We start from the raw sequence: 55459 nt of genomic DNA, 5'->3' as shown, positions 1-55459 counted from the left end.
TGGTTCGACTTCTGCAGGCTGTAGTCATTGCAATCATCACATTGATCGCGGCGACGCCAAGGCTGCTCGCGGCCATCTGGCACCAGATCGTGCCACCGATGCCGCCGCCGCGCCAGCGGCGTGATCCTGCGTTGGACGAGCGTCGGGCTGACCCCGCGATCCGCATGGCAATTGATGCCGTCGAGAAGGTGTTTGTCCGGCATTTCAAGTGGTCTTTTCGCCGGCTGCCGGATTCGAAGCTCGGCATTGATGCACGCGCCGAAATTCTTGATAGCGGCCGACCAACCGGAAAGCTCCTGCCCCTTCAAATCAGATCTGTATCATCGTGGGCGGAAGACGGTGGCGAGTACATCCATCACGGCGAGCACAGTCACCTCGATTACTGGACGAAGCACGTGTTGCCTGTCTGTATCGTCATCGTCGACGCCAGCACCGGGATGATACGATGGCAAAGAGCCGGCGAGGGAAACTGCACGGAGACGGAGTTGGGATGGACAATGGTTGTTCCGGCAGCCAACATACTGGACGCCAACGCCAAGCTCTGTTTCGAGGAAGTCATTGCCTCCGATCCGGAGCCGCTGATGCGTTCTGCCTTTGCCCTCGATCGAGAACTTATGCAGGAAGTTCAGGATCAAACGACATTCTTCGTGTGGGACGAGTGGGGCGATTCACCAGCGAACTTTTCCAATCTGCAGATCTATATCGGCGACGGAGAGAGGGATGAGCCGGATATTCGGATTGACTATCATCTTCGGGCAGACAATCTGCACGATGTTATGACCAAGCTCTTCCCTTGGGCGACCTATTCCTATGCAGAGCCGGTCAGGGAGTATTCGGAAGAGGTTGCCGTGCACGTCCTCGAGGTCGAACTTCGACCTGAAGCAGAGGCCTATCTCGAGGCTGAAGACTTCCTGGTCGCGGGCTACCCCGATGAAGAGGAGCCGCGCCCCCCGGAATTCGGAGGTTATATTACGGCGCAGGAAGAAGAGGCATTCTGGCGGAGCCGAGGTGTTTCTCACGGTCGCCGTGACCAGGACGAATGACTATACGGGGAAAGCAGTTCGCGTTTTGCCGATTGTGGCAAGACGCATGCTTCGGTTCGCATTGTCCGGACGCCCTGCTGGAGATCATCGTTTCCGGCACGCGGGAGAACGCGCTGACAGCCGATGAGGCAAGAAAGATCTGATCGATTGCCTCACCATTGGCAATGACACCGTCGAAATCGACCAGTTGAGGGGGCGGGCCGCCCCCCGTTTCCACTGGCTCATTCTCCATAGGGCAACCAGATCGTCTTGACCTGGCAGGCGCGGCGCAGCAACTCCACTCCCTGACCCTGCTTTGGATCGTGCCAGTCTCGAAGCCGGCCGCGATCGACCCAAGTGTACTTCAGGTTGCCTGCAGAAACCGTCTCGACCATGGCGGAACCTTCTTCGCTGCCGCAATACCAAATTGCCGCGACATCGTCGTGTTCGGCAAGGGTCTTGGCAAGCACATCACGTTCTCCGGTCAGGAGATTGATGACGCCGTCCGGAATGTCAGACGTCTCGAATACCTGGTAGAGACGCGCCGCCACCAGCGGATGGCTTTGGGCCGCAATGGCGACGACCCGGTTGCCGAGCGTGATGGCCGGCAGGATGAGGGACAGAAGCGACAGAAGGGGTGCTTCGTCGGGCGCGACAATGCCTATCGTTCCATACGGCTCGTTGACGGTCATTGTCACATGGCGGGACTTGGTTGCCGTCACGGCGCCGTCGAACTTGTCGGCCTGAGCCGCATACCAGAAGGCCCGGCAGATCGTCTGCTCCACTTCGTCCTCGGGCTTGGCACTTGCCCCGGTCACTTGTAGCGCGGCGACGAATTCGGCGCGTCGTTGCGTGAGGTTTTCGGCCAGGAAGTAGAGAACCTGGGCACGGTTGTGCGCCGTCACACCACTCCAGGAGGTCGCTTTGTTCGCCGCCTCGACTGCATTGCGGACGTCCTTGCGGTTGGCGAGCCCAGCCTGGCCGATCGCCTGACCGGCCTTGCCAAGGACCGTGTAACTCTGACCGCCATCCGGGCGCACCTGCTTGCCGCCGATGTAGAGCTTCGCTGTGACGTCGATCTCGGGACGCTCAACCTTGCCGCCAAGCGGTGCGACATGCGGGCGAAGCGTCGGCGTTGGACGCATCTTGCCCTCCTTTCCGCCTGCGGGCTTGAGATATTCGTACATGCCCGAGCGTCCGCCCTCGCGGCCGAAGCCGCTTTCCCGATAACCTCCGAAGGGGGCTGCCGCGTCGAACATGTTGGTGGCGTTGATCCAGATGACGCCGGCCTTGACCCGTGCGGCCACTTCGATCGCGCGGTTGATATTTTCAGACCAGACGGATGCGGCAAGGCCGTACCGGGTGTCATTGGCCAGTGCGACCGCCTCGTCCAGCGTCCTGAAGGTCGCACTCGTCGCGACCGGTCCGAAGATTTCCACCTGCGAGACGGTGTGGGCGGGCGCCGTTCCGGTGAAGAAGCCTGGAGCGCAGAAAAAACCCGTCGACGGCAGGTTCACCGGCGCCAGATTGAGGGTCGCGCCCTCTTCCTCGCCCTTTGCAATAAGGCCCTTAACGCGGGCGAACTGCTTTGCCGAGACGATCGCGCCGACATCCATCGTCTTGTCCAGCGGATCGCCGACGCGCAGTGTCTGCATTCGGTTCTTCAGCTTACCGAAGAAGGTCGGCGCGACACCTTCCTGGACGAGAATGCGGGACCCTGCGCAGCAAACTTCGCCCTGGTTGAACCAGATCGCGTCAACGACACCTTCGACGGCGGCATCGAGGTCGGCGTCTTCAAGAACGACGAAGGGCGACTTCCCGCCAAGTTCGAGGCTGAGCTTCTTGCCCGAGCCGGCAATCTGCCGACGGATGATACGACCGACATTGGTCGAGCCGGTGAACGCCACTTTATCGACGTCGGGATGGCCGGCGATCGCAGCGCCCGTCTCGCCGTCACCGTGAACGATGTTGACCACGCCGGGCGGGAGTCCGATTTCGTCCAGCAGTTCGCCGAAAGCATACGCGCTCAGCGGCGTGAGGTCGGCGGGCTTGATGACGACCGTATTGCCGGCTGCCAGCGCCGGGGCGATCTTCCATGCAAGCATCAGCAGCGGGAAGTTCCACGGGATGATCTGTCCGCAGACGCCGACGGCCATGTAGTTCGGGAATGCGTCATCGGCGATTTCGGCCCAGCCGGCATGGTGGTAGAAGTGGCGCGCGACGAGCGGGATGTCGATGTCGCGCGTTTCGCGGATCGTTTTGCCGTTGTCCATCGTCTCCAGCACGGAGAAGAAGCGCTCACGCTTCTGGATGTGGCGGGCGATCGCATAGAGATATTTGGCGCGCTCGTGTCCCGGGAGAGCGGACCAGGCAGGAAAGGCAGCGCGGGCAGCGCGCACGGCCGCGTCAACGTCCGCCGCGCCGCCCTTGGCGACGCGTGCGATGACTTCTTCGGTCGCCGGGTTGACGACCTCGATCAGTTCGCCTTCGGCGGCAGTGAATCTGCCTTTGATGTAATGGCCAAGGCCCGCCGCGCGGGCTTCGAGCCAGGCCTTGACTTCGGAATTGCTTTCGGGAGCTGGACCGTATTCCATAGTTTGCATAATGTCCTTAATGGAAGGCATGGTCATTCCTCAGGCTAGCGCGTGGCGATTGGCGGCCGAGTAGCGGCCGGTCAGATAGTGTTCGAGCTGGCGTTCGATATCGCCCAGCATGGAGGAGGCGCCGATGCGGAAGAGGTCCGGCATCATGAAGCGCGTGCCGAGCTCTTCCTTCATCAGGATCAGCCAGTTCATCGCGTCCTTGGCGGTTCTAAGTCCGCCAGCCGGCTTGAAGCCGACCATCTGGCCGGTCCGATCGTGATAGTCGCGCAGGGCGCGGATCATCGTCAGCGATACCGGCAGCGTGGCGTTGACATCTTCCTTGCCGGTCGAGGTCTTGATGAAGTCGGAGCCCGCCTGCATGGCGACCATCGAGGCACGGTAGACATTCGTCAGCGTTTTGAGGTCGCCCGTCGCGAGGATCGATTTCATATGCGCTGGGCCGCAGGCTTCACGCATTGCCTTGATCTCGTCGTAGAGCGCGGCCCATTCGCCTTTAAGCACATATTCTCGGGTGATGACGATGTCGATCTCGCTTGCTCCCTGTTCGACGGCATAGCGGATTTCGGCGAGGCGGAGCGGCAGCGGCATCAATCCTGCGGGGAAGCCGGTGGCCACCGAAGCGACCGGAATGCCGGAACCGTCAAGAGCTTTGACGGCATGAGGAACCATGGTTGGATAGACGCAGACCGCACCGACAGTCAGCTTGTCGATGCCTAGACCCTCCAAGAGATCGGCGCGGAGCGGCGCCTTGGCCTTGGCGCAAAGGCGCTTGACGCGGCCTTCGGTGTCGTCGCCGGCAAGTGTCGTTAGGTCGATGCAGGTGATCGCGCGCAACAGCCAGGCGGCTTGCCATTCCTTCTTGACGGTGCGACGGGTCGGCAGCGTCGCGGCCCGGCGTTCGGTTGCACTGAGGTTCACGACATATCTGTCGAACCAATCCGGGGTGAGGGATGTGCCTTCGGGACGAGGAAAATGTTCTGTCATTGTGATGTCCAATTTTTGCCGGCAGGGTTTACGTCTGGCCTCGGCGAATGTCGATGAAGCGATTGAGCAGGATGGCAGCGACGATGATCAGGCCGGTTACGGTCATCTGATAGAATGAGCCGAGGCCGAGCAGGCTGAAGATGTTGCGCAGAACCTGGAGCAGGATCACCGCGAAGAAGGTGCCGAGCACGCCGCCGCGACCGCCGGCTTCAGATTTGAAAGATTGTCCTCCCAGCAATCAGCATTTGTGAAATTTAATCACTTATGTTGAATTCAAGGCAGTACTCCTACCATCCGATTGTCAATCAGTACTGCCAAATCGCATCATCGAAAACTATAATATATTGATTATAAAAGATTTTATTTGCCAATATCGAACTTGGAAATGCGCCGATAAGCAATCGCCTCCATCAACACATCGAAACATGCGATGCAGCAAAATTCGGGAAAACCAACATATGTTGAATTGGCGTCGAAATTCTTGACCTTTGGTTTTGCGTCCCGACACTCTCCTATTGAGGTCATAGAGGTCCTGGACTGGCAAATCCTTGTCGAAATCGCAGGCAGTTGGCGCGAACGGATTTATTCAAGAGGGATCGCTCGCCGCCTTCGCGCGTAAGCCGGGCGCATCGGGGAGCGGGGGTGCGCATCCGGCAGGTGCGAACGCACGTCGGTCCGTTCTTTGATCACGCGGGCGTCAGGATTGCGGAGCCGTTGACTTGCACCCGCGAAGGACTAAGTTCAAACATTGCTAACATACTCCGCACGGCAATGGCAGCGGAGGGTGCGAGTGGCTGGGCGACCTTGAGGAGGATCAGGTTTGCCGTGGACTATCGTGTTGTACTGCTGATCGCCACTTCCGTGATTGCCCTTTCCCCTGCTAACGCTGGGGCGCAGGAGGGCGATGCGACGGTCGGTGCCGTTGTTTTCAAGAAATGCGCGACCTGTCATGTCGTCGATTCCGATACGAACAAGGTCGGTCCGTCGCTGAACGGGGTGCTGGGCAGAAAGGCCGGAACGCATCCCGATTTCGCTTATTCGGCTTCGATGAAGGCAGCCGGCGACGGCGGGCTCGTGTGGGACGAGGCGACGCTGCGCGACTATCTGCACAATCCGAGAGTGAAGGTGAAGGGCACGAAGATGGCCTTCGTCGGCCTGAAGGACGATAAGGAAATCACGGACCTCATCGCCTATCTCAAACAGTATTCCAAATGACGGCAATACTTCACGAGGCTGGCTGACGCCTTTCCCGTGCGTGGATATCCGCGAAGTTAACGTTAAGCGACTATTAATCGGCATGTGCAAATATTTGCACATGCGAGAAATGGAGTTCAGCTGAACCGTCGATCGCTCGAAAATTAAACTTGAAGCCACGGCTTCGAAAGGAGCGAAATGATTGGAATGATCGGCGGCAATACCAAGGCTCAACTGGCAGCACTGGCAGGCCTGAAGGCAAATGTCATGATTGCCGACAGCAAGCTGAACATCATCTATATGAACGGCGCTGTCCGCAAGCTACTGACGGCGGCCGAACAGGACCTCAAGAAAGAGCTGCCACGCTTTGCCGTCGATACTTTGATCGGTAGCAATATCGACATCTTTCACAAGAATCCGTCGCACCAGCGCGACATGCTCGCGCGGCTGACGAAGCCCCATAGCGCAACCATCCGTGTGGGTAGCCACAGCTTCGACCTGTACGTTACCCCGATCATGGAGGGTGGAAAGCCCAGAGCATTCGTGGTGGAGTGGGCTGACGCAAAAGAGCGCCTTCTCAATCTCGACTATCAAAACCAGCTGGCTGCGATCAGCCGCGTGCAGGCCATCATCGAGTTTACCCTGGACGGAGAAATCGTCACAGCCAACGAAAACTTCTGCAAGACGATGGGTTACTCGCTCGATGAGATCCGCGGCAAGCATCACAGCATGTTCGTGGACCGGGCCTATGCTGCCAGTTCCGACTATGCGGAGTTCTGGAGCGAGCTTAAGAGCGGTCGGTTCCAGGCTCAAGAATTTACACGGGTCGGCAGAAACGGCAAGAAAGTCGTGCTGAATGCCTCATACAACCCGATCCTCGATGAACATGGAAAAGTCGCCAAAGTGGTGAAATACGCAACCGATGTCACGGACCGGGTTTTTGCCGTCACCGAAATCGGTTCGTCGCTCAACAAGCTCGCCGAGGGCAGGCTCGATTTTCGCCTCGAACAGCCCTTCGCAACCGACTTCGAAAGCCTCAGGAGCAATTTCAACGAGGCTGTCGACAAGCTCGGCATGGCCCTCGGATCCGTGGCCGAGACGACGGCCCGGATCGATTCCGGCACCCGCGAGATCGCCGCAGGTGCGAACGATCTGTCGAAGCGGACAGAGCAACAGGCGGCCTCCCTCGAGGAAACGGCAGCCGCTCTTGACGAAATTACCGCCAACGTCAACAGTTCGACGAAGCGAACAGAAGAAGCGCGCGGTGTCGCAAGCCAGGCCAATCAATCCGCGGCAAAGTCTGCCGAAGTGGTTTCGCATGCGGAAGAGGCGATGCGAAAGATCGAGGAGAGCTCGCAGCAGATCTCCAACATCATCGGCGTGATCGATGAGATTGCCTTCCAGACCAATCTGCTGGCGCTAAATGCCGGTGTGGAAGCTGCGCGCGCCGGGGAAGCGGGCAAGGGCTTTGCGGTCGTCGCGCAGGAGGTGAGGGAGCTGGCGCAGCGTTCGGCGCAGGCCGCCAAGGAAATCAAGGGGCTGATACAGAATTCCACGTCCGAGGTCGAAAGCGGTGTGAAGCTCGTTCGGGATGCCGGTGAGGCGCTGAAAACCATCGGAGGCTTCATCATCGAGATCAACAATCATATGGAGGCGATCGCCACCTCTGCCAAGGAGCAGTCGACCGGTCTCGCCGAAGTCAACTCCGCCGTGAATTCGATGGATCAGACGACCCAGCAGAATGCCGCCATGGTCGAGCAATCGAATGCAGCCTCCAATGCGCTTGCTGAGGAAGCGGGCCGTCTGCGTACGTTGATCGCGCAGTTCAGCGTCGGCACGGTCCAGACTTCGGCGCTGCGGCAAGTGGGGCGGGCAATGGCGCTGCCGTCCTCGCACGCCCCATCCATCAACGCGGCTCCCAAGCTGAAGGTCGCGGCGAACGCCGGTGCCCGTGCGGCAGACAGCTGGGAGGAGTTCTGATTGAGTATCCGGAGCTTCGTCCGGTTCCTGCCTGCACCTGGCGAATTTCTCAGGGGTCGAGCCGATAAGGCCCGCCCCCTGATGTCGTGAAGACAGAGGGCTTGGCGACCTGGTACGGTCGGCCCGTTAGAGCAGGATAAGGGACGCCAGCGACAGAATGAGCGCCGGGAACATCACGACAGTGCCAAGCTTCAAAAATCTCCAGCTGCTGATATGGAGGCCTTCGCGGCGGAGTGCCGACAACCATAGGATCGTTGCGAGCGAACCCGTGACCGACAGATTGGGTCCGAGATCGACGCCGATCAGCACAGCGCCCGCCACCTTATCCGAGACATGCGCCGCCTGGACTGCACTGCCGGCGACCAATCCGGCCGGCAGATTGTTGACGAGATTGCAGACGATGGCGACGAACACTCCGGCCACGCCGACTGCCTGTGCTTGCGAAGCCGAGGCAAGGGAGGCCAATTGGCCGGAGAGAAGCCCTGTAACGCCCGTGCGATCGAGAGCTTCTACGATCACGAACAGACCCGCCACCAGCGGCAAGACGCTCCAGCTTATGCCCTTTATCGTTTCGACGGGGCTCTGCCGCGTCAGCATCAGGACAAGTGCCGTGGTGATGGTTCCTGCGAGAAAGGTTGGCACGCCAAGATCGGCATGCATGGCGGACGCCGTCACGAGGATGATCGCCGTCACCAGGATTCCCCAACCCGCAAGGCTGGCGCTGCGGGTAAGCGCCGGTCGCTCCGCACTGGCGGCAAGCCTGTCTTGCGAAAGAGTGCGCCACTGCGTCCAGTAAAGACAGACGAAAGTGACGACGATGGAAACAATCGACGGCAGGAGGAATATCGACAGCCAGCGTGACAAAGGCGGCATCTCGCCGCCGGCGAAGATCACGAGATTGGCCGGATTGGAGATCGGCAACAGAAAGCTCGCCGCATTGGCGATGAAGGCACATACCAGAAGATAGGGCATCGGGTCCCGGACCCGGGCCGCTCGGCAAGCCGCATAGACAGCAGGCGTGAGCACGACGGCCGTCGCATCGTTCGACAGAAAAACGGTCACGACGAGACCGACGAGATAAACGAGCACGAACAGACGCCTGGGAGAACCCTTGGCATGCGAAGTCGCAATGGCTGCTATCCAATCGAACAGGCCTTCCCGTCGGGCAAGCTCGGACAAAAGCATCATGCCGATCAGGAAGAGATACACATCGACGCCCTTGGCGATCCCAGCCAGGGCATCGACCGGCCCGATGAGCTGGAAGGCAAGAAGGACAAAAGCCCCAAGGGCAGCCCAGATCGCCTCCGGCCACCGGAATGGCCTGGTAACGACGCCGGCCGCGGTGAGCCCGGCAATACTCCATATGATGGCATTCTCAGTCATTCGGATCAGCTTGTTGGCAACGAGGCATATGATGGCCGCGGTGCGTGTTGCAGATTGGGCTTTCGGCGGACCGGATACATGTTCTGACGATCATCGGCAACAATCGGCCGACGACAAGGATGCGAAACCTCTGAGATGAGCAACAGCAGCGTTCTTACTCGCTCGGGGAATTTACTTGGATTCATTCAAAAGTAGTCATTGGCGGTTATGTGCATCAACGTCCTTAGTTGGTACTCGGTTTGACGATGGATCTTGCGACAGTTCTTCTTCTCCACAAATCTTCCTTCATCGTCGGCGCGATCTGTTTTTCCTATGTCAGGTGGCGGTCCAGAGAACCAGGGCTTGATCTTCTCTCGATCGGTTGTTGCCTTCTCGCCTTCGCATCGACGCTTGCCGGAATGGGTGAGCAGGGCTCGATAGCATTCGAGCTCTGGACTTTGGGAAGCTTTTCCGTGGGCGTGACAGGCTATTCGCTGATGGCGACGGGGTTGCTCCAGCTGAGTTGCCGCCAGCGAAAACGGTCAGATTGGATTCAGGTCGCGGTCGCGCTGATCTTGTCGGCGGCCGTCGGGGGCATGCACTGGTATGCGTACGGTCCGACGCGAGCCGCAATCTTCAACGCCGCTGCCACTGCCTTCCTCGCGGCCTCAGCTGCCCGAATTCTGAAAGACTTTTTTGCGGACCGCCTGCCGGCAAGGTTGGGCCTTCTCGCGTCTCTTTCGGCTGCGACGGGATTTTCGGGGCTGGTTGTTGTCGGGATGATCTTTCCTGCTCATGCGCCGATCGATCCACGCTACGCCTTCTTCCTGCTGATTATCTGCCACTTCTCCCTCGCGCTGTTCGTGATTGTGCTCGTCCAGGAACGAGCCGAAGCACAACTGAGACATCTGGCAAATACGGATGCCCTGACCGGAATACCAAACCGGCAGCGTTTCTTTGCATCCCTTCCAGGCGCGCCGAGAGAAGGCGACGCCTTCATCATGATCGACATCGATCATTTCAAGAGCGTCAACGACCGTTATGGCCATGAGACCGGCGATATCGTGCTTGTCGGCGTGGCTCAAGCCATCGCCGCCGTTGCCGGAACGGGAATGTCGCTTGGCCGGCTTGGCGGAGAAGAGTTCGCGCTGTTTCTACGCAATGAGACCGAAGAAACAGCTTTCGCCAAAGCCGACGAGGTTCGGCGGGCAGTCAAGGCTCTGGTGTTTTCCGCGGGCACGGCGGCCATCAGCCCAAGCGTAAGTGTGGGCGTTGCTCTTTTGAGAGACGCTGGAGATTTGCAGATGCTTCGTGATCGGGCGGACCAGGCGCTCTACGTTGCGAAGCGTGGTGGTCGCGACAGGGTCGAGTTCTACGCCAATCCCCAAGCCGTGACGGAACGCCCGGCGCGCGCTGACTTGTCAGCGGACGGCGCGCGTGACGTGGATTCTTGGCGTAAAGACGTTCAACAGGAGAGGTCGCGCGTCGCGTGACGGCGCCCGTTTCCAGCGCTTCTTCCAGGCGCAGTCCAGTTTTCAGGTCCTGACGAAAGGCACTTCTGACGTTCCGGAAGTGCTCCAAGTCGTCGTAATTGCCATATTTTCCATCTGTGCGATAATAAACACGATATTTGCAGAATGCGGTTTTACGGTCGGTCGGCCCAGGGAGGGGCGGAAATGGCTGTTGTGCTGGTTCTCGTCCTTGTTGTCGTCGGCTCCGTGCTGTTTCATGTGCTGAGCCCGTGGTGGTGGACGCCGATCGCGTCCAACTGGAGCTATATCGATAGCACGCTCATCATCACCTTCTGGATCACCGGCGTCGTCTTCGTGGCGGTGATTTCCTTCATGGCCTATTGCGTGTTCCGCTTCCGGCACAAGCCGGGCAACCGGGCGCATTACGAACCCGAGAACCGCAGGCTGGAGGTGCTGCTTGCTTCGGGAACGGCGGTCGGCGTCGCCGCCATGCTGGCGCCCGGCCTCTTCGTGTGGAAACAGTTCATCACGGTGCCTGCCGATGCCGCATCGGTGGAGGTGGTCAGCCAGCAATGGCTGTGGAGCTTCCGCCTGCCGGGTGCTGACGGAAAGCTTGGCCGCGCGGAGACGCGTGATGTTACCGCCGAGAACCCGCTCGGCCTCGACAAGAACGACGCAAGCGGCCTCGACGACATCATCATCGAGGGCGGCGAACTGCACCTGCCGATCGGCAAGCCGGTGCACATATTGCTGCGCTCCGTCGATGTGCTCCACGATTTCTACGTACCGGAATTCCGCGCCAAGATGGACATGATCCCCGGCATGGTCACCTATTTCTGGCTCACGCCGACACGGACGGGAACCTTCGAGATTCTCTGCGCCGAACTTTGCGGCGTCGGCCATCCGCAGATGCGCGGAACCGTCATCGTCGACAACGACGCGGATTACCAGACCTGGCTGGGGCAGCAGCAGACATTCACCCAGTTGACGGCGTCATCGGGAGAGCCGCCGCCGGCAAACTGAACCGGCGGGAAAGACGGCCGCGGACTGGGAAGAAAAGGGACGAGAGATCATGGTCGAGATTCCATCCGGCAGCATCCCCTCCGCCGAAGTCGAGGATGTCGAGCTTTATCATCCGAGAAGCTGGTGGACGAAATATGTGTTCAGCCAGGATGCCAAGATCATCGCCGTGCAATATTCGGTGACAGCCATCTCGATCGGCCTGGTGGCGCTGGTGCTCTCCTGGCTGATGCGGCTGCAGCTTGCCTTTCCCGGCTATTTCGCCTTCATCGACGCCGACCACTACTACCAGTTCATCACCATGCACGGCATGATCATGGTGATCTATCTCCTGACTGCGCTGTTCCTCGGCGGCTTCGGCAATTACCTCATTCCGCTGATGGTCGGCGCGCGCGACATGGTCTTCCCTTATGCGAACATGCTGAGCTACTGGATCTATCTCGTCGCGGTGCTGATCCTGGTCGCGGGCTTCTTTGCCCCCGGCGGCCCGACCGGGGCGGGCTGGACGCTGTATCCGCCGCAAGCCGTTCTGTCAGGCACACCCGGCGGCAAGGACTGGGGCATCTTATTGATGCTCACCTCATTGATCGTCTTCATCATCGGCTTCACCATGGGCGGCCTGAACTATGTGGTGACCGTGCTGCAGGGGCGCACGCGCGGGATGACGCTGATGCGCATGCCGCTCACCGTCTGGGGCATCTTCACCGCAACCGTGATGGCGCTCTTGGCCTTTCCGGCCCTCTTCGTCGCCTGCGTCATGATGCTGTTCGACCGCCTGCTCGGCACCAGCTTCTTCATGCCCGCGATCGTCGAAATGGGCGAGCAACTGAAACATGGCGGTGGCAGCCCGATCCTGTTCCAGCACCTGTTCTGGTTCTTCGGCCATCCCGAGGTCTATATCGTCGCGCTGCCTGCCTTCGGCATCGTTTCGGACCTGATCAGCACGCATGCACGCAAGAATATCTTCGGCTACCGGATGATGGTCTGGGCGCTCGTGATCATCGGGGGCTTAAGCTTCGTCGTGTGGGCGCACCACATGTATGTCAGCGGCATGAACCCGGCCTTCGGCTTCTTCTTCGCCACCACGACGCTGATCATCGCCGTCCCGACGGCGATCAAGGTCTACAACTGGGTGCTGACGCTCTGGCGCGGCGACATCCATCTGACGCTGCCGATGCTCTTTGCGCTTGCCTTCATCGTCACCTTCGTCAATGGCGGGCTCACCGGTCTGTTCCTCGGCAATGTCGTCGTCGACGTGCCGCTGTCGGATACGATGTTCGTCGTCGCGCATTTCCACATGGTCATGGGTGTCGCGCCGATCCTCGTCATCTTCGGGGCGATCTATCACTGGTATCCGAAGGTGACGGGACGCATGCTGAACGAGGTGCTCGGCCATATCCACTTCTGGATCACCTTCCTCGGCACCTATGCGATCTTCTTTCCGATGCATTATCTCGGCCTGCTCGGTGTGCCACGCCGCTATTTCGAGATGGGAGAGACGGCCTTCGTTCCGCCTTCGGCCCATACGCTGAACATCTTCATCACCGTCATGGCGCTGATCGTCGGGGCGGCTCAGATGGTCTTTCTGTTCAATCTGGTCTGGAGCCTTTTCCGGGGCAGGGAGGCGGGCGGCAATCCATGGCGGGCAACGACGCTCGAATGGCAGACGCCGCAGACCCCGCCGGCACACGGCAACTGGGGCAAGGATCTGCCTGTCGTCTACCGCTGGGCCTATGACTACAGCGTGCCCGGCGCCGCCGACGATTTCATCCCGCAGAATGTGCCGGCAAGCGATGGCGTCACACGGGAGGTTCCGGCATGAACGTCATGCTGATCTTCCTGTCCGCAATCGGCGCCATCATCATCTGGTGGCTGGCCGGGCAGCGGCTGACCTCGAAACCCTGGCTCGAAACCGGCTCGGTGCAACTGCCGGCTCATGACGACGCCGAGCGGCAGCGGTCACCTGTGCCGGCGGTGAAGATCGGCCTCTTCGTGTTTCTCGGCGTCGTCGGAGCGATCTTCAGCCTCGCCGTCAGCGCCTATTTCATGCGCATGGCCTCTGCCGACTGGTGGGGGATGCCGGTTCCGCGCCTGCTCTGGGCGAATACCGCAGCACTCGCCTTGAGCAGTGCTGCACTGCAATGGGCCAAACGGGAAGCACAGCACGGCCGCATGGAAAGCCTGAGGCCGGCGCTTGTGACAGGGCTTGCGCTTGCCGTCTTCTTTCTCGTCGGTCAGATCCAGGCGTGGCGGGAGCTGACGGCAGAAGGCTATGTGCTTGCCGACAATCCTGCCAACAGCTTCTTCTACATGCTGACTGGCCTGCACGGTCTGCATATTCTGGGCGGGCTTGCCGTTCTCACGCATACGACGGTCAGGGCATTTTCAGCCGACGCTCAACCGGAAAGGATGCGGCTCAGTGTCGATCTCTCGGCCATCTATTCGCATTTCATGCTCGCCGTCTGGCTTTTGCTCTTCGCGCTCTTTGCCGGCTGGGCGAATGATTTTGTCGATCTCTGCCGCACATTGCTTAACTAGGGGCTTAACTAGGCGCTGAATCAGGAGGTGCAGATGGCACAGACTATCGGGACACACGACGAAGCAAGCCTCACGCCATCAGGCCTGCGCGGCGTCGCGGCCGATTTCAGCTCGGATCAGCGCGCCTTCAAGACCGCCTCCTGGGGCAAGGCGATGATGTGGATATTTCTGCTCAGCGACACGTTCGTCTTCGGCTGTTTCCTGATCGCCTATATGACCGCCCGCATGTCGACGCCGGTCCCCTGGCCCAATCCGAGCGAAGTCTTCGCGCTCCATATCGGCGGCCAGGACGTTCCGCTGATCCTGATCGCGATCATGACCTTCGTGCTGATCTCGAGCAGCGGCACCATGGCGATGGCGGTCAATTTCGGCTATCGCCGCGAACGCCGCACTACAGCAATACTGATGCTGCTGACAGCACTTCTCGGGGCGACCTTCGTCGGCATGCAGGCCTTCGAATGGACGAAACTGATCACCGAAGGCGTGCGCCCCTGGGAAAATCCATGGGGGGCGGCACAGTTCGGATCGACCTTTTTCATGATAACAGGCTTTCACGGCACCCATGTCACTATCGGTGTCATCTTCCTGCTGATCATTGTCCGCAAGGTCTGGCGTGGCGATTTCGATGTGGAACGGCGCGGTTTCTTCACCAGCCGGAAAGGCCGCTACGAGGCCGTCGAGATCATGGGCCTCTACTGGCACTTCGTCGACCTGGTCTGGGTCTTCATCTTCGCGTTCTTTTATCTGTGGTGAGGTCGTCATGAGCGAGACAACGGCGCATGCGCAAGGCCCGACGGTACAGGCACAGGAACACGGACAGCAGCACCCGATCCGGCTCTATCTCCTGGTCTGGGGCCTGCTCTTCGTGCTCAGCGCCTTTTCCTACATGGTCGATTATCTCGGTATCCAGGGCTATCTCAGGTGGACGCTGATCCTGCTGTTCATGATGCTGAAAGCCGGCCTGATCGTCGCCGTCTTCATGCACATGGCCTGGGAACGGCTGGCGCTGGTCTATGCCATCCTGCTGCCGCCGCTATTGGTGCTGGTTTTCGTTGCACTCATGGTATCGGAAGCGGACTATACGATCTTAACCCGGCTCGCCTTCTTTGGCGCGTCGCCGTAGATACCGATCATCGGGAGAAAGCCCTGTATGGCTGAGGTCTTGTTGTTCCATCACGCACAGGGGCTGACCTCAGGTGTGCACGCGTTCGCCGACGCCATCAGGGCAAACGGCCATATCGTGCACACGCCTGATCTCTTCGAGGGGCGCACGTTCCCAAGCATCGAAGAGGGGCTTGCCTATATTGGTGAGATCGGATTCGACGCCATGAGGGAGCGCGGCGTCCGCATCGCCGATGAACTGCCTCCCGGACTTGTCTATGCCGGGTTCTCTTTTGGCGTGCTGCCGGCACAGAAGCTGGCGCAGACGCGGCCCGGAGCGCGCGGGGCTCTGCTCTTCTATTCCTGCCTGCCGATCAGTGGCGAATGGGCCTTTGGACCCTGGCCAGACGGCGTGCCGGTCCAGATCCACGGTATGGACAACGATCCGGTCTTTGTCGGCGAGGGGGACATCGACGCCGCCCGCGAGATCGCAGAGACGGTCGAGGACGCGGAGCTTTTCCTGTACCCCGGTGATCAGCACTACTTCGCCGACAGCTCGCTGCCGTCCTATGATGCGGATGCGACCGCTCTACTGACCACTCGCGTGCTTATTTTCTTGGATCGCACGACGACCAGCCTTGCAGGCAAGAAGCACTCCAAGGACAATTTGTAGACCGCCGGCCTCCCGGATGCTTCCTTAGCGCCCGCCCATGGCCCATTGGCTGCTACGGGTTCCACGACCTTGCGATAGAGATGCCAGGTGGTGTGTCCGAGCACGCCAGACGCTGAATATAGTCTTATCCGGGTTTGCTGGATCTCAAGGCGTCCGTGATCTCTGCTCGTGCAACACCGATGAGCGCCTCCATCGCTCTGCGCGCCGCGTCCGGATCTCTCATCCGGATAGCATCGAGGACGACATGATGCTTATCGAGAGCTTGTTCGTGAGACTGGCTGGCACGATTTGTGAGACGGAAACTGGCGAGCAAAGCAGCCCGAATAGCAGTCGCGAACTGCCGGTAGACCCAGTTGCCGCTGGCATTGATAATCGCGGTATGAAAATCCAAATCTGCCCGGCTCCATTCTTCGGTATCGCGGGCATTGGCATCGACCATGTCTTCGTAGGCCTGTGCGATGCGTGCCAACTGCTTGGCCGTGGCGTTGGTGGCCGCCTGCGCGGCAGCTGCAGGCTCCAGCAGATGTCGTGCGTCGATCAACGATGTGTAGAAGGCTTCGTCGCCACCCATGGACAACATCACGTCCAGGACAAGCGGATCCAGATAGTTCCAATTCTCGCGTGGGAGGACAGTCGTCCCCGCTCGCGTGCGGGAGCGGGTCATTCCCAGAGCCACGAGATACTGCATTGCCTCACGTAGGCTTGTACGACTGACCCCGAACTTTTCAGTCAGGTCCGCTTCGTTAGGAAGCGTCGAACCTTCCGGCAGTTTTCCCGAGACGATCTGCTCGACGAGTTGCGTGAGCAACGCTTCGCGGACCGAGCGTTTTCCACGACCGGCAATCTCCTCTCCACTCTCAGTCAACTTTCTATCGGTTCGCATCATTTCCCCTGAACTCCTCGTTTCACGCCACTCTTTCACGGTGACTGCCGGTTCATTTCCGCTGGTTCCTAATCATACTCAACTAGCACGAAGCTAGCTGAAAAAACCACACTTATAAAAAAATAAATCCTATTTATATTGACATTAATCGTACCCATAATATTGTTTGCTCGTCTGCATGAGCCCGGCACGCCCGAGTTCAACGATTTTCTGCAATCAATAGGGAGGGAGCGATGAAGCTCATCAAGCAAGCTGCCGTCTTGGCGCTAAGCACGTTCAGCGCCGCGTTTGTCACGCCGGTCTATGCCCAGGACAAAGATCTCAAAGTTGGCGCCATCTACATGGATGCGCAAGGCTTCTATGCCGGTGTTCGCAAAGGCATCCAAACCGGCGCGAACGACGCTGGCCGGAAGCTCGATATCGTTGAGACCAATGCGCAAGGAGATGTGAGCAAAGAATCCTCCTTCATCGATTCGCTGATCTCGTCCGGGGTGCAGGCGATCATCGTTTCGCCGGTTTCCGCCGACGGCTCCTATCGAGCAATTCGTCGCGCTCACGAAGCAGGTATTCCGGTCGTCTGCTACAACACCTGCTTGAACGACGCCGACATGAAGGAATATATCTCGGCCTATGCCGTCGGCGACCCCTATGATTTCGGGCATAAACTCGGTGATGCGGCTGCCGATTACTTCATCGCCGAGAAGAAGGACGCGCCGAAAATCGCTGTTCTCAACTGCGAATTCGTCGAAGTCTGCGTTACCCGCCGCAAGGGGTTCGAGGAAGCGCTGAAGGCCAAGATTCCGGGCGCTCAGATCGTTGCGAACCAGGAAGGTGCTATCCTCGACAAGGCGGTTTCCGTCGCGAGCACGATGCTCTCGTCCAACCCCGATATCGATGCGTTCTTCGGTGAAGCCGGTGGCGCTACGCTTGGTGCTGCTCGTGCCGTCAAGAGTCAGGGCAAGACCGGCAAGGTTGTCGTCTTTGGTGGCGATATGACCACGGAGATCGCTCAAGAACTTGCAGACTTCACGGTCATCAAGGCAGTCGTAGACATTTCGGGCCAGGGCCTCGGTAAACTGGCGCTCGCACAGGCGATCAAGTCGATCGATGGCCAGCCGCCGGAGGGGATCAAGGTTCCCTACGACATCGATCTCTACAAGTCGTCCGACGACGGCAAGGCTTGGCTCAAGGCGCATGCCGACGGTATTCCGTGAGGCATGTCGTCTGACGAGACCAGCAATCGAGGCCGCCAGGAAGCTGGCGGCGTCTTCTCATCGGTGGATAATGTCATGACACAGATATCGCGCTCGGTTGAGGCTGCTCGCCGCTCAATCGCGTCAATCAAGGGATGCACCCGCCAATACCCGGGCGTATTGGCCCTGGACAACGCAACTTTTGAAGTCGCGGCAGGCGAGGTTAGGGCCCTTCTAGGCAAAAACGGCGCTGGCAAATCGACCCTCATCCGGCTCCTGACCGGAGCCGAAGTGCCAGACACCGGAAGCGTCGCGGTTGATGGCGAGGAACTCCGTTATTCAGGCTCAAACCGGGCTCAGGATGCTTTCGATAAGGGAGTGCGCGTCGTCTACCAGGAGCTCAGCCTGGTACCGGGAATGTCGCTTGCCGAAAACCTCTTCCTCGGGCGCTGGCCGCGAAAAGGGGGTGTCATCCAGTACGCCAATATGGAGGCCGAGGCTTCCGAGGCGATGGGCCGGCTTGGTTTGGACCGGCCGCCCAATTCCCTGGTGGCGAGCCTAAGCCCGGCTGAACGCCAGCTGCTGGAAATCGCCCGCGTACTGCTCGGCAAACCTAAGCTTGTTATCCTGGACGAACCAACGAGCTCGCTCGCTGCAGCTGAGGCCGAGAAGGTGATGGCCGCCGTCAAGCGGATCGCTTCCGAGGGCATTGCGGTCATCTACGTCAGTCATCGGATGAACGAAATTCGTCAGATCGCGCACTCGGCGACGATTATGCGCGATGGTCGCATTATCGAAACGGTTGATGTAAAGGGCGCCGACACGCGCGAGATTGTCCGGCTTATGCTCGGGTCTGAAGCGTCTCAGACGGCCGCACTCGAAAACAGAAGCCAGGGACAGACCGTTCTCGAAGTAAAGGACCTTGCTCTGTCCCCTAAACTGGCCTCCATCTCCTTTTCGCTCAAGGCAGGGGAAGTTTTGGGCATCGCGGGTCTGCTTGGTTCCGGCCGTACCGAGCTTCTGCAAGCGATTATGGGTGTCCAAACCCAGGACCGCGGCAACGTGCTTGTTGACGGGGTTTCGGTGACGCCCGGTCACTACAAGAAAATGATAGCCCGAGGTTTCGGATATACGCCGGAAAGCCGCAAGGAAGAGGGGATCGTCCCGCTCCTTGGGGTCGATGAGAACACGTTGTCGACGAATTTTTCGGGCGTCAGCAAGAGTGGCATTCTTTCCTCCAGATTGATGGCAGAAGCCACGCGCAAAGTCGTCGAGAGACTGCATATCAAGACGGCGCGGACAGATAGTCCTATCGGCACGCTGTCAGGCGGCAATCAGCAGAAGGTCGTCATCGGTCGTTGGGTTTACGCCAACAGTCGCGTCCTTCTTCTCGACGAGCCTACTCGTGGCGTTGACGTGGAGGCCAAGGCCCAAATCTATACAATCATCCGTCAACTCGCCGCCGAAGGGCGCAGCATCATCTTCGTCTCGAGCGAGATTGAGGAACTGCCTCTCGTCTGCGATCGGGTTCTCGTGCTTCGTGACGGGACGCTGCAGGAAGAGTTCAAATCACCGACCATTGATCAGGACGCCTTGATGGCAGCCTGCATCGCAGGACATTGAGGGAGACACGCGATGTCACTCGACCAGGCTGCAAAGCCCATTTCCGCCCGGACCTCGAACAAATCCGGCTTCAATTTCTCTCAACACATGAACGAACTCAGCCTGTTCGTTGCAATCGTCGTACTCTACGTTGTCTTCACATCGACGGCGAATGGCTTTCTGTCCTTTAATAATCAAATCAACATCCTCCGCGACGCGGCGACGATCGGTATTGCTGCATGGGCCGCAACGCTGATCATCATCGCCGGTGAGATTGATGTCAGCGTCGGACCGATGGTGGCTTTCATCTCCGTGGTCCTGGCGTTTTTTCTTCAGTGGGGCGTTCCTACTCCGATTGCATTTGCGCTTGCGATTGTCGTCGGCGCATTGCTTGGATCTATCGCAGGAGCATTGCGAGCGTTCTTCGATGTTCCGTCTTTTGTCGGGACGTTGGGCCTCTGGAGTGCGCTTCGCGGGACGGCTCTCTTTGTGACGGACGCGCTTCCGGTCTCGATTGGTCGAAACGACACCTTGGACGCGTTGGATCGCTCGGTCCTCGGCATCCCACCTGCGGCGATCATTATGCTGGTGTTGTTCGCAGTCTTTGCATTCATCAGCCGAAAAACTGCGTTTGGACGGTCGGTCTTCGCGATTGGCGGCAATGCGCATGCTGCGTTCCTGAGCGGAATCAGCGTATCGAAGATCCGCGTTACGCTTTTCGCGATTGCCGGTGCCATGGCAGCGATCTCGGGCATTCTGCTGGTGTCGCGCCTTGGGTCCGGCAATGCGACAGCAGCCACCGGCCTCGAATTCGATGTCATCGCGGCAGTCGTTGTCGGCGGGACCTCGCTCTCCGGAGGGCGGGGATCAATGCTCGGTACGCTCCTGGGCGTGTTGGTCATTACTCTCATTGGAAACGGCCTCGTCTTGCTGGGGATCAATCCCTTCTTCCAGCAGGTCGTTCGTGGTCTGATCATTGTTATCGCGGTGCTTGCCAATATTCAGGCGATCAAGCGCAGCGTGTCGCGTAACAAGGGTTGAGCCCATGTCGGTAGTCAACCTCGCAGCTGGCCCGCTTTCGCTTCGCGTTTCGACGAAGGGCGGGCTTTTGCTGGGCTTTTGGCGGGACGTTGGTATCGGAAAAGTACCGCTGTTACGCCCCAGCCAGTCGGAGGACGCAAATGCATTGGGATCGTCCTGCTATCCGCTCGTGCCATTCGGCAATCGGGTGAAGGACAACCGGTTTTCCTTCGATGGCAACGACTACCAGTTCAGGCCGAATACCGAGTGGGATAAGCATTATCTGCACGGTGAAGGATGGCAAGCGGAGTGGTCGCTGGGAAGACAAACGCCCACCTCGGTCGAGATGAGCTTTACCCATCGGGGCGGTGCAACCCCTTACGAATATCGGGCGCATCAGCACTTTGCTCTAAGTGAGGAGAGGCTGACGATGACGCTGACGGTCGAAAACCGCGGCGAACGAGCTATGCCGTTCGGGCTGGGTTGGCATCCCTATTTCCCGATGACGCCCAACACCACGTTGCTCGCGCCTGCCCGGAAATTCTGGACGGAGGTGGAAGGTTGGCTGCCGGGTGAGCAAACCGAAATTCCGGCAGATCTTGATTTCAGTTCACCAGCGAAGCTGCCTCATCGATGGGTCAACAACGGTTTCGAGGATTGGAGCGGCGAGGCATTTATAGTATGGCCGGAGTGGCACACATCGCTGCATCTGACTGCTGACGCAATCTTCAAGCACGCCTTTGTATTCGTGTCGGACACGACATTCGATCCAGACTTTAAGCGCGACTACTTTTGCTTCGAGCCAATGACCCATCTGGCCAATGGACATAACCTGCCTGATCTCGGCGAGTTGAAGGTGTTGCAACCCGGCGAAATCCTCTCCGGAAGCATGCGCCTGCGCCCTTCAAGCCACTGGAATTGACGGTTTTGGAGTTTATGAATGTCTACGATCGACCGTTATGACTACATCATAGTTGGCGGCGGAAGCTCTGCCTGTGTGGTTGCGGCCAAACTGGTGCGAGAGGGCAGGGCCAAGGTTCTGCTTCTAGAGCGTGGCCCCGCCAAGGCTAACCCTATCATGCACTTTCCGGCGGGCTACATGAAGTTCCTCGCCAAGGACACGTATCTGTCCATGCACCAGACGAAGCCGCAGCCGCAACTGAACGGGCGCGGTCCGATCGTCCCACAGGGGAAAGTGCTAGGTGGCGGCAGCACGGTCAACGCGATGGTTTATATGCGCGGCCAGGCTGCCGACTTCGATCTTTGGAACGAACTCGCCACGTCAGAAGGCTCCAACGATGGAGCGTGGTCATACGCAGACCTGCTGCCATATTTCAAAGAGCAGGAAGATAACGACCATCTTGCCGGCGAATTTCATGGGGTAGGCGGGCCGCTCAAGATCTCTCATCTCGGCCATACCAGCCCGATGACGCGCACCTACATAAAGACGCTGCAGGGTATGGAAATCCCTTATAATCCTGACTTCAATGGTGCCCGCCAGTTCGGTGTCGGCTTCATGCAGCACACAATCGATTGGAGAACTCGCAAGCGCTCCAGCTCCGTCGACGCCTTCCTCGCCCCGGTTATGAACAACCCACTGCTGACGATCGAAACTGAAGCAACAGTGACGTCGCTGGAGATGAACGGCGACCAGGTGACTGGCGTCCGATACGTGCAGAAGGGCACATCGAAGCAGGCGGACGCTGGCAAGGAGGTCATACTTGCAGCTGGCGCTTACCAGACGCCGAAGCTCCTCATGCTGTCGGGCATTGGTCCGGAGGATGAGCTGACAAGGCACGGCCTGAAGACAGTCGTCGCCTTGCCCGGTGTCGGGAAGAATCTGCAGGACCACTATGAGTGCCCGGTCGTCGCGACCACAAAGGGCTCGTTTGGCTATTATGGGCAAGACCGCGGTTGGCCGATGATCAAGGCCGGATTGCAGTATCTGATGTTCAAGTCGGGGCCGGTCTCGACCACTGGGGTCGAGACGTGCGCGTTCTATGATCCAGACGGCAATAATGACCGACCGACTATCCAAATGTTCTGTGTTCCTACGGTTTACCTCGACCGTGACGTCATGGGTACCGAACCTGGCGACGGCGTGACGATCAACTCACTTCTGTTGCGACCGAAGGCAAGAGGCTCGGTGACACTGGCATCGAAGGACCCCTTCGACAATCCCATCGTCGACACGCAAATTTTCGGCCATCCGGACGACCTGCGTCTCACCATGGCAGCTTTCCGGTTCGCGCGAAGGGTGCTGGACGCGTCGCCCATGAGAGACCTGATCGAAAAGGAGATCTTTCCGGGACCGGACGTAACCAGCGACGATGCCGTCGCGGCTCACTGCAAACGGACAGTGAAGACGGGATACCACCCCGTTGGGACCTGCAAGATGGGACGGGATTCAGATCAGGAGGCTGTCTTGGATCTAAGCCTGCGGGTAAGGGGAACGCGAGGCCTTCGAGTGGTGGATGCATCGATGATGCCGGCGATCGTCAGCGGCAACACCAACGCCGCTGTCATGGCAGCAGCGGGAAAAGCTGCAGACCTCATCCTCGCATGAACAGGCATATTTCATGAAAATCACAAGGCTTACGACCTACATCGTCCCACCGCGCTGGCTGTTTCTGAAGATCGAAACCGATGAAGGCATCGTCGGTTGGGGTGAACCGGTCGTCGAAGGTCGCGCGCTGACCGTCGAGGCCGCCGTTCACGAACTCGCCGACTATCTTGTCGGCAAGGATCCTTTCCTCATCGAAGACCACTGGACCGTCATGTATCGCGGCGGCTTCTACCGCGGCGGCGCCATCCACATGTCGGCGATCTCGGGCATCGACCAGGCGCTCTGGGACATCAAGGGCAAGGCGCTTGGTCAGCCGATCCATTCGCTGCTCGGCGGCCAGGTGCGCGACCGCATCAAGGTCTACTCCTGGATCGGCGGCGATCGCCCATCCGATGTGGCTGACAATGCCAAGGACGTGGTTTCCCGCGGCTTCAAAGCGATCAAGATGAACGGTGCTGAAGAACTTCAGATCGTAGATACCAACGACAAGATAGATGCGATCATTGCGAACATTGCAGCAGTCCGCGAGGCTGTCGGTCCCCACGTAGGCATTGGCGCCGACTTCCACGGCCGGGTTCATCGACCAATGGCCAAAGTTCTCGCCAAGGAACTCGAACCCTACAAGCTGCTTTTCATCGAAGAACCGGTGCTGTCCGAACACCGCGAAGCATTGAAGGAAATGGCCAATCATTGTTCAACACCGATTGCTCTCGGCGAGCGCCTGTATTCACGCTGGGACTTCAAGCAGGTTCTCTCGGATGGTTATGTAGACATCTTGCAGCCGGATCTGAGCCATGCTGGAGGCATCACCGAATGCCGCAAGATCGCGACGATGGCCGAGGCTTACGACGTTGCGCTTGCACCACATTGCCCGCTCGGCCCGATTGCCCTTGCTGCCTGCTTGCAGATTGATGCCGTCAGCTACAATGCCTTCATTCAGGAGCAAAGTCTGGGCATTCACTACAACAGCGGAAACGACATCCTCGACTACATCTCAAACACGGAGATTTTCCACTACGACGATGGCTTCGTATCGATACCGCAAGGCCCGGGTCTTGGCATCGAGGTGAACGAGGAATATGTCAGGGACCGCGCCAGGGAGAGCCACCGTTGGCGCAATCCGGTGTGGCGGCATGAGGATGGAAGTCTAGCCGAATGGTAAAGGCGATAGCATGCCGGCGTGACAGTCACCCATTGGTGAATCTCTCCGGCGGTGACGGACCTGACGGGCTGGCTGTCGATGCCGCCGGTGCAGGTAGATCTTGAGACGCCGCAGCATTCAGAATAGCGTTCGAAACATTCAAACTGCTGAGAGAATCTTCATGGAAAACCGTTCCTATTACGCCCCTCCCGGTGGGCTTCCGCCGCAAACCGATCTCCTGTCCGGCAAAGCGGTCTTCACCACCGCCTATGTGGTGATCCCCCGAGGCGTAATGACGGATATCGTCACGAGCTACCTTCCTCACTGGACGAACACGCGGGCTTGGATCCTTGCGCGGCCTTTGACGGGTTTTTCGGAAACCTTTTCGCAATACATCATGGAGGTCGCACCTGGCGGCGGAAGCACGAAGCCTGAACCGGAGCCGCGCGCTGAAACGGCAATCTTCGTCGTGGCGGGGACTTTGGCGATCGGGTACGAAGGGCGCGTCCACACTCTTCGTCCAGGATCCTTTGCCTTCCTCCCTGCCGGCAGTGCCTGGACGCTCCAGAACGACGGCGCGGATGTGGCGACGTTTCACTGGATAAGAAAGGCCTTCCAGGAGGTCGAGGGATTGGATCGGCCGCCGGCGATCTTCACGCATGAGGAAGAGCATCAGCCGGGTGCGATGCCCGACACGGATGGCCGGTGGGCAACGACGCGCTTCATCGATCCCGCGGACATGCGTTACGACATGCACGTCACCATCGTCACGTTCGAACCGGGTGCTGTGATCCCCTTCATGGAAACCCATGTGATGGAACATGGTCTCTATGTTCTCGAAGGACGGGCCGTCTACCGCCTCAACGAGGATTGGGTGGAAGTTCAGGCCGGCGATTTCATGTGGCTGCGCGCGTTCTGCCCGCAAGCCTGCTACGCAGGTGGACCGGGCCGCTTCCGCTATCTGCTCTACAAGGACGTCAATCGGCACGCGTCTCTCTGGTAGGCTTGGACCATTCCGATACTTGACGCGTTGCGGGTGAAGGAGACGTCACGCTTCCATTCACGAGTATCGCGCATTAGTTCGGCAGGAGTAGTTTGCCTGCAAGGCGCGCGCAGTGCTTTCGCACCGGCAATCAGCGGGGCAATGGCTTGGTTTGAGCGGCAGCCGACTTGCCGTCATTCGTCGCTCGCTCGAGCCCGCGGATATGGGCGTCGAGCAGGGATACTGCACTGTGGAAGTCACGCTTCTTCAGGGCGTCGACGATCTGTCGGTGCGCATGGCTCGACCCGGGTCGCCATCCGGCCGAACGCGTGGCCGAGAATATGATGCGTGAGTTTGCGAGCTGAAGATCGTCGAGCATGCTGAGCAGTCTCGGCATCCGACAGGGAATGACCAATTCCCTGTGAAAGTTGCGGTTGGCCTGTTCCCATTCCTCGATGCTTTTTGCCTGGTCTCCGGCCGCGAGCGCCAGTTCTATTCTTTCGAACGCGGCCGCATTGATCCTGGGGGCCGCCAGCCTCAGAGCCAATGTCTCGAGCGCGGCGCGAATCTCCACGGTTTCCTGAATTGAAGCCTGATCGAGCGGCGCAACACGCATGCCGCGGCGCGGTTCGCTGACGACCAGCCCCTGGGCGCGCAGAAGCTGAAAGGCTTCCCGGGCGGGCACATGGCTGGCGTCGAATTCCTCAGCGATATGATCCTGCCGAAGCGGGGTTCCCGCAGCCAGTTCTCCGGCGACAATTCTCTCCCCGATCACACGAGCGATGCGTTCTGCGACTGTTTCAGCCATGACGTATCCATAGATAATCTATGATAAAATAGATTGATTGAGCCAAACTCGGCCGATAGCCTGTCAGATGAGCAGCATAATCATAGATTATCTATTATTCAAGCGAGTGCAATATGCTGTTTACCGGTGCTCGTGCAGGAGAATGGTCATGTTGAAAACAGAGGCGGCAACGGCAACGGAGCACGGCTGCATCAGAGATCCCTGGACGCTCACCTCGGCACGCGAGCTTTACGATCTGCCGTTCAACGAGCTGCTCTTCCGCTCACAAACCGTCCATCGAATGAATTTCGACCCTAACCGCGTCGAGCTTGCCAAACTGCTGAATATCAAGACAGGCGGCTGTCCGGAGGACTGCGGCTACTGCAGTCAATCGGCCCACCACGCTTCCGGCCTGACGGCGACCAAGCTCATGAAACTCGAGGACGTGGTCTCGGAGGCATGCAAGGCGAAGGAAACCGGCGCCACGCGCTACTGCATGGGCGCTGCATGGCGCAGCCCCAAGTCCCGGGACGAGGCGGCGATCGTCGCCATGGTGAAGGCGGTAAAATCGCTTGGCCTCGAAACCTGTATGACGCTTGGTATGCTTTCGCCGGAACAGGCCGAGACCTTCGCGGATGCCGGGCTCGACTATTACAATCATAACATCGATACCTCGGAGAATTTTTATCCCGCAGTCGTCACGTCGCGTCGCTTCGAGGATCGCCTGGAGACGCTGGCCCATGTGCGAGAGGCAGGCATCAAGGTCTGCAGTGGCGGAATATTGGGATTGGGCGAGACGGAAGATGACCGGATCGACATGCTCGTTACGCTCGCCAATCTGCCGACGCCGCCCGAGAGCGTGCCAATCAACATGCTGATCCCCGTTGCCGGCACCAGATTGGCAAACGCATCCCCCGTCGATCCGATCGAGTTCATCCGCATCATTGCCCTTGCGCGCCTGATGATGCCGAGTTCGTCGGTGCGTCTGACCGCCGGCCGAACGGCAATGAGCGATGAGATGCAGGCGCTTTGCTTCTTTGCCGGCGCCAACTCGATCTTCATCGGCGACACGCTGCTGACTGCGAGCAATCCGGGCAATGACCGCGATTCAAGGCTTCTCGGTCGGCTGGGCCTCACACCCGTCACCATGGAGATGTCGGGTGATCTCTGACCGGCTTGCCCGCTACGATGCGAAACTTGAGCAACTGCGGCAGAAGAACCGGCTGCGCGCACTCAGCCACGATACCGGCGCCGACTTCACGTCGAACGACTATCTGGGGCTTGCCGCATCCCGTGCCATGAGTGCTGCGCTGATCGCCGCAATCGAGCGTGGGCTGCCGGTCGGTGCCGGCGGATCGCGGTTGCTTCGTGGCAATCATGCGGAGCATGAGGCCCTTGAGGAGGAGGCCGCCGCACTCTTTCGGTGCGAGCGAATGCTTTATTTCGGCAGCGGCTATGCCGCAAATCTCGCCGTTCTTTCGACGCTGCCGCAGCGCGGCGATCTCATTGTCCATGACTGTCTGGTACACGCAAGCGCGCATGAAGGGATGAGGGCAGGGCGGGTCGACGTCGTTTCCGTACCGCATAATGATGCGAATGCGATCGATGATGCAATCCGCACTTGGCGTGCGGCAGGTGGGAAGGGTTTTCCCTGGATAGTCGTGGAGAGCCTCTACTCGATGGACGGCGACCGTAGCCCTTTGTCGGATCTGGTGGATATAGCCGATCGCCACAACGGCTTTCTCTTCGTCGACGAGGCACACGCGACAGGCGTGCACGGCGCCGGCGGTATCGGCTATTGCGCCGACATCGAAGGCCGCGACAATGTCATCGTCCTGCATACGTGTGGCAAGGCGCTCGGGGCCGCCGGTGCTCTTGTCGGCGCCAGTCGTGTGCTTTGCGATTTTCTCGTCAACAGGGCTCGCCCCTTCATCTATTCGACAGCGCCTTCGCCTCTGCAGGCAGCATGCGTGCGCCATGCGCTGGCCATTCTGTCGCGGGAGCCGGAAAGGCGGGCCAGGCTTTACGACCTCATTGGTTTTGCCAACACAAGATTTGCCGAACGCCTGGGCAGGCCGGCAAGCGGCACGCAGATCTTGCCGGTCATCATCGGCGACAATGGCCGGACCATGCGCGTTGCCGATCGCATGCAGTCGAAGGGCTATGATATCAGGGCGATACGACACCCGACCGTCCCCGTCGGCACGGCCAGGCTGCGCATCACGATCACCCTGAATGTCGATAGACCTGTCATCGCAGGGATGATGGACGAGCTTGCCGAGGTGGTTGCGGAGGAGGCGGCATGAGCAGGCGCTTCGTCATCACCGGGACCGATACCGGGATCGGCAAGACCGTCTTTGCGGCCGCGCTGACGCGTGCGCTCAACGCTTCCTACTGGAAGCCTGTCCAATCGGGCCTCGAGGAGGAGACAGACAGCGAGACAGTCAGACGACTTAGCGGGCTTTCGCCTGACCGGATCCTGCCCGAGGCATGGCGCCTCCAGACCCCGGTTTCACCGCATCTTTCGGCTGAGATCGACGACGTCGTCATTGAGCCGGATTCGCTTCTTCTCCCAGATACGAAACGACCTCTGGTCATCGAGGGGGCCGGCGGCCTACTCGTCCCGTTGACCCGGCATATCACCTTCATCGACGTTTTCGCACGCTGGCGCCAACCGATCATCCTCTGCGCCAGGACCGGGCTCGGCACCATCAATCACACCATGCTGTCGATCGAAGCGATGAGCAGACGGCAAATTCCGATTTTTGGCATTGCTTTCATCGGTGAGGAGCGTTCCGACACCGAGAACATCATCACGGAAATGAGCGGCATCCCAAGTCTCGGCCGCCTACCGCGCCTCGATCGGCTGGCACCGGACACATTGCGCCGCGCTTTCGATGAGTATTTCGATATCTCGGTCTTTCAGAAGGTTGCTGCAGCGTGACCGGTTCTTCTTCGACATCGCCGGTCTGGCATCCATTCAGCCAGCATCAACTCGAACCCGTGTTCAAGCAGATCGTCCGGACGGACGGCGCCTATCTGATCGACGAGAACGGTCGTTCGGTCTTCGATGCCATATCGTCCTGGTGGGTCATCACTCATGGGCATCGCCATCCCGCAATCATGGAAGCGATCCGGCTTGCGCTGGAGCGCTTCGACCAGATCATTTTTGCCGAGTACACACATGAGCCGGCGGAAGCTTTGGCCCGCGGTTTGATCCGCCTGGCCCCTCCAGGCATGGCCCATCTCTTTTATTCGGACAGCGGCTCGACCGCGGTCGAGGTCGCCATAAAAATGGCGCTGGGGTTCTTCCACAACAACAGAGCGCCGCGCTCGCGGGTCATCGTCATGGAACATGGCTATCACGGCGATACGATCGGCACCATGTCCGCCGGCGAACGCGGTGTCTTCAATGCGCCCTACGCGCCTCTGCTCTTCGATGTCGACACCATCCCGTTCCCGGAAGAAGGCCGCGAGCAGCAGACGCTCGACGCCCTCGAACGGTTCTGCCGCGGTGGCGAGATCGCGGCCCTGCTGATTGAACCCTTGGTTCTCGGCGCCGGCGGCATGAAGATGTATTCGCCTCATCTGTTGACGGAATTCAGGCGGATCACCGAACGATACGACACGCTCCTGATCGCCGACGAGGTGATGACGGGCTGGGGGCGGACCGGAACCCTGCTCGCATGCGAACAGTCCGACATCACCCCCGACATCCTGTGCCTTTCGAAGGGGATTACCGGCGGCGCTCTGCCTCTGGCAGCAACCTTGTGCACGGCCGAGATATTTGCTGCACATCTTTCGGACGATCGCAGCCGGATGTTTTTTCACTCCAGTTCGTATACCGCCAACCCCATCGCCTGTGCCGCCGCTCGGGCAAATCTCGACGTGTGGTGCAAGGAGCCGGTCAAGGAGCGCATTCAGGCGGTTGCGGACATGCACCGTGACAGGCTGACGCGGTTTCGGCCCGATCCTCGTTTTTCCAATATTCGTCAGCAGGGCACGATTGCCGCGCTCGATCTCGCTGTCGAAACAACGGGGTATCTTTCCGAGGTTGGCCCGCGTCTCAGGGCTTTCTTTCGTCAAAGAGATCTCCTCATCCGCCCGCTCGGGAACGTCATCTATCTGATGCCGCCATATTGCGTGACAGAAAGCGATCTCGATCGGGCCTATGGCGCCATTGAAGAGGCGGCAGATTTCATCAGGAAAGCGGCATCATGACGATCGTTAGCCGGATGGCAGGCTTCGGGCATTATGTTCCTGAGCGGCGTGTCGAGAACCTGGAAATCGAAACGCAGCTTGGCCTCGACGCGGGCTGGATCGAGGGGCGGACCGGCATCCGCTCGCGACGCTGGGCGATGCCCGGCCAGACGCTGACGGATCTTGCGTCGAACGCAGGTGCGATGGCACTTGAGGAAGCAGGCGTGGACCGCAGCGACATTGCACTGACCCTTCTTGCAACATCGACGCCGGATCATCTTCTGCCACCTTCGGCTCCGCTGCTTGCATGCCGTCTCGGCTTGCAGTCCTCCGGAGCGATCGACCTTGCGGGCGCCTGTTCCGGCTTTCTCTACGCGCTTGCGCTAGCCGACGGTTTTGTCAGGGCCTGGGGTAGGCCTGCCCTTGTCGTTGCCGCCAACATACTCAGTCGCCGCATCAACATGGACGAGCGGGGGACCGCCGCAGTCTTCGCGGACGCTGCCGGCGCAGTCGTGCTTGCGCCGTCGACGGATTCACATGGCGGTGTTCTCGGGGTCGAACTGATGCAGGAGGGAGAGAATTACGACCTCATTCAGATCCCGTCCGGCGGCAGTGCGCGTCCTTTTGAAATCGGGACCAATCCGCGGGAACTTCGGATGACGATGCGTGACGGGAGAGCTGTGTTTGTCCAGGCGGTCCGGATGATGACGCAATCGTCGGTCAGGGCCATGGAACAAGCTGGACTGGCCGCAAACGATATAGATCGCTTCGTCCCGCATCAGGCCAATTCGCGCATTATCGACGCTGCCTGTGATCAGCTTGGCCTCCAGCCCGCCAAGGCGGTGCGGACCATAGGGGAATTCGGAAACTCCTCGGCTGCCACCATCCCTCTGTCTCTTTCCCTGGCCAACAAGCAGCAACCGTTCGCTCCTGGCGAACATCTGCTTCTGGCCGCGGCCGGCGCAGGGATGATTGGCGGAGCAGTCGTCTTTGGCGTCTGAAGATTGCCATGCCACCGAATGGGTTCTGCAGTGGGGGCCAGGGAAGAGGGTGCTTGGCTCAGAAGTCGAGCCGGATCAGCAGGACACGCCCAACGCTCTTGAGCGTTGACTCCGGTCAATGAAGAAGTCCGCGCTCTTAGTCATAGTCCTTCGATTGTGATGTTGGCGCTCATCCAGCGCATCAGATGCAAGCGCCGTCGCGAGCAATGACAACGGCTCGCCGGCGCGGATCACCGGTCCTGCGGGCTGGAAGGATGAAAGGGTCACCTTGGTTCATCCGGCTCGCGATTTCCTTGGTCGGACGCCTGATGAGACGGCAGACTATCATCTCAACGCTGGGGAAGAGTCCATGAAGTCGAGCCCGTTCTCTTCCCTCTCCAACATCATCGATCCCGGCGATGCGCTGGGCGAAGTCCTTTTCGGACTGATCATGGCGCTGACATGGACGGTCGGATCACGGCTTATCCTCGAACAGGAGGGGTTGAATGTCCGCGAACTGGTCATTGCGACCATTGGATGCAATGTCGCCTGGGGCATCATAGACGCGGTTTTGTTCGTCCTAGGCACCACGTTTTACAAGAGCCGACGCTTGCGTCTCTTCCGGCAAATCAAAGCGGCAAAAAGCGAAGCATCGGCACTCACTTTGCTCGAGAAGGAGTTTCCGATTGAAGAGGTGCCATTCGCTGCAAAGGCTGCGGATAGGGACGCGCTATACCGATCGCTCCTTGCGCTTGCCGGCCGCGCCGACCCTGTGAAGGTGTCCCTGTCAAAAGCCGATTTAGGCGCCGCAATCGCGATCTTCCTCTTGGTCTCGGCCACGTCCCTTCCTGCAGTCGCTCCCTTCCTGTTTATCGCCAATGCCGAACTGGCCTTGAGAGTGAGCAACCTGTTTCTCATTCTATTGCTGTTCGTGACGGGCTATGCATGGGCGAGTTTTTCAGGCGGCAGGCCACTTCGCGCAGGCGTCACGATGATCTGTCTCGGCTTGCTTCTTGTCTCGATAGCAATCGCGCTTGGCGGTTGAGGCCTTTGGATCAGCTTATACGGATGCGACCGTTGTTCTTTCATGAGGTATCGGCCTCCTGCTTTTAAACGGCACGGGCGCGCAGCGGTGATATACTCACCCGACGAGGCGATCTCGCGCTGGCCGTCTGTTTTGCGAGATGGGAAGGGCTTGGCCGCGGCATCCCGCCTTGGCCCAGGAAGGGAAGGAGACAACGCATGACCAATGTAGCGATCCACCCAATCGTGGATTCCGGATACCGGGCGAGCGATGCGTCATTTGCCGGCGGCACGCTGATGTGCAACTGCGCGAGCAACCCGGTGAAGGTCCGCATCAAGGGCGATATCGCCCACAACCATGCCTGCGGCTGCACGAAATGCTGGAAGCCGAAGGGGGCGGTCTTTTCGGTGGTTGCAGTGACCCCGACGCAGAATGTCGAGGTGCTGGAGAATGGAAACAAGCTGGCGGTCGTCGACGCATCGGCGCTGATCCAGCGCCATGCCTGCAGGGAATGTGGGGTTCACATGTACGGGCCGGTCGAGCGCGAGCATGCCTTCCAGGGACTGTCCTTCGTCCATCCCGAACGGTTCCAGGAGAAAGGCTGGGCAGGCCCCGGCTTTGCGGCCTTCGTATCGTCGATCATCGAAAGCGGATACAACCCTGGAAAGATGAGCGCCGTCCGGTCTCATCTCAAGGAGGTTGGGCTTGAGCCTTACGATTGCCTGTCGCCCGCGCTGATGGATTTGATCTCCATCTGGACGGCGAAAAAGGCGGGGGTTCTGCCGGCCTGACGTGCGGCGGAAGTTCGCGTCTGCCGGCAGAGCATCACTCGATGCGATGCCGGCAGATGAGAACTGTCAACGATCGCTAGGGCTCCAGCTTCGATCGCCCTCGTGTCAGATCGGCGATCAAACGAGAAATTGTCTCCAGGTCATCCTCCGGAATCTGCAGGCTCATTTCGGCACTGATCCCGTCGAAGTGCTGTGCAACGATACGCACGCCTTCAAAGGAAGAGAGGCGAGCCTTCACCATCGACAGATCGGAGACCCGCAGATCGAGTTTTCGTTCGACCATCGTGACGACGGGCGCAAGGGTGGCTGTTTTCAGACAGGCTCCGGCAGTTCCGCCATAGGCCCGAACGAGACCGCCTGTGCCAAGCAGGATGCCGCCGAACCAACGGGTAACGATGACGACAACATTGTCGAGCGATCGGCCGTCGATGGTAGCCAGTATCGGTTTGCCCGCTGTGCCGGTGGGCTCACCGTCATCGCTAAAGCGATAGCCCTGCCCAATACGCCATGCCCAGCAATTGTGGTTCGCCGACGCCGAGGAATTCTCCGCGATCACCCTTGTCGCCTCGGCTTCATCGATGACAGGAAAAGCGGACGCGATAAATCTGCTTTTCTTGATCGTCGCCTCGATCGTGACTGGCTCAACAAGACGAAACATGAATAACCGGAATTATCGTTTTTGATAGTCTCATCCCAGCGCTCCGACTGGCTGAACCGCGCGATGGACGCAAGCTTCTACTTCCATTCCCAGAGCCTCGTCGAATGGTGCGGCCGCTTCGTGACGACGGCAGCTGGTTCTTTCGTCATCGCAAGGTAACGGGCGGCGTCCTCTGCTCCATTGACCCCGACGAAGATCATCTTCATCGAGCTTTTGAATGGTGCGCCCTTGGCTCTGTGCTCGAAGCTGATGACGGCGTGCGGATATTCCGCGTTGAGGCTGATCATAGGATCGCCTGTCAATGCAATATGGTCTTCCATCGTCAGGAAGGCCGAGACCCGCTGATAGGCAACTGCCGGCGAAATCTGCGCGTTGCCTTTAGGCGTCCGGGCATAGGCGATCGTATCCGTTTGCCCCTTTTGCCGTTTCGTTTGATAAACGAGAAGCGCCTCGCCCATCGCGAGTTCGACATGCAGGTCGAACGTTTGATATCGATCAGGCCGCTCAAAGAGGTCGTCTAAGGTCGCCTTGAGATCTTGAACACAATCGGCATAGAGAGAAGCGGTCATAACGGATCCATAATGAGGGCATGAGCCCTAAAACTCTTGCCGACGGCGGGCAGTCTCTCGGTTCACACCCGACAAGGCCACCTTCCAGCTATCAACGATAGCTCTGGTCTCTGCCACAACGGCCAAGGACAATGCAATCTTCGATATCGGAGCAAGAGGTCCGCGAACCTGCATAATAGCCGTAGGCGGTCAGCCTGAACGCGCTGGAATTGTCGCCAGCCTCATCATGTAGATGGATAATGTGATCTTCTGCCTGCGGCTCTTGACAGCTCATCTCTTGTCGTGGAGTGTAAGTAAAGCGTTTTACTAAAGCGGTTTACAAGCTCGATGGCGCAGGAACGAACTCCAGGATTGAAGGATGTTGCGAAAGTCGCCGGCGTCTCGGTGACGACGGTCTCTCGCATGCTCAATGGTTCGCTGGATCTTCCGGCCCTCACCAAGCAGCGCATCGAGAATGCAATCGCCTCCCTCAAATATCAGCCGAATCCGCACGCGCGGCGACTGAGCCGTGGTCGCTCCGACACGATCGGTCTCGTCGTCCCCGATATCGCCAACCCGTTCTTTGCGACCATGGTAGCGGCCGTGGAGGAAGAGGCAAACGACCGCGGGCTTGCCGTTTCGCTCTATGCGACGCTCAACCGCACCGGTCGCGAAGTCGCCTATCTCAAACTGATTGAGCATAATCACGTCGACGGCCTGGTGTTCGTCACCAACCATCCCGATAACGGAGATCTGGCGGCGCTTATCAACCGGACCGGCAAGGTCATCGTCGTCGACGAAGACGTTCCGCTTGCAGCCGTTCCCAAGCTCTTCTGCGACAACTTTCAGGGTGGTCATCTGGCGGGCCGTCATCTGGCTGAATTTGGCCATCGCCACGTGCTCTATGTCGGCGGCCCCGATGCGATGATCAGCACGCAGCGGCGTTTTAACGGATTGCGCGAAGGGCTGCGAGAGCGCTGTGGCGACGACATATCGATCAGACGCTACAGCGGCGAATATACTGTTGGCTGCGGGCGCGACATGGCGCGCCGGTTTCTGGACGAAGGCATGCCGGCGACGGCTATCTTTGCGAGTTCCGATGAAATCGCGATCGGCATGATCGAAGTTCTGCGGGAGAGAGGGATTGCGATCCCTGAGGATCTATCGATTGTCGGCTTTGACGACGTCAGCCCGCTGCACCTCTTTGCGCCCCCTTTGACCGCGATCCGGCAGCCGGTGCGCACCATCGGCCGTCGCGCCCTATCCCTTCTTCTCGAGACAAACTGGCAGGAGAGCAAATCGCTCGCAACCGAGGAACTCGTGCCAGTCGAAATCGTCGTGCGGAACTCCGTTGCGCCGCCGTCGACCCATAATAAGCAACGAGAACAAAACCAGAGGATGAGAACATGAAACAGATCAGACGTCGGGCGTTTACCGCCGCTCTTGCCTTCACCGCGCTCGCCGGTGCCACGCTCGGAGCCTCGCTTGCCCAGGCCGCCGGCAAGACCTATGCGCTTGTGCAGATCAATCAGCAGGCGCTTTTCTTCAACCAGATCAACGAAGGTGCCCAGAAGGCGGCCGATGCATCCGGCGACAAGTTGGTCATCTTCAACGCCAACAATGACGCTTCTGCCCAGAACAGCGCCATCGAAAATTACATCCAGCAGAAGGTCGATGGCCTGATCGTCGTGGCGATCGACGTCAACGGCATCATGCCGGCCGTCAAGCAGGCCTCGGATGCCGGCATCCCGGTCGTTGCCATCGATGCGGTCCTGCCGGAAGGCCCTCAGAAGTCGCAGATCGGCGTCGACAACGGCAAAGCCGGTGCCGACATGGGCGCCTACTTCCTCGACTATGTGAAGAAGAACATGGGCGGCAAGGCCAAGGTCGGCATTGTCGGCGCGTTGAACTCCTACATTCAGAACCTTCGCCAGAAAGGCTTCGAGGATGCCATCAAGAGCGATGGTATCGAGACGTCAGGGGTCGTCGACGGCCAGAATATACAGGACAACGCGCTCGCCGCTGCCGAGAACCTCATCACCGGCAACCCCGATATGACCGCGATCTACGCAACCGGTGAACCGGCTCTGCTTGGCGCGATCGCCGCTGTCCAGAGCCAAGGCAAGCAGGACAGCATCAAGGTCTTCGGCTGGGATCTGACCGCGCAGGCAATCTCCGGACTTGACGACGGCTATGTCGTTGCCGTCGTCCAGCAGGATCCTGCCGGCGAAGGCAAGGCTGCGGTCGAGGCTCTTGCCAAGCTGACCGCAGGTCAGAGCGTCGAAAAAAGCATCTCCGTCCCGATCACCATCGTGACGAAGGAAAATGTCGAGCCGTATCGGGCCGTCTTCAAATGATGAGTGACGACCGGCCTGTATATGCCGAAGCCGGGGAGGCGCAAGCCTCCCCGCGTTCCTCCGGCTTGTCCGCTCAAACGCCTGCTGTGTCGTTGCGCGGTATCAAAAAGACCTTCGGTTCGCATCAGGCGCTGCGCGGCGTCGATCTGGACCTCTTTCCCGGCGAATGCCTCGGCCTCGTTGGCGACAATGCTGCCGGCAAGTCGACACTGACCAAGATCATCTCCGGAACCTACCTTCCGGATGAGGGAACGATTTCGCTCGACGGCGAAGAGGTTCGCCTTTCCGGGCCTGCAGATGCCCGCGACCGCCATATCGAAATGGTCTTCCAGGATCTGAGCCTTTGCGACCACATCGATGTCGTCGGCAATCTGTTTCTCGGGCGTGAGCTGACCAGAGGTCCCTTTCTCGATCGTCAGAAAATGATGAGCGAGGCTCGCCGGATGCTGGATGCCCTTGAGATCCGCATCCCGCGCCTTTCTGCCAAGGTGGAGAAGCTGTCGGGTGGGCAACGGCAGGCGATTGCCATCGCCCGAGCGGCATCATTTAACCCCAAGGTCCTGATCATGGACGAGCCGACCTCGGCCCTGGCGGTAGCCGAAGTCGAAGCCGTGCTCGCTCTGATCAACAAGGTCAAGGCAAAGGGTGTGTCCGTCGTCCTCATCACCCACCGCCTTCAGGACCTGTTCCGCGTCTGCGACCGGATCGCCGTCATGTACGAGGGCACGAAGGTCGCCGAGCGGGACATCGCCAAGACCAATCTCGAGGATCTCGTCAAGCTCATCGTCGGGGGAGAAAGACATTGACCGTCTACACCGAACGCGCCAAGGGCTCGCCGATGGCCGACTTCCTGAGTGAAAACGCCCAGGTCCTGTCGATCGCCTTCTTCTTTCTGGCATGCCTCGTCTTCTTTTCGCTGACGACCACGACCTTCATGACGGCAGGCAATATTCTGAACATCGTGCGTCAGGCGGCACCCATCCTCGCCGTCGCGGTCGCCATGACGCTCGTCATCGTCACCGGGGGCATCGATCTGTCGGTCGGCTCGATGCTGGCGCTGATCAACGCTGTTGCTGCCATTGCGCTCGCCACCGGCATTCCCTGGCCGGTCGTCTGCCTCGGCATGCTCGCTCTCGGCGGCATCGTCGGCCTGCTGCAGGGCTGGTTCATCGCCTACCAGAATATTCCCGCCTTCATCGTCACCCTTGCCGGGCTTTCCATCCTGCGCGGCGTGGCACTCTATCTGACTCAGGGCTATTCCATCCCGATCAACAATGAGCCCGGCTTTTTCTATCTGGGACGCGGGGAACTCGCTGGCTTTCCCGTTCCGGCGCTGATCGCAATCCTGGTCGCGATCGTGGGATACGTCGTCATGGCCGTTACCAAATACGGACGGCAGATCGTGGCGGTGGGATCCAACATGGAGGCAGCGCGCCGGGTCGGCATGCCCGCAAAATGGATCGTCGCTTCGGTCTATCTCGTCTCGGGAATCGCCTCTGCACTGGCGGGCCTGTTGATCGCCGCCCGTCTCGGCTCCGGCTCCTCGAATGCTGCCGTTGGCTTCGAACTGCAAGTGATTGCGGCCGTCGTGCTCGGCGGCACCTCGCTGATGGGCGGGCGCGGCACCATGATCGGGACCGTCCTCGGCACCATGACCATTGCCGTCATCGGCAACGGCCTGATCCTGATGCATATATCGCCCTTCTTCACCCAGATCGTCACCGGCGCAATCATCCTGGTTGCCATCTGGCTGAATACCCGCATCTTCACCGCCAACTTCCGCTTGGCAGGGAGGAGGAAGAGCTGATGGCGACAAACGAGCTTTCGCCGGGCCATGTGCGGTCCGGCAATGTGATGACGGTCCAGGGGCCGGTTCCGGTGTCGGACATCGGCGTCACGCTGATGCACGAACATATCCTCAATGATTGCCGTTGCTGGTGGCATGCCCCGAAAGAAACCGAACGCCAATATCTTGCCGAAGGTTTCGTCTGCATGGAAATCCTCGGTGAGCTCCGGCAGGATCCTTTCGTCAACAAGCACAACATCACGCTCGACGACGAGAAGCTGGCTGTCACTGAACTCGAGGATTTTGCCGGTCTCGGCGGCCGGACGGTCGTTGAGCCGACATGCCAGGGCATTGGCCGCGACCCGCTTGCTTTACGGCGGATCTCCAAGGCGACGGGACTGAACATCGTCATGGGAGCCGGCTTCTATCTCGGCTCCTCGCATCCGCAAAAGGTTGCGGGCATGTCGGTTGGGCAGATCGCCGACGAGATCGTATCCGAGGCGATCATCGGCGCTGACGGCACCGATGTCAGGATCGGCCTGATCGGCGAGATCGGAGTGTCATCGGATTTCACCGCCGAAGAGGAAAAATCGCTGCGGGGTGCTGCTCAGGCACAAGTGCGCACCGGTCTGCCCTTGATGGTTCACCTTCCCGGCTGGTTCCGCCTGGGGCACAGGGTTCTGGATGTCGTTTCCTCCGAAGGCGGCGATCTCAGGCACACGGTGCTCTGCCACATGAACCCGTCACATGACGATCTCAACTATCAGTCGGAACTCGCCGCCCGCGGCGCATTTCTCGAATATGACATGATCGGCATGGATTTCTTCTATGCGGACCAGCAGGTGCAATGCCCGAGCGACGAGGAGGCGGCGCGGGCACTCGTCAAGCTCGTCGAGATGGGGCACACCGACCGTCTTCTCCTGTCCCACGACGTCTTCTTGAAGATGATGCTCAAGCATTATGGGGGCAACGGCTACGCCTATATCCTGCGTCACTTCCTGCCGCGCCTGAAGCGTCACGGTCTTGATGACGCGACCCTCGACATTTTCATGCGCGCCAATCCGCGATCGGTCTTTCAGGCCAGCGCCTGAGTGCAAACATAAAAAGAAATGGAAACATCATGACAAAGAAGGTTCTTCTCGTCGGCGAAAGCTGGGTCAGCTCGGCCACGCATTACAAGGGCTTCGATCAGTTCGGCAGCGTCACCTTCCATCTTGGCGCCGAACCGCTCGTCAAGGCGCTCAAGGGCAGCGCATTCGAGCTCACTTACATGCCGGCCCACGAAGCGGTCGAACAATTTCCTTTCGATATGGCAGGGCTCGATGCTTATGACGCGATTATCCTGTCCGATATCGGCGCCAATTCGCTGCTTCTTCCGCCTGCGGTCTGGCTGCATTCGAAGACCGTTCCGAACCGCCTGAAACTCATCAAGGCCTGGGTCGAGAAGGGTGGCGGCCTGTTGATGGTCGGCGGCTATTTTTCGTTCCAGGGCATTGATGGCAAGGCGCGCTGGCGCCGCACGCCAGTGGAGGATGTTCTGCCCGTCACCTGCCTGCCCTACGATGACCGCATCGAAATCCCCGAGGGTACCACGCCTGTTCTCGTCAAGTCCGGTCACGAGACCGTCGCCGGCCTGTCAGGTGAATGGCCGCTGCTTCTCGGCGTCAATGAGGTGGAGGTGCGCGAGCGCGACGATGTGGAGGTCATCGCGCGCCTGCCGGATGCGGAAGGCGGTCATCCGCTTCTGGTGACCGGCCGCTTCGGCAAGGGCAGAACAGCCGCCTGGACGTCGGATATCGGTCCGCATTGGCTTTCACCTGCCTTCTGCGAATGGGAAGGCTACGGGCGTCTCTGGAAGAACATTCTCGGCTGGCTGACGGAGGCGAAGTAGGCGTCAATCGCCGGCAAGGATGCCGGCGAGTTCCGCCTTGCTTGGGAAAGCCGAGCGCGTGCCCCGGCGGCTGACGGTGATAGCGGCGGCCGCGGTCGCATGATGGATGGCTCTGGCATCGAGCGTAGTGGAGCGAAGCGCGGCCGAGGCAAGTGCCACGGCCATGAACGTGTCGCCGGCGCCGGTCGTGTCGACGACCTCGGTGGCCCGGGCGGGAACGGTCGCAAGCACGTGATGTCCGCTTGCAAGGATGGCGCCGCTGCCGCCGAGCGTCAGGACGGTCTGTGACACTCCGGCTTCGGCCAGACGACGGATCGCTGCCTCGCCGGAGGATCCGGTCAGGCTTTCAGCCTCGCCCCTGTTGAGAAAGGCGATGTCGATAAGCGGCCAGAGTTCGGCGAAGTAGGGCCGAAGCGGCGAGGGATTGAAGGCGGTCTTCAGGCCACGGGATCTGGCCTCGGCGAGAATGCCGCGGGTGACGTCTTCGCTGAGATTGCCCTGCAGCACGACGAGGTCGCCGCTGATGGAGTCGTCAAGCGGGGCAAGCGCCTCCGACAGGGTCAAGGCTTCGGCCGATTCCGTCGTGGTGACGATGGCGTTTTCGCCGTCTGGCGTGGTGAAGATGATGGAGAAATCGCTGGTGCGGTTCGGGCTGGCCAACAGACGGGCATCCAGCGCCTCGCCGGCAAGCTGGTCGCGGATCGTCTGGGCGCGGAAATCCTCGCCAACGGCTGTGACGAGTGTCGTGAGAAGGCCGGTGCGGCCCATCACGACGGCCTGATTGGCACCCTTGCCGCCAAGGTCGCGGGTTTCCTCCCGACCGAGGATCGAGGCGCCCGCTTCGGGCATGGACATTACGGAAATGGTTTCGTCGATGGCGACGTTACCGATGACATAGGCACGCATGGCTGGCTTTCGGAAAGGAAAGAAAAATGCAGCAGATATCGGATAAGGCCACAAGCGCCATACGGGAAATATTCGGCACTGACAAGGCATTGATCGGGATGATTCATTGCCCGCCTTTCCCGGGTGCTCCGCGCTATCGGAGTGCTGCGATGGAGACGATCTACGACATCTGCATGCGCGACGCGGACGCGCTCGTCAAAGGCGGCATCCATGGATTGATCGTGGAAAATCACGGCGATATTCCCTTTTCCAAGCCAGAGGATATCGGCCACGAGACCGCAGCCTTCATGTCGGTTGTGACCGACCGCATCGCGCGCGCCGCCGGCGTGCCGCTCGGGATCAACGTGCTTGCCAATGCACCGATCCCGGCCTTCGCGATCGCGGCGGCAGGCGGTGCGCGCTTCATCCGCGTCAATCAATGGGCGAACGCCTATGTCGCCAATGAAGGCTTCATGGAAGGCCGCGCCGCCGAGGCCATGCGCTATCGCTCGGCTCTGCGGGCCGAGCATATCAAGGTGTTTGCCGACAGCCATGTGAAGCACGGCGCACATGCCATTACCGCTGACCGCACGATCGACGAATTGACCCGTGACCTGGCCTTCTTCGACGCGGACGTGGTGATTGCGACCGGCCAGAGAACGGGCAACAGCGCAACGATGGAGGAGATCGAGGAAATCGGTGCCGCCACTCATCTTCCACTGCTCGTCGGCTCGGGCGTGACCAAGGAGAATATCGTCGAGATCCTGAAGCGCACCAACGGCGTCATCGTCGCCTCGTCGCTCAAGGAGGGTGGCGTCTGGTGGAACCCCGTCGAGCCTGCCCGGGTAGCAGCCTTCGTCGAAGCCGCAAAACCCGGACTGGAGGCGTAACGATCATGGGCGGCACCCTCTCGCAACAGATGCTCGACGAAAACCGTGACGTCTTCGAAGCGATGGTTCACCATCGCTTCGTCGAGGATATCAAGGCTGACCGCCTTTCGAACGAGGCATTCGAACGATACCTCGTCTTCGAAGGCGCCTTCGTCGACACGGCGATTGCGATCTTTGCCTATGCTACCGCCAAAGCCGAAACCATCGCCCAGAAGCGGTGGCTGATCGGCGTTCTGGATGCGCTCGCAAACCAGCAGATTGCCTATTTCGAAAAGACCTTCGCGGCACGCGGCATCGATCCTTCCCGCTATGATACCGGCCGGGCCGATGTCGCAGCCTTCCGCGACGGCATGCTGGCAATTGCCCGTGACGGCGGTTTTCTCGACACGATTGCTGCCATGTTCGCAGCCGAATGGATGTACTGGACCTGGTCGACGGCGGCGAACTCGACCGCAATCGGCGATCCCCTGCTCAAGGAGTGGGTCAAGCTTCACGCAGAACCCGAGTTCGAGGCGCAGGCGCGCTGGCTGAAGGCTGTTCTGGACGAGGCGGGCGAGACCATGGCTCCTGCCGAGCGCACGCGGTTGAGCGCCATATTCGGGCGTGCGCAACGTCTTGAGATCGATTTTCACGAAGCAGCCTATTCCTGAGAGGTCGTGCGATGACTGCGGATATCGACATCGATGGCGCGCGTCTGCTGGGTCGCCTCGACCAGTTTGCCGAGATCGGCGCGACCGCGCGCGGTGGCGTCAATCGTCAGGCCTTGACCCGACTGGATCGGGAAGCCCGGTCCCTGCTGGCTGAGTTGGCCGCTGCGCGTGGTTTTGGCGTCTTCCAGGATCCCGTCGCAAATCTCTTCATCCGCCGGTCCGGTAAAGACGACCGGGCGCCGCCACTCTTGATCGGCAGTCATCTCGACAGCCAGCCAGCCGGCGGTCGTTTCGATGGCGCGCTCGGAACGCTCTCGGCCTTCGAGGTTCTCGAAAGCCTTGAGGATGCGGGTATCGAAACGGAACGGCCGGTCGAGGTTGTCGCCTGGACCAATGAGGAAGGATGCCGCTTCGCGCCCGGCTGCATGGGTTCGTCCGCCTTTTCGGCGGGCGCGATCCCAACTGCATGGTCCGAGCTTGTTTCGACCGACGGCGCATTGTTCGGCGCCGAGCTGAGAGCAACGCTTGAGGCTCTTCCCCAGGCTACGATGCGCGACCTGGGCATGCCGGTCCATGCGTATCTCGAGGTGCACATAGAGCAGGGGCCGTCGCTGGAGAAGGAGGATATCCCCATCGGCATCGTGACGGGTATCCAGGGAACGCGATGGCTGCAGGTGGAGGTGTCGGGTCAGACGGCTCACGCCGGCACGACGGCTCTTTCCTACCGCCGGGACCCTCTGCGCGCCATGATCTCGGCGCTGGACACGCTCTATTCAATTGTCATGCCGCAGGATGACCACGCCCGATTTACCGTCGGGCGCATCGAGGTGGAGCCGGGAGCGATCAACGCAATTCCGGAGATGGCACGCTGCACCATTGATATCCGCCATCCCGATTCATTGGAGATCGATCGGCTGAACGCGACGATCGAACAATGTTTCGAGGAACGCGTCAAGGCTCAGCGCTGCGAGGTTTTGTTCAAGCGCAGTTTTGACATGGCGCCGGCAAATTTTCCCGAAAGGCTGCTGGGGGTTCTGGAGAACGCCGCAGCAGTCGCCGGGCTGGGGACGAAAAGGATGGTGTCGGGCGCTTTCCACGATGCGCTCTTCGCCAATCGGATCGCACCTTCGGCGATGATCTTCGTGCCCTGCCGCGATGGTCTCAGTCATAACGAAGCCGAATATACTGCACCCGAGCATGTCGTTTCAGGAGCGAGAGTGTTGCTGCAGTCGACGGTCGAGCTTGCTAAAGGCTGAGAAGAATAGGATCTCTAACGACAGTCGAGGTCGGCGTCGCCGCACATAAGGGAGTGAGTCTCATTCACTTCCTCCCTGTAGAGAACTTGGCGTCGACCCTGTGACCACCTCGTCAGCGCAGCTTGAGGCGCGTGACCAATGCCTTCGAGCGGCGGATCGCCGTGAGGGCTGCTCCCACCGTTATCACGCCGAGACCGATTGTCAGGATCTGGTTCTGCCCGCCCCACAATGGCTCGAGAAGGGATGCCAATCCCGCCGCCGTGATCGTCGCCATCCGGTGTTGCTTGGCCATCGGGCCGGAGAAATCACTGGGATTGCCGGTGGCGCGGCTAAGTTCCCGGACATAGGCCGTCAATACGGCGAAGGCTCCGGCCGCCCAGCCGAGCCCCGGCATGCCGATGCCATATCCGACGCCCGCGAATATCATCAGGTCGGCGATGCGATCCGGAAACTCGTTCCAGAAAGGACCGTCAGCCTCTCCCTTTCCGCCTTCGACGGCGACCATGCCGTCGAACAGATTGCAAAGGAGGCGTGCCTGGCAGAATAGTACAGCCAGCAGCAGGTAGCCGGCGCGCGGCAAGCCTGTTGTCTGTCCCGCCAGATAGAAAGCAACGCCGGCGATGGCTGCCGCCAGTATACTGGCTTGCGAGATCTGGTTCGGCGTGATGGCTCGCGCGGCCATCCATCGGGCAATTGCGCCCGCCCAGCGGGTGTTGCGGCTCGCCAGAGGTCTCCGGTCTCCTGTGTCTATCATGCGTCGAAACCTCGTTTTGCGGAGATCGAATAGTTGTAGATCGCTGCATAAGTCGTCGATACCAGCAGCGGCAGCGCGATGGTCTTGATTATCTCCGGTGTGCCGCTTGCCGCATGGATCGCCACGAGAATGCTGGCCGAGCCAAGGCAGGCAATCAGCGGCGGCGCCCAAAATCGTGTTGAACCGCTGAAGCGGCTGGAAAGCCAGTCGATCACCGATTTCAGGAAAAGCGTCAGGCAGGCGGATATCGTCCCCTGCACGAGACCGGCATAGAGTGGCGCCGGCATGACATGAGTGCGATTGGCGAAGATGGCCCAGCTGCCCATCGCCAGAAAAGCGAACAGGACGTGGAACACGCCGCTGCGCAAAAGACGTTGCAGCATAACAGGCATCAGAGCGACCACCAGTAGCGGGTAAGATGGAAGAAGATGGGTGCCGAGAAGACGACGGAATCCAGCCTGTCGATCAATCCGCCATGGCCTTCGATGAGATTGCCCCAGTCCTTGACACCGCGGTCGCGTTTGATCGCCGACATGACCAGGCCTCCGAAGAAGCCCATCAACGTGATGACAAAGGCGAGAAGCCCTGCCTGAAGCGGTGTGAAGGGCGTAATCCACCAGAGGCCCGTTCCAATCAGGGTCGCGCTGACGATGCCGCCGACAAAGCCCTCGACCGTTTTCGATGGCGACAGTCTTGGCGCGATCTTCGTGCGTCCGAGCAGTTTACCCCAGACATATTGCAGGACATCGCTGAGCTGGACGACGATCACCAGAAAGGCAATCAACAGCACATTGCGGCCCTCGTATCCCGCTATCTTCAAGGTCAGCAGAGCAGGGACATGGGAAGCGCAGAAGACGCAGATCATCAGCGCCCACTGCACTTCCGCGATGCGAACGAGAAAGCGCTCCGTGTCGCCTCGCAGGACCGAGATAATCGGCATCAGCAGGAAGGCATAGACCGGGATGAAGATCGAAAAGATGCCATATTGTTCAGCCCAGAGCAGAAAATACTGGATCGGAACGACGACGAAGAAGGCTGCCGCAAGCGCCCAGTGATCCGCCCTTCTTGTATTGATGAGGGTTACGAATTCACGAAGTGCTGCGAATGAACAAAAGCCAAACAGGATCAAAACGCCGATACGGCCCGCTATGAAAGCGATACCGATCAGGATGACCATGACCCACCAGGCCTTGATCCGCGCGTTGAGGTTTTCGACAGCCGCGTTCGAACCGTTGGGCGAGAGGCGTTGCTGCAATATGTAACCGATGACCGACGCAACGATAAGCACGCCGAAGATCCCGGCTACGAGCGTCATAAGATCGGAATTCGCGCCACTCATTCCCCACCGCCTACAATGTTCGGAGACAGAGCCAGGAGAGCGGCCTGCATCCGTTCGAGAAAAACATCCTTGCCTTCGCCCGGCGCGATCTGCAAAGCGCTGCCGAAGGTAACAGTGCAGATCAGCGGTATCGGAACAATCTCACCCTTTGGCATGACGCGGTTCAGATTGCTGATCCAGACCGGCACGAGCTCGACATCAGGGCGCGCCGCAGCCAAATGGAAAATACCGCTCTTGAATGGGAGGAGCCGTGCGTCGGACTGGTTTCGCGTGCCTTCCGGGAAGAGAATGAGGGACGAACCGGCATCGATGGCCGAGGCCATCTGCGTGACGGGATCTTCCGTCCGCTTCTCCCGATCCCTCGCGATCAGCACCGCATTGAAGACATCGCTGCCGATGAAGCGATTGAGCCAGGACTTCAACCAATATTCGGCGCCTGCGACCGGACGTGCCCGATGCCGCAGTCTTGGCGGCAATACGGTCCAGACCAGAACGAAATCGCCGTGGCTGCAATGGTTGGCATAATAAACGCAGGGACGGGAGGGCAGGCCTTCCTCGGGCCACACGGCGCGGACCGCCGTGACCGCGCGTGCGAACAGTACGATGACCGTCGCCGCGGCCTTTGTAAGCAAAGCCTTCATTCACCACTCTATTGATGTTAGCCGGATCACGAATCAAAACTCTAGCATTGTGATTGGCGGAGGGAAGGCGCTTTGCAGGTTTTCACCCCAAAGGCGTAGGCCGGTGGCCTGGCTCCGACGTGGAGGACTTGCGCCGCGAGAAGATCTTCCCTTCTCCCGTCCGAACTACTCCTGGAGCGAACGCTGTTTTGCCGTCCGTCAGCCCTTGCCGCGATAGGCTTTCAGCAGAGCGACATTGGAGGCGTGCACATCCTCATAGGCGGGGATGTAGATCAGCGCACCGCTCTTCACATCCTCGCTGACTGCTTGAGCCAAAGGTTTGCTCCAGATCTCCGGCTCGGGTGCTTGGTCATTCATCGCTTCGACATAACGGATCGTCGCGTCGATGAAGGAAGGCCCATAGCCGCCGGCAAGAATCCGCTCCGGGTCGCCGTGGCAGGGAAGGATGCGGTTGATGGGGAAGGATCGCAGTCGCTTCAGCTCTTCGAGATGCAGCGCCAGGGCGGCGGGGTCCGTCATATAGGTGACGGTGTCCTCGAGCGTGTCGCCGGCAAACAGAAGCCGCTCCTTGGGCAGCCACAGGACCGTGGCGTCGGGGCTGTGAATATTGAACTCGTGAAGTTCGACAATGCGGCTGCCGACGGTGATCGACCGGCTGCCGTCAAACAGGCTGTTTGGCATGATGACCGGATCGATCTTCGGGAGGCGGGCGGCGATCCGCGGTTTTTCCGCTTCGAGAAGCCGCGCGGTCGCGCCGTTGGCGACGATGATGCAATCGGCAAACACCTCGTTGCCGGCAATATGGTCATTGTGGAAATGGCTGAGGATCACCGTGATCTTCGAGACACCCAGCGCCTCCAGATGGGCGCGGATGGCGCGGGCGTGGTCGAGGGTGATGTGGGTATCGTAGACCAGCGCCTCATTGCCGTCGACGATCGCATAGGAGGCGATGCCGAGGCTGAAGGCGCCGTCGTCGAGCCAATTAGGCTCTTCCGAATAGAGCCGCTTGCCGGCGATGCGCCCGTCGTAATAGGCGAATATGCCCGGATAGGGTTCGAATATCCGGAAGTCGTCAAGCATGCCCGTCATTTGGATTTCTCACGGATATTGGTTTCTACGTCATGACGACCGGGCGCTTTAGCGCGCCCAGGTCGCGTCCCAGAAGGACTGCGGGTCCTTCGCCAGCACGTCGGAAATCGTCGGCATCGGCCCGGGAATGCGTTTGCCCCCGGTGCGCTCGGTGAGTTCCGCCTTGGCGGCGGCGATCGTTTCCGGCGACGCCAGCAATGTGATCGCACCCATCGCAAGAGCTTCGGAGGCCATCAGCGGCCCCGGGCTGCTCGACGAATGTCCCGACAGTGCAGTCCACGCCCAGTGGTGGATCGGCACATTGTCCGGATAGGCCCAGTTAACCCGGCCGAGCGGGATCTGCCAGCTGATGTCGCCGTCGTCCTGGCCGTAATAATCGATGCCGGTGTCGAAATATTCGAGCTCGCGATGCAGCTTGAAGGGTTTGCCGGGGTCGCAGGCTGCGGAAAGCTGTTCCATCCATTCGATATCGGCATCGGTCCAGCGCGGCGGACCGATTTCCCTCAGGCACGCATCCAATACGCGGCCGACCGTGTCATTGCCGAGATAGCCGCGGCAATTGGCGATCTGCTCGGCCACCAGCTCGACACCGTGTTCGGCGGCGACCCGGCTATAGGTATCGAGCATCAACTGGTAACCATCCTGCACCATATCGAAGTCATGATGCCGGACGGAGGACCAGAGGCGCACTTCCTCAGGCGTCACGCCGGGGGTGATGCCTGCGAAGCGGTAGACATGTTTCAGTTGCAGGTCGGGCACATCTTGGCGAAGACGATCGAATTTCGCATAGGCAGCTTCCGCTGCAAGCAGCGCGTTGCGGGCGGCGGTCTTGCCGCCATGAGCGCTTTCGCCAATGAACTTGAATTCGCCGCTCGCCATGGCGTGGCAGGGGCGTGCAAGCGAGCCGTTCTGGTAATCGCCATGCGAGGTCAAAACCAGGTCTAGACCGTCGAATACACCTGCGGCCTGCAGTGCAAGCTTGCCCCAGCCGATTTCCTCGGCCGGGCAACCGACGATGACGATCTCGCCCGGCAGGCCAAGCTCGATCATTGCCTTGGCGGCCGCAATACCGGCGCCGGTATTGGCCGGGCCGATATGGTTATGGCCGCAGCCATGACCGGGTAGGCGCCGGTTCCCCTGTCGATAGGGAACCGCGTCATTATAAAGGCTCGGCAGGGCGTCATATTCGATCAGGATGCCGACTTTTGGACCTTCACCATTGGCAATGCGGGCGGTGAATGCCGTCGGCACGCCGCCGCTGCCGCGCTCGACCGAAAAGCCGTGCCGTTCAATGAAATCGCAGAGGATCGCCTGCGACTTGTACTCGAGTGCCGGCAGTTCCGGTACTTTCCACATCTCCGCAAAAAGCTGCTCGATCTCGGCGGCGAGGCTGGACCAGATGCGGCGCGTTTCGGTCTTCAGGCGATCCTGCATCTCAGGCGGCCTTGCCTTGTTGCCAGGTGCGGAAGGCTTCGTTGATTTCGGCGGCCGTGCGGCGCGCGCCGTGCTGCAGGTATTCCATATTGGCGAGGGCCGCATCATGGGCCTCGATGGAGGAGCCGGCGACGCAGTCCTCGACGACGCGGCAATGGTAATCCGACTGGTGGCCGTCCGCGAAGGTGTAGTGGACGCAGATATTGGTGAGGCCGCCGACGAGGATCAAGGTATCGGCCTTGAGGCCGCGCAGCAGGATCTGCAGATCGGTACCGATGAAACCGGAGTAACGGCGCTTGACGATCACGTAGTCGTCGTCGCGCAAGCCGACTTCCTCGGCAGCAATGGCAGTGCCCGGCCAGTCTTCGCGCAGGTGCATGTCTTCGTCGCCATCCATTTCGCGGCCGTAATCGACGCCGCTCTTGCGGTGGCTTTCCTGCAGGAAGATGATCGGCACGCCGCCTTCGCGGGCAGCATCGATGACGGTGCGGGCCTTGCGCATGCGCTCGATAATGCCCGGCATCAGCGGGATCGAGCCGTCATCGTCGAAACCGACTTTCTGGATGTCGACGACGATCAGCACCGGTTGGCCGACGATCATTGGATTTTGCTTCTTTGGCATGGAATGCTCCTTCGATCTAAAAACGTGCACCGAGAAGTCTCGGAAGATTGCCCAGGCGGGCAACGGTGATGAAGCCGAACAGGCCGATCAGCATGAACAGGACGGCGCCGACACACATGGTTGGGGAGAAGCCGGTGCGCATGTTGGAGAAGATCTTCACCGGCATGGTCTCGGCGGTGAAGCCCGCCACCATGAAGGCGATGACATATTCGTTGAGGCTGAAGATCGCGACGAAGATGAAGCTCGAGACGACGAACGGCAGGACCATGGGGACTGCGACGGTTCTGAGGATATCGTTTTCGCGCGCGCCCATCGTCCGGGCCGCCTCGACGAGCGACTTGTCGATCGCCGAGAAGCCGAGCGAGATCATCACCAGCGGCACGGCAATGAAGGTCACGGCATGGCTGATGACGATGTTCTCGATCTGGCCGACATGCCGGACCGCGCCCCAGAACAGCAGGAACAGGACGGCGATAACGACCGGCGGGAGGATGAAGGGAATACCGGCCATTCCGGCCAGCAGCTTTGCAAAGCGTGAATTGGTCTTCCACTGGATATAGGCGATCGGAAAGGCGACGCTGATCGTCAAAAGCGAAGAGGCAACTGCGATGATCACCGAGCGGAGGAAGGCCGACGTCCATGCCGGATCCTCCATGAAGGCAAAGTACCAGCGCAGGCTGATATTTTGCGGCGGGAAGGTCATCTGTGCCGTTGTGTTGAAGCTGACACCTGCAACGATGATGAGCGGCGCCGCCAGGAAGAAGACCAGGCAGAGGAGGAAGAACTGGCGCAGGAGCTTGAGAACAAACCGGCTCATGACGTGTATCCCTTTCCGCCAACCCGGTTGATCACCAGGATCATCGCGCCGGTGACCAGCATCAGCAAGACGGCAATGGCGGAGGCCTGCGGCAGGTTCTGGGCGGAATTGGCCACTTCGCTGATGATGACGCCGATGGTCCAGTTGCTGGGACCGCCGAGCACCAGGGGCGCGACATAGGCCCCGATCGTCATCACCACGGTCGTCAGATAGGCGGTGGCGATCGGCTTGCGCATCAGGGGCAGAAGAATGTTGAAGAACGCCCGGACCGGGGTGGCTCCCATGGTGGAGGCCGCTTCCATATAGGAGGCGTCCATGCGCGACAGGCCAGGATAGATCGTCATCACGTTGAAGGGGACGACAACATAGATCAGGCAACTGACGACGGCATAAAAGCTTGGCGTCAGCGAGACTGGCTTGTCGAGGAGGCCAAGGAAGACGGCGATATTCGAGATGCCGACCCGCTTGGAAAGAATGATCTGCCAGGAGAAGGTGATCAGTACTTCGGACAAGGCAAGTGTCGTCAGCAGACCGATCAGCCAGACGATCTGCGCCTTACGGCTCATCCGGGTGATGAAATAGGTGGCCGGAAAGGCGATGATCATGCTGAGCGTGGCGACGGTCAGCGCCAGCCAGAGCGAGAAGGTCAGGCCGTTCAGCACCATCGGCTGGAATAGGCCCGCCATAGCCTCGAGCGACCAGCCGCTGCCCTGATAATAGGCGGGATCGACGCGGGCGAGGCTGACGCGCAGCAGGAGAACGAAGGGCACACCGAAAAAGGCGACGATCATGAAGAACGGCCAGGCGAGGCCGAAAGCTATCGACAGGCGCTTGCCGTTGACGCTCTCCTGTCCTGAGATGAGCGACATGGTCAATCCTCCAGCACGGTCACCGAACCCGGTGCGAAGGAGATGGAGAATTCGCCTGCTCCTTCGAGTTCAGCCCAGGCCGCGGGGGCGAGCGAGGCGATCACCTGGCGACCGCCGCTTTCCAGGAAGACTTCGACGCTCGAGCCGAGATCGCGTACGAAAGTGACCGTTCCGGAGGGCGCGTCGCTGCCGGCCACCGGTCGCGAGATGAGGGTGCTTTCCGGCCGGGCGCAGACCGTGACCCGATCTCCAGTTTTCGGCGACGTCGGGGCGGGGCTGGTGGTGATGACGCTTTCGCCGATCCGCACATGGTTGCGATCGACGAGAATTCCTTCGGCAAGATTGCTCTGGCCGATGAAGTCGGCGACGAAGCGGTTGACCGGCTTGCGATAGATATCGACCGGGCTGCCCACCTGCTGCACCTTGCCACGCGCCATGACGACGATCTGGTCGGCGATGGTCATCGCCTCGCGCTGATCGTGCGTGACGAAGATCGTGGTGATTTTCAGCTTCTGCTGTAATTGCCGCAATTCGACCTGCATATGGTCGCGCAATTTCGCATCGAGTGCCGAGAGCGGTTCGTCCATCAGGAAGAGAAGCGGCTCCTGCGCCAGTGCGCGGGCAATCGCGACGCGCTGTCGCTGGCCGCCGGAGAGTTGATCGACCCGCCGCGACTGCATGCCGGGCAGATCCACGAGCTTTAAAAGCTCGTCGATCCGTTCCTGCTTGTGATGCTTCGCCATCGTCCGATAACGAAGGCTGTAGCCGATATTGCCGGCCACATCGAGATGCGGGAACAATGCAAGGGCCTGGAAGACCATTCCGAAGTTTCGTTCGTTCGTCGGAATTCCGGTGATGTCGCGACCATCGAGGCGTACGGTGCCGCTTGTCGGGCGCTCGAGACCGGCGATGATCCGCATCAACGTCGTCTTACCGCAGCCGGACGGACCGAGGAAACAAACGAACTTGCCCTGTTCGATGTCAAGCGACACGTCGGAGACGACCGTATTTGCGCCGAAGGACTTCGTGAGGTGTGAGATTTCCAGGCCTTGCATCATTCCGTCCAGACTTACTGACCGAGCATCTTGAGCATCTGCGTCGAGATGTAATCGGCGTTCTTCACCTTTGCCGCGGAAGCGACGACGATCGGCTTGCCGGTGAAGGAAACCGCGTTGAACTCGTCATCCGTCAAGCTGAGTTTCGAACGCTCGATCAGCGGAGCGGCGCCGACGTTGCGGGCGATCAGCTCGTGGCATTCCGGCGTGGCGCTCCAGTCGAGGAAGGCGACCGTTGCGTCGCTCACCTGGGCGACCTTCGGAACGCACCATGCGTTATAACCGAGCACGGCGCCTTCCTTCGGAAAGATCGAGGCGACGTCAGTGCCTTCCTTTTTCATGATCATCGAGACGTCATGGAAATAGAGGCCGCCGACGACCTCGTCGTTCTGGTAGGCGCTCTGCATCGAGCCTTCGTCGGTCCACCAAAGCTTTGCATTGGGCTTCAGCTCGGCAATCTTCGCGATCACCTTGTCGATGCCCTCCTGGGTATCGAGCGTCGCGGCGCCGTCGAAATAGACGCCAGCGACGATGTCGAGCAGCACGCTGTTGCCGCCGCCCTGCAGGCCCCAGGCCGACGGGCGCGGCTTCCAGAGTTCCGTCCAGCTTTCCGGCAGCTTCTCGAATTCGGACGGGTTGGCGATCAGGGTTATGTACCAGGCCATGGCGCCGACGCCATCGACCTTGCCGCCGTCCTCATAGACAAAACCGTCCATCAGGTTGCCGAGGTTCTTGAGCTTCGAGCCTTCGACAGTTGCCCAGAGGCCGCGCTGGCGACCGCGAATAACATCTGCCTGGCCGGCGCAGCAGATATCCATGGGAGCCGAACCTGCCTGGATCGCCTGGCCGAGCTGGACGAGGAACTGCGAGCTGCCGGACTGCGGGATCGACTGGACCGCGATGCCGGTCTGTTTGGTAAATGCCGGATAGACGTCCTTTGCGAAAGCCTCTTCGAAGAAGCCGCCGAAGTTCGAGATCCTGAGCGTCGCCGCGGCATAAGAGGGGCGCACGAAGGGCGCGGAAATGAGCGTCGCCGCGGCAAATCCCCCGGCGGCCTTCAGAACCGATCTGCGCGATATCGCCGAGTGGCTGTCCTGGCCGGAGGGTGCGGAAGGCTTTCTGGATGCCATGCTATGTTCTCCTTTAGTGTCCCCTTGAGTGGATGGACAATTACTATGCAACGGTCATGCCAGATGTAAAAAATCATTTTAAAACAAAGAAATAGACAAATTCGAGCACTTCCGTGATGGGTTTTCGCAGACCCTAATTTCGAAGGAAAATAGGCATGTGCCCAAATAATAAGCGTATTGTATGCAATATTGCATACTAGAAATCGACGTGTATAATCGCGGCGTTGAGAGCCATTTCCGTTGCCTTCCGGTAGGTCGAAGGAGAGGGGTGGCGTCGGTGTTTATTCAAAGCGAGCGAGTGAAAATGACGTCTGAAAATCCGATCGTGCCGAAGCCTATGATCGTTGGGCGTGCCGCCCTGATCGTTGTCGATATTCAGAAATCGGGCTTCATGCCGCGTCCGACGACGTCGCGCCTGGAATTCATGGGCGATCATATCGAGCGCAACTGGCGTGCGAAGTCGGTCGTGGATGCGGCCCGCAAGGCCGGCATTCCCGTCATCTTCGTTCAAGAGGCCCATCGCGACAGCCTGATCGATTTCGGACGTGAACTCGACGGTTCGGAAAGCATCCATTGCCTCGAAAGCTCGCCGGGGACGCCTTTCCCGATCGAGGAAATGGAGATGAAGCCGGACGATCTGCGCATTACCAAGCGTCGTTATTCTGTCTTTTACGGCACTGAGATGGAAATCCTGCTGAAGGCGGTCAAAGCCGAGACGCTGTTCTTCGTCGGCGGCTTTACCGATGTCTGCATCCACTACAGCTTCGTTGATGCGCATCAGGGCGACTATTACTGCCGTGTTATCGAGGATTGCGTTTCTGGTTCCGGACAGGCGGCACATGATGCGGCGCTGGTCGCCATGGAATATCTGCAGGCCGGTGCCCGGCGCAGCGCCCGGGAGGTCATCGATGCCTTTAGCGATCAGGCCGCCGCGGCCTGATTGGGACGAGCATGAGCCGTATGACATGGAATGAGCTGCGGTCGCTTGCAGGCATCGCAGCTCCCCTGGCCGTGACCCAGGCAAGCCAGCTCGTCATGAGCCTGGCGGCAAGCGTCATGCTCGGCCGCCTAAGCGGCTCTGCGCTCGCGGCGGCCGGTCTCTGCGCCATCTTCATCCAGGCGCTCACCGTCGTTTCCCAGGGCGTCATCGCCGGCGCGCATCCGCTGATGGCGGCAGCAAGGGGCAAAAGCGAAACCGAAACGACGGAGAGAGACGGTGCAGCTTATGCCTTTGGCGGGGCGGTGCTGGTGGGCATCGCCTTTTCGCTCCTGTCGGTGGCGATCCTCCTCAATCTGCCCTCCGTACTGGCGCCGTTCGGCGTCGCTCCAGAAATTCTCGAGGATGTGCAACAGTTCATCGAAAGGGCGGCCTGGGCGTTGCCGGCCATTCTGTGGATCGCGCCGATCCGTCTCTATTGCTCGGTGTCGGGAAAATCCTGGCTGATCATGGCATCGGTTGGCCTCGGAGCGCTTTGCTACGTGCCGCTTCTGTCGGGTCTCACCTTCGGTATTTTCGATAGTCCCGGCAAGGGAATTGCTGGGGCAGGCCTTGCCTATATGATCGCCTGGTGGCTGATCGCCGGCGGATTGACAGCCTATGCGATTACCCGGAGGCATCTGCCGCTCTCGACGTTCCGCAGCGCCTTTCCGACCGCGGCGAAGGCGGCAAA

General features: G+C 59.7%; 55 protein-coding genes (2 of these 55 cut by a window edge). 35 read left to right on the top strand and 20 right to left on the bottom strand.

Annotation, left to right across the window (positions count from 1 at the left end; translation table 11 throughout):
* Nucleotides 1-1043: the 3' portion of a DUF4365 domain-containing protein gene (locus ACK9YZ_RS28870; RefSeq protein ID WP_416067011.1), read on the top strand. The gene continues 1 nt to the left of window position 1, outside the view; only the last 1043 of its 1044 coding nucleotides appear in the window; only part of the start codon is in view: it crosses the left edge, with 2 bases visible at nucleotides 1-2; it ends in the stop codon at nucleotides 1041-1043.
* Nucleotides 1044-1264: 221 nt separating this feature from the next.
* On the opposite strand, the gene ACK9YZ_RS28865 is transcribed toward ACK9YZ_RS28870, so the two are convergent.
* From ACK9YZ_RS28865 to ACK9YZ_RS28855, 3 genes are read right to left on the bottom strand one after another with little or no spacing between them, the layout of a single operon-like run.
* Nucleotides 1265-3646, bottom strand: a complete 2382-nt coding sequence (locus ACK9YZ_RS28865; protein ID WP_416067010.1) for an aldehyde dehydrogenase family protein — start codon at nucleotides 3644-3646, stop codon at nucleotides 1265-1267.
* Between the two features lie 9 nt (nucleotides 3647-3655).
* The gene (gene deoC / locus ACK9YZ_RS28860; protein ID WP_216760266.1) at nucleotides 3656-4609 is read right to left on the bottom strand and encodes a deoxyribose-phosphate aldolase; all 954 of its coding nucleotides are present in this window, start codon (nucleotides 4607-4609) and stop codon (nucleotides 3656-3658) included.
* A gap of 28 nt (nucleotides 4610-4637) precedes the next feature.
* Nucleotides 4638-4847 carry a hypothetical protein gene (locus ACK9YZ_RS28855; RefSeq protein ID WP_416067009.1) on the bottom strand — a complete coding sequence of 70 codons (210 nt, stop codon included), beginning with the start codon at nucleotides 4845-4847 and terminating at the stop codon, nucleotides 4638-4640.
* A gap of 587 nt (nucleotides 4848-5434) precedes the next feature.
* On the opposite strand from ACK9YZ_RS28855, the gene ACK9YZ_RS28850 reads away from it, so the two are divergent.
* Together ACK9YZ_RS28850 and ACK9YZ_RS28845 are read left to right on the top strand one after the other, a co-directional pair.
* Nucleotides 5435-5824, top strand: a complete 390-nt coding sequence (locus tag ACK9YZ_RS28850) for a c-type cytochrome (RefSeq protein WP_416067008.1) — start codon at nucleotides 5435-5437, stop codon at nucleotides 5822-5824.
* A 177-nt stretch (nucleotides 5825-6001) separates the two neighbouring features.
* Nucleotides 6002-7783: a methyl-accepting chemotaxis protein gene (locus tag ACK9YZ_RS28845; protein ID WP_216760268.1), complete on the top strand. Its 1782-nt coding sequence runs from the start codon at nucleotides 6002-6004 to the stop codon at nucleotides 7781-7783.
* Between the two features lie 126 nt (nucleotides 7784-7909).
* On the opposite strand, the gene ACK9YZ_RS28840 is transcribed toward ACK9YZ_RS28845, so the two are convergent.
* On the bottom strand, nucleotides 7910-9166 hold the full coding sequence (locus ACK9YZ_RS28840) for an arsenic transporter (protein WP_416067007.1): 1257 nt from the start codon (nucleotides 9164-9166) through the stop codon (nucleotides 7910-7912).
* A gap of 245 nt (nucleotides 9167-9411) precedes the next feature.
* On the opposite strand from ACK9YZ_RS28840, the gene ACK9YZ_RS28835 reads away from it, so the two are divergent.
* The 7 genes from ACK9YZ_RS28835 to ACK9YZ_RS28805 all read left to right on the top strand — a co-directional run bounded on the left by ACK9YZ_RS28835 (nucleotide 9412) and on the right by ACK9YZ_RS28805 (nucleotide 15949).
* Nucleotides 9412-10638, top strand: coding sequence for a GGDEF domain-containing protein (locus ACK9YZ_RS28835; RefSeq protein ID WP_416067006.1), 1227 nt, complete (start codon nucleotides 9412-9414; stop codon nucleotides 10636-10638).
* A 183-nt stretch (nucleotides 10639-10821) separates the two neighbouring features.
* Entirely contained in the window at nucleotides 10822-11640 is an 819-nt protein-coding gene (locus tag ACK9YZ_RS28830) for a cytochrome c oxidase subunit II (RefSeq protein WP_416067005.1), read from the top strand.
* A gap of 49 nt (nucleotides 11641-11689) precedes the next feature.
* Nucleotides 11690-13459 (top strand): cytochrome c oxidase subunit I, encoded by a 1770-nt coding sequence (ctaD, locus tag ACK9YZ_RS28825; RefSeq protein ID WP_416067004.1) that lies wholly within the window; start codon nucleotides 11690-11692, stop codon nucleotides 13457-13459.
* Nucleotides 13456-14175, top strand: coding sequence for a cytochrome c oxidase subunit 3 (locus tag ACK9YZ_RS28820; RefSeq protein WP_216760273.1), 720 nt, complete (start codon nucleotides 13456-13458; stop codon nucleotides 14173-14175). The genes ctaD and ACK9YZ_RS28820 overlap by 4 nt, the downstream gene beginning before the upstream one ends.
* 33 nt (nucleotides 14176-14208) lie before the next feature.
* Nucleotides 14209-14928, top strand: a complete 720-nt coding sequence (locus ACK9YZ_RS28815; RefSeq protein WP_216760274.1) for a heme-copper oxidase subunit III family protein — start codon at nucleotides 14209-14211, stop codon at nucleotides 14926-14928.
* A gap of 7 nt (nucleotides 14929-14935) precedes the next feature.
* Nucleotides 14936-15298: a cytochrome C oxidase subunit IV family protein gene (locus ACK9YZ_RS28810; protein ID WP_216760275.1), complete on the top strand. Its 363-nt coding sequence runs from the start codon at nucleotides 14936-14938 to the stop codon at nucleotides 15296-15298.
* A gap of 27 nt (nucleotides 15299-15325) precedes the next feature.
* The gene (locus ACK9YZ_RS28805) at nucleotides 15326-15949 is read left to right on the top strand and encodes a dienelactone hydrolase family protein (RefSeq protein WP_416067003.1); all 624 of its coding nucleotides are present in this window, start codon (nucleotides 15326-15328) and stop codon (nucleotides 15947-15949) included.
* Nucleotides 15950-16073: 124 nt separating this feature from the next.
* Here ACK9YZ_RS28805 and ACK9YZ_RS28800 read toward each other — a convergent pair whose 3' ends face one another.
* Entirely contained in the window at nucleotides 16074-16835 is a 762-nt protein-coding gene (locus tag ACK9YZ_RS28800; RefSeq protein ID WP_253958408.1) for a FadR/GntR family transcriptional regulator, read from the bottom strand.
* Between the two features lie 230 nt (nucleotides 16836-17065).
* Between ACK9YZ_RS28800 and ACK9YZ_RS28795 the strand changes: the two genes are divergently transcribed.
* The 7 genes from ACK9YZ_RS28795 (at nucleotide 17066) to ACK9YZ_RS28765 (ending at nucleotide 25357) form a co-directional block, all read left to right on the top strand.
* Nucleotides 17066-18046 (top strand): substrate-binding domain-containing protein, encoded by a 981-nt coding sequence (locus ACK9YZ_RS28795; protein WP_183725904.1) that lies wholly within the window; start codon nucleotides 17066-17068, stop codon nucleotides 18044-18046.
* A gap of 75 nt (nucleotides 18047-18121) precedes the next feature.
* On the top strand, nucleotides 18122-19648 hold the full coding sequence (locus ACK9YZ_RS28790) for a sugar ABC transporter ATP-binding protein (RefSeq protein ID WP_416067002.1): 1527 nt from the start codon (nucleotides 18122-18124) through the stop codon (nucleotides 19646-19648).
* A gap of 12 nt (nucleotides 19649-19660) precedes the next feature.
* On the top strand, nucleotides 19661-20668 hold the full coding sequence (locus ACK9YZ_RS28785; protein ID WP_416067001.1) for an ABC transporter permease: 1008 nt from the start codon (nucleotides 19661-19663) through the stop codon (nucleotides 20666-20668).
* A 4-nt stretch (nucleotides 20669-20672) separates the two neighbouring features.
* Nucleotides 20673-21569, top strand: coding sequence for an aldose 1-epimerase (locus ACK9YZ_RS28780; protein WP_416067000.1), 897 nt, complete (start codon nucleotides 20673-20675; stop codon nucleotides 21567-21569).
* 18 nt (nucleotides 21570-21587) lie between these two features.
* Nucleotides 21588-23213 (top strand): GMC family oxidoreductase, encoded by a 1626-nt coding sequence (locus ACK9YZ_RS28775; RefSeq protein ID WP_416066999.1) that lies wholly within the window; start codon nucleotides 21588-21590, stop codon nucleotides 23211-23213.
* Nucleotides 23214-23226: 13 nt separating this feature from the next.
* The gene (gene dgoD, locus ACK9YZ_RS28770) at nucleotides 23227-24375 is read left to right on the top strand and encodes a galactonate dehydratase (RefSeq protein ID WP_416066998.1); all 1149 of its coding nucleotides are present in this window, start codon (nucleotides 23227-23229) and stop codon (nucleotides 24373-24375) included.
* Between the two features lie 160 nt (nucleotides 24376-24535).
* Nucleotides 24536-25357, top strand: coding sequence for a bifunctional allantoicase/(S)-ureidoglycine aminohydrolase (locus ACK9YZ_RS28765; protein ID WP_416066997.1), 822 nt, complete (start codon nucleotides 24536-24538; stop codon nucleotides 25355-25357).
* Between the two features lie 130 nt (nucleotides 25358-25487).
* Here the strand turns inward: ACK9YZ_RS28765 and ACK9YZ_RS28760 are convergent, their stop codons facing one another.
* A complete protein-coding gene (locus ACK9YZ_RS28760) occupies nucleotides 25488-26144 on the bottom strand; it encodes a GntR family transcriptional regulator (protein WP_416066996.1) in 657 nt (218 codons plus the stop codon).
* A 148-nt stretch (nucleotides 26145-26292) separates the two neighbouring features.
* Here ACK9YZ_RS28760 and bioB point away from each other — a divergent pair, with 148 nt between their 5' ends.
* From bioB to gfa, 7 genes are all read left to right on the top strand, one after another.
* Nucleotides 26293-27294, top strand: a complete 1002-nt coding sequence (bioB, locus tag ACK9YZ_RS28755; protein ID WP_416066995.1) for a biotin synthase BioB — start codon at nucleotides 26293-26295, stop codon at nucleotides 27292-27294.
* Nucleotides 27284-28429 carry an 8-amino-7-oxononanoate synthase gene (locus ACK9YZ_RS28750; RefSeq protein WP_416066994.1) on the top strand — a complete coding sequence of 382 codons (1146 nt, stop codon included), beginning with the start codon at nucleotides 27284-27286 and terminating at the stop codon, nucleotides 28427-28429. The genes bioB and ACK9YZ_RS28750 overlap by 11 nt, the downstream gene beginning before the upstream one ends.
* Nucleotides 28426-29067: a dethiobiotin synthase gene (gene bioD / locus ACK9YZ_RS28745; RefSeq protein ID WP_416066993.1), complete on the top strand. Its 642-nt coding sequence runs from the start codon at nucleotides 28426-28428 to the stop codon at nucleotides 29065-29067. Before ACK9YZ_RS28750 ends, bioD begins: the two co-directional genes overlap by 4 nt.
* On the top strand, nucleotides 29064-30344 hold the full coding sequence (locus ACK9YZ_RS28740) for an adenosylmethionine--8-amino-7-oxononanoate transaminase (protein WP_416066992.1): 1281 nt from the start codon (nucleotides 29064-29066) through the stop codon (nucleotides 30342-30344). The genes bioD and ACK9YZ_RS28740 overlap by 4 nt, the downstream gene beginning before the upstream one ends.
* The gene (locus tag ACK9YZ_RS28735; RefSeq protein WP_416066991.1) at nucleotides 30341-31324 is read left to right on the top strand and encodes a beta-ketoacyl-ACP synthase III; all 984 of its coding nucleotides are present in this window, start codon (nucleotides 30341-30343) and stop codon (nucleotides 31322-31324) included. The genes ACK9YZ_RS28740 and ACK9YZ_RS28735 overlap by 4 nt, the downstream gene beginning before the upstream one ends.
* A gap of 349 nt (nucleotides 31325-31673) precedes the next feature.
* The gene (locus ACK9YZ_RS28730) at nucleotides 31674-32348 is read left to right on the top strand and encodes a VIT1/CCC1 transporter family protein (RefSeq protein WP_416066990.1); all 675 of its coding nucleotides are present in this window, start codon (nucleotides 31674-31676) and stop codon (nucleotides 32346-32348) included.
* Nucleotides 32349-32545: 197 nt separating this feature from the next.
* Complete coding sequence (gfa, locus tag ACK9YZ_RS28725) at nucleotides 32546-33118, top strand: S-(hydroxymethyl)glutathione synthase (protein ID WP_416066989.1); 573 nt, start codon at nucleotides 32546-32548, stop codon at nucleotides 33116-33118.
* 76 nt (nucleotides 33119-33194) lie between these two features.
* Here the strand turns inward: gfa and ACK9YZ_RS28720 are convergent, their stop codons facing one another.
* Together ACK9YZ_RS28720 and ACK9YZ_RS28715 are read right to left on the bottom strand one after the other, a co-directional pair.
* A complete protein-coding gene (locus tag ACK9YZ_RS28720) occupies nucleotides 33195-33776 on the bottom strand; it encodes an IMPACT family protein (RefSeq protein WP_416066988.1) in 582 nt (193 codons plus the stop codon).
* A 77-nt stretch (nucleotides 33777-33853) separates the two neighbouring features.
* Nucleotides 33854-34345: a hypothetical protein gene (locus ACK9YZ_RS28715; RefSeq protein WP_416066987.1), complete on the bottom strand. Its 492-nt coding sequence runs from the start codon at nucleotides 34343-34345 to the stop codon at nucleotides 33854-33856.
* A 327-nt stretch (nucleotides 34346-34672) separates the two neighbouring features.
* On the opposite strand from ACK9YZ_RS28715, the gene ACK9YZ_RS28710 reads away from it, so the two are divergent.
* From ACK9YZ_RS28710 to ACK9YZ_RS28685, 6 genes are read left to right on the top strand one after another with little or no spacing between them, the layout of a single operon-like run.
* Complete coding sequence (locus ACK9YZ_RS28710; RefSeq protein ID WP_416066986.1) at nucleotides 34673-35734, top strand: LacI family DNA-binding transcriptional regulator; 1062 nt, start codon at nucleotides 34673-34675, stop codon at nucleotides 35732-35734.
* A complete protein-coding gene (locus ACK9YZ_RS28705; protein ID WP_183733805.1) occupies nucleotides 35731-36681 on the top strand; it encodes a substrate-binding domain-containing protein in 951 nt (316 codons plus the stop codon). Before ACK9YZ_RS28710 ends, ACK9YZ_RS28705 begins: the two co-directional genes overlap by 4 nt.
* Entirely contained in the window at nucleotides 36678-37487 is an 810-nt protein-coding gene (locus ACK9YZ_RS28700) for an ATP-binding cassette domain-containing protein (protein ID WP_416066985.1), read from the top strand. Before ACK9YZ_RS28705 ends, ACK9YZ_RS28700 begins: the two co-directional genes overlap by 4 nt.
* Complete coding sequence (locus ACK9YZ_RS28695) at nucleotides 37484-38488, top strand: ABC transporter permease (RefSeq protein ID WP_416066984.1); 1005 nt, start codon at nucleotides 37484-37486, stop codon at nucleotides 38486-38488. The genes ACK9YZ_RS28700 and ACK9YZ_RS28695 overlap by 4 nt, the downstream gene beginning before the upstream one ends.
* On the top strand, nucleotides 38488-39558 hold the full coding sequence (locus ACK9YZ_RS28690) for a phosphotriesterase (RefSeq protein WP_416066983.1): 1071 nt from the start codon (nucleotides 38488-38490) through the stop codon (nucleotides 39556-39558). Before ACK9YZ_RS28695 ends, ACK9YZ_RS28690 begins: the two co-directional genes overlap by 1 nt.
* A 29-nt stretch (nucleotides 39559-39587) precedes the next feature.
* A complete protein-coding gene (locus tag ACK9YZ_RS28685; RefSeq protein WP_416066982.1) occupies nucleotides 39588-40358 on the top strand; it encodes a glutamine amidotransferase in 771 nt (256 codons plus the stop codon).
* Nucleotides 40359-40361: 3 nt separating this feature from the next.
* On the opposite strand, the gene ACK9YZ_RS28680 is transcribed toward ACK9YZ_RS28685, so the two are convergent.
* Nucleotides 40362-41264, bottom strand: a complete 903-nt coding sequence (locus ACK9YZ_RS28680; protein ID WP_416066981.1) for a PfkB family carbohydrate kinase — start codon at nucleotides 41262-41264, stop codon at nucleotides 40362-40364.
* A 26-nt stretch (nucleotides 41265-41290) separates the two neighbouring features.
* Between ACK9YZ_RS28680 and ACK9YZ_RS28675 the strand changes: the two genes are divergently transcribed.
* Genes ACK9YZ_RS28675 through ACK9YZ_RS28665 form a run of 3 tightly spaced genes read left to right on the top strand, consistent with a single transcriptional unit; the run spans nucleotide 41291 to nucleotide 44039 of the window.
* Nucleotides 41291-42133 (top strand): BtpA/SgcQ family protein, encoded by an 843-nt coding sequence (locus tag ACK9YZ_RS28675; protein ID WP_416066980.1) that lies wholly within the window; start codon nucleotides 41291-41293, stop codon nucleotides 42131-42133.
* Nucleotides 42134-42138: 5 nt separating this feature from the next.
* Nucleotides 42139-42783 carry a TenA family protein gene (locus tag ACK9YZ_RS28670; protein ID WP_416066979.1) on the top strand — a complete coding sequence of 215 codons (645 nt, stop codon included), beginning with the start codon at nucleotides 42139-42141 and terminating at the stop codon, nucleotides 42781-42783.
* An 11-nt stretch (nucleotides 42784-42794) separates the two neighbouring features.
* Complete coding sequence (locus ACK9YZ_RS28665; protein ID WP_416066978.1) at nucleotides 42795-44039, top strand: Zn-dependent hydrolase; 1245 nt, start codon at nucleotides 42795-42797, stop codon at nucleotides 44037-44039.
* Nucleotides 44040-44151: 112 nt separating this feature from the next.
* Here the strand turns inward: ACK9YZ_RS28665 and ACK9YZ_RS28660 are convergent, their stop codons facing one another.
* The 11 genes from ACK9YZ_RS28660 to ACK9YZ_RS28610 form a co-directional block, all read right to left on the bottom strand.
* On the bottom strand, nucleotides 44152-44793 hold the full coding sequence (locus ACK9YZ_RS28660; protein ID WP_416066977.1) for a CDP-alcohol phosphatidyltransferase family protein: 642 nt from the start codon (nucleotides 44791-44793) through the stop codon (nucleotides 44152-44154).
* Nucleotides 44790-45185, bottom strand: a complete 396-nt coding sequence (locus ACK9YZ_RS28655) for a hypothetical protein (protein ID WP_416066976.1) — start codon at nucleotides 45183-45185, stop codon at nucleotides 44790-44792. The genes ACK9YZ_RS28660 and ACK9YZ_RS28655 overlap by 4 nt, the downstream gene beginning before the upstream one ends.
* A complete protein-coding gene (locus tag ACK9YZ_RS28650; protein ID WP_416066975.1) occupies nucleotides 45185-46132 on the bottom strand; it encodes a phosphatidate cytidylyltransferase in 948 nt (315 codons plus the stop codon). Before ACK9YZ_RS28650 ends, ACK9YZ_RS28655 begins: the two co-directional genes overlap by 1 nt.
* Nucleotides 46129-46773: a lysophospholipid acyltransferase family protein gene (locus ACK9YZ_RS28645; protein WP_416066974.1), complete on the bottom strand. Its 645-nt coding sequence runs from the start codon at nucleotides 46771-46773 to the stop codon at nucleotides 46129-46131. Before ACK9YZ_RS28645 ends, ACK9YZ_RS28650 begins: the two co-directional genes overlap by 4 nt.
* A 198-nt stretch (nucleotides 46774-46971) precedes the next feature.
* On the bottom strand, nucleotides 46972-47862 hold the full coding sequence (locus ACK9YZ_RS28640) for an MBL fold metallo-hydrolase (RefSeq protein WP_416066973.1): 891 nt from the start codon (nucleotides 47860-47862) through the stop codon (nucleotides 46972-46974).
* A 48-nt stretch (nucleotides 47863-47910) separates the two neighbouring features.
* Nucleotides 47911-49296 (bottom strand): amidohydrolase, encoded by a 1386-nt coding sequence (locus ACK9YZ_RS28635; RefSeq protein WP_416066972.1) that lies wholly within the window; start codon nucleotides 49294-49296, stop codon nucleotides 47911-47913.
* A 1-nt stretch (nucleotide 49297) separates the two neighbouring features.
* Nucleotides 49298-49918, bottom strand: coding sequence for a cysteine hydrolase family protein (locus ACK9YZ_RS28630; RefSeq protein ID WP_216760308.1), 621 nt, complete (start codon nucleotides 49916-49918; stop codon nucleotides 49298-49300).
* 16 nt (nucleotides 49919-49934) lie between these two features.
* On the bottom strand, nucleotides 49935-50735 hold the full coding sequence (locus tag ACK9YZ_RS28625) for an ABC transporter permease (protein WP_216760309.1): 801 nt from the start codon (nucleotides 50733-50735) through the stop codon (nucleotides 49935-49937).
* Complete coding sequence (locus ACK9YZ_RS28620; protein WP_416066971.1) at nucleotides 50732-51604, bottom strand: ABC transporter permease; 873 nt, start codon at nucleotides 51602-51604, stop codon at nucleotides 50732-50734. Before ACK9YZ_RS28620 ends, ACK9YZ_RS28625 begins: the two co-directional genes overlap by 4 nt.
* A 2-nt stretch (nucleotides 51605-51606) precedes the next feature.
* Entirely contained in the window at nucleotides 51607-52659 is a 1053-nt protein-coding gene (locus tag ACK9YZ_RS28615; protein WP_416068448.1) for an ABC transporter ATP-binding protein, read from the bottom strand.
* 14 nt (nucleotides 52660-52673) lie between these two features.
* Nucleotides 52674-53789 carry an ABC transporter substrate-binding protein gene (locus ACK9YZ_RS28610; RefSeq protein WP_416066970.1) on the bottom strand — a complete coding sequence of 372 codons (1116 nt, stop codon included), beginning with the start codon at nucleotides 53787-53789 and terminating at the stop codon, nucleotides 52674-52676.
* A gap of 304 nt (nucleotides 53790-54093) precedes the next feature.
* Here ACK9YZ_RS28610 and ACK9YZ_RS28605 point away from each other — a divergent pair, with 304 nt between their 5' ends.
* Nucleotides 54094-54729 (top strand): cysteine hydrolase family protein, encoded by a 636-nt coding sequence (locus tag ACK9YZ_RS28605; RefSeq protein WP_416066969.1) that lies wholly within the window; start codon nucleotides 54094-54096, stop codon nucleotides 54727-54729.
* A gap of 11 nt (nucleotides 54730-54740) precedes the next feature.
* Nucleotides 54741-55459, top strand: the 5' portion of a protein-coding gene (locus ACK9YZ_RS28600; RefSeq protein WP_416066968.1) for an MATE family efflux transporter. The gene runs 712 nt beyond the window's last position; the window shows 719 of its 1431 coding nt (coding positions 1-719); its start codon is at nucleotides 54741-54743; the stop codon falls past the right edge of the window.

This window comes from Rhizobium sp. ZK1, from assembly GCF_047782645.1.
GTDB lineage: Bacteria > Pseudomonadota > Alphaproteobacteria > Rhizobiales > Rhizobiaceae > Rhizobium.
This window is presented reverse-complemented; position numbering and strand designations above follow the sequence as displayed.

Excerpts from the sequence above, each read along its gene's own strand:
- ACK9YZ_RS28865 (WP_416067010.1), bottom strand. The coding sequence starts at position 3,646 with ATGCCTTCCATTAAGGACATTATGCAAACTATGGAATACGGTCCAGCT.
- deoC (WP_216760266.1), bottom strand. The coding sequence starts at position 4,609 with ATGACAGAACATTTTCCTCGTCCCGAAGGCACATCCCTCACCCCGGAT.
- ACK9YZ_RS28845 (WP_216760268.1), top strand. The coding sequence starts at position 6,002 with ATGATTGGAATGATCGGCGGCAATACCAAGGCTCAACTGGCAGCACTG.
- ACK9YZ_RS28840 (WP_416067007.1), bottom strand. The coding sequence starts at position 9,166 with ATGACTGAGAATGCCATCATATGGAGTATTGCCGGGCTCACCGCGGCC.
- ACK9YZ_RS28835 (WP_416067006.1), top strand. The coding sequence starts at position 9,412 with ATGGATCTTGCGACAGTTCTTCTTCTCCACAAATCTTCCTTCATCGTC.
- ACK9YZ_RS28830 (WP_416067005.1), top strand. The coding sequence starts at position 10,822 with ATGGCTGTTGTGCTGGTTCTCGTCCTTGTTGTCGTCGGCTCCGTGCTG.
- ctaD (WP_416067004.1), top strand. The coding sequence starts at position 11,690 with ATGGTCGAGATTCCATCCGGCAGCATCCCCTCCGCCGAAGTCGAGGAT.
- ACK9YZ_RS28820 (WP_216760273.1), top strand. The coding sequence starts at position 13,456 with ATGAACGTCATGCTGATCTTCCTGTCCGCAATCGGCGCCATCATCATC.
- ACK9YZ_RS28815 (WP_216760274.1), top strand. The coding sequence starts at position 14,209 with ATGGCACAGACTATCGGGACACACGACGAAGCAAGCCTCACGCCATCA.
- ACK9YZ_RS28810 (WP_216760275.1), top strand. The coding sequence starts at position 14,936 with ATGAGCGAGACAACGGCGCATGCGCAAGGCCCGACGGTACAGGCACAG.
- ACK9YZ_RS28805 (WP_416067003.1), top strand. The coding sequence starts at position 15,326 with ATGGCTGAGGTCTTGTTGTTCCATCACGCACAGGGGCTGACCTCAGGT.
- ACK9YZ_RS28800 (WP_253958408.1), bottom strand. The coding sequence starts at position 16,835 with ATGATGCGAACCGATAGAAAGTTGACTGAGAGTGGAGAGGAGATTGCC.
- ACK9YZ_RS28795 (WP_183725904.1), top strand. The coding sequence starts at position 17,066 with ATGAAGCTCATCAAGCAAGCTGCCGTCTTGGCGCTAAGCACGTTCAGC.
- ACK9YZ_RS28790 (WP_416067002.1), top strand. The coding sequence starts at position 18,122 with ATGACACAGATATCGCGCTCGGTTGAGGCTGCTCGCCGCTCAATCGCG.
- ACK9YZ_RS28785 (WP_416067001.1), top strand. The coding sequence starts at position 19,661 with ATGTCACTCGACCAGGCTGCAAAGCCCATTTCCGCCCGGACCTCGAAC.
- ACK9YZ_RS28780 (WP_416067000.1), top strand. The coding sequence starts at position 20,673 with ATGTCGGTAGTCAACCTCGCAGCTGGCCCGCTTTCGCTTCGCGTTTCG.
- ACK9YZ_RS28775 (WP_416066999.1), top strand. The coding sequence starts at position 21,588 with ATGTCTACGATCGACCGTTATGACTACATCATAGTTGGCGGCGGAAGC.
- dgoD (WP_416066998.1), top strand. The coding sequence starts at position 23,227 with ATGAAAATCACAAGGCTTACGACCTACATCGTCCCACCGCGCTGGCTG.
- ACK9YZ_RS28765 (WP_416066997.1), top strand. The coding sequence starts at position 24,536 with ATGGAAAACCGTTCCTATTACGCCCCTCCCGGTGGGCTTCCGCCGCAA.
- ACK9YZ_RS28760 (WP_416066996.1), bottom strand. The coding sequence starts at position 26,144 with ATGGCTGAAACAGTCGCAGAACGCATCGCTCGTGTGATCGGGGAGAGA.
- bioB (WP_416066995.1), top strand. The coding sequence starts at position 26,293 with ATGTTGAAAACAGAGGCGGCAACGGCAACGGAGCACGGCTGCATCAGA.
- bioD (WP_416066993.1), top strand. The coding sequence starts at position 28,426 with ATGAGCAGGCGCTTCGTCATCACCGGGACCGATACCGGGATCGGCAAG.
- ACK9YZ_RS28735 (WP_416066991.1), top strand. The coding sequence starts at position 30,341 with ATGACGATCGTTAGCCGGATGGCAGGCTTCGGGCATTATGTTCCTGAG.
- ACK9YZ_RS28730 (WP_416066990.1), top strand. The coding sequence starts at position 31,674 with ATGAAGTCGAGCCCGTTCTCTTCCCTCTCCAACATCATCGATCCCGGC.
- gfa (WP_416066989.1), top strand. The coding sequence starts at position 32,546 with ATGACCAATGTAGCGATCCACCCAATCGTGGATTCCGGATACCGGGCG.
- ACK9YZ_RS28720 (WP_416066988.1), bottom strand. The coding sequence starts at position 33,776 with ATGTTTCGTCTTGTTGAGCCAGTCACGATCGAGGCGACGATCAAGAAA.
- ACK9YZ_RS28715 (WP_416066987.1), bottom strand. The coding sequence starts at position 34,345 with ATGACCGCTTCTCTCTATGCCGATTGTGTTCAAGATCTCAAGGCGACC.
- ACK9YZ_RS28710 (WP_416066986.1), top strand. The coding sequence starts at position 34,673 with ATGGCGCAGGAACGAACTCCAGGATTGAAGGATGTTGCGAAAGTCGCC.
- ACK9YZ_RS28705 (WP_183733805.1), top strand. The coding sequence starts at position 35,731 with ATGAAACAGATCAGACGTCGGGCGTTTACCGCCGCTCTTGCCTTCACC.
- ACK9YZ_RS28700 (WP_416066985.1), top strand. The coding sequence starts at position 36,678 with ATGATGAGTGACGACCGGCCTGTATATGCCGAAGCCGGGGAGGCGCAA.
- ACK9YZ_RS28690 (WP_416066983.1), top strand. The coding sequence starts at position 38,488 with ATGGCGACAAACGAGCTTTCGCCGGGCCATGTGCGGTCCGGCAATGTG.
- ACK9YZ_RS28685 (WP_416066982.1), top strand. The coding sequence starts at position 39,588 with ATGACAAAGAAGGTTCTTCTCGTCGGCGAAAGCTGGGTCAGCTCGGCC.
- ACK9YZ_RS28680 (WP_416066981.1), bottom strand. The coding sequence starts at position 41,264 with ATGCGTGCCTATGTCATCGGTAACGTCGCCATCGACGAAACCATTTCC.
- ACK9YZ_RS28675 (WP_416066980.1), top strand. The coding sequence starts at position 41,291 with ATGCAGCAGATATCGGATAAGGCCACAAGCGCCATACGGGAAATATTC.
- ACK9YZ_RS28670 (WP_416066979.1), top strand. The coding sequence starts at position 42,139 with ATGGGCGGCACCCTCTCGCAACAGATGCTCGACGAAAACCGTGACGTC.
- ACK9YZ_RS28665 (WP_416066978.1), top strand. The coding sequence starts at position 42,795 with ATGACTGCGGATATCGACATCGATGGCGCGCGTCTGCTGGGTCGCCTC.
- ACK9YZ_RS28660 (WP_416066977.1), bottom strand. The coding sequence starts at position 44,793 with ATGATAGACACAGGAGACCGGAGACCTCTGGCGAGCCGCAACACCCGC.
- ACK9YZ_RS28655 (WP_416066976.1), bottom strand. The coding sequence starts at position 45,185 with ATGCCTGTTATGCTGCAACGTCTTTTGCGCAGCGGCGTGTTCCACGTC.
- ACK9YZ_RS28650 (WP_416066975.1), bottom strand. The coding sequence starts at position 46,132 with ATGAGTGGCGCGAATTCCGATCTTATGACGCTCGTAGCCGGGATCTTC.
- ACK9YZ_RS28645 (WP_416066974.1), bottom strand. The coding sequence starts at position 46,773 with ATGAAGGCTTTGCTTACAAAGGCCGCGGCGACGGTCATCGTACTGTTC.
- ACK9YZ_RS28640 (WP_416066973.1), bottom strand. The coding sequence starts at position 47,862 with ATGACGGGCATGCTTGACGACTTCCGGATATTCGAACCCTATCCGGGC.
- ACK9YZ_RS28635 (WP_416066972.1), bottom strand. The coding sequence starts at position 49,296 with ATGCAGGATCGCCTGAAGACCGAAACGCGCCGCATCTGGTCCAGCCTC.
- ACK9YZ_RS28630 (WP_216760308.1), bottom strand. The coding sequence starts at position 49,918 with ATGCCAAAGAAGCAAAATCCAATGATCGTCGGCCAACCGGTGCTGATC.
- ACK9YZ_RS28625 (WP_216760309.1), bottom strand. The coding sequence starts at position 50,735 with ATGAGCCGGTTTGTTCTCAAGCTCCTGCGCCAGTTCTTCCTCCTCTGC.
- ACK9YZ_RS28620 (WP_416066971.1), bottom strand. The coding sequence starts at position 51,604 with ATGTCGCTCATCTCAGGACAGGAGAGCGTCAACGGCAAGCGCCTGTCG.
- ACK9YZ_RS28615 (WP_416068448.1), bottom strand. The coding sequence starts at position 52,659 with ATGCAAGGCCTGGAAATCTCACACCTCACGAAGTCCTTCGGCGCAAAT.
- ACK9YZ_RS28610 (WP_416066970.1), bottom strand. The coding sequence starts at position 53,789 with ATGGCATCCAGAAAGCCTTCCGCACCCTCCGGCCAGGACAGCCACTCG.
- ACK9YZ_RS28605 (WP_416066969.1), top strand. The coding sequence starts at position 54,094 with ATGACGTCTGAAAATCCGATCGTGCCGAAGCCTATGATCGTTGGGCGT.